Genomic DNA, 53991 nt, shown 5'->3' on the forward strand with positions numbered 1-53991 from the left:
CACTTGCGGCCCTTCGCCGGCCTCGGCAGCACCAGCCAGTGCCCGAGCCTCACGCACACGCGCTTGGGCCAGCGCCAGGCTCGGGCTGCCGGCCAACGCCTGAGCGACCCAACGGTTCAGCTGTTCGTCACCATAGCCATGCCACCATTGCTGGGCCGGCCAGCGCGCTTCCTGTTCGGCGTCATGCACAGCCATGCCGACGGCCAGGGTGCTTGGTTGGGGAACGCTGCTAAAGGGGGCGATACCACCAGTGCCGATGCATCCGCTCAGGGCAAGCGAATACGCGCAGAAGGCCAGAGCCTTGAGCTTCCGAAATGTACGCAGGGGCACAACGACGCCTCGAGAAAGAGGTGGGGGCAGGAGTTGGAGCCGATTCAGAGCGGCACCCGATGGCCGATAAGCGGGTTTTTTCGTGATTCTTTGTTACAGATCAAGAAACAATCCTGTGGTAGCCTTTACTTGCCAAATTGTTACTACATGCGACAATCGCGCCGTCTTCCTTGAGCACGAACCATGGACACCCTGCAAAACATGCGTGCCTTCTGCAGCGTGGCAGAGGCCGGCAGCTTTACCGCCGCCGCAGCGCAACTGGACACCACCACCGCGAACATTTCGCGAGCGGTCTCCAATCTTGAAGCCCATTTGCAAACCCGCCTGCTCAACCGCACCACCCGCCGCATTGCCCTGACCGAAGCCGGCAAACGCTACCTGCTGCGTTGCCAGCAGATCCTGGCGTTCGTCGAAGAGGCCGAGGCGGAGGCCAGCGACGCTCACGCGCGGCCTGCCGGGCAGCTCAAAGTGCACACCATGACCGGCATCGGCCAGCACTTCGTGATCGACGCCATCGCCCGCTACCGCCAGACCCACCCGGACGTGACCTTCGACCTGACCCTGGCCAACCGCGTGCCCGACCTGCTCGATGAGGGCTATGACGTCTCCATCGTGCTGGCCAGTGAATTGCCCGATTCTGGATTCGTGTCGCAGCGCCTGGGCATCACCTACAGCATCGTTTGCGCCTCCCCCGAGTACGTGAAAGCCCACGGCATGGCCAGCACGCCTGGGGATTCGAAGCGCCACGCCTGCCTGCGCCTGGTGAGCCCGGTGGTGCAGCTGGAGAAATGGCTGTTCGACGGCCCTGACGGCCAGGAGATGGTCAACATCAGCAACGCGCCGTTCCAGGTCAATTCCGCCGACGCCATGACCACCGCGATCAAGAGCGGCATGGGCGTGGGCGTGCTGCCGATCTACGCAGCCATCGACGGCCTGCGCGACGGCAGCCTGGTGCGCATGCTGCCGGAGTACCGCTTGCAGGAGCTGAACCTGTACGCCATCTACCCGTCGCGGCAGTACCTGGATGCCAAGATCAAGACCTGGGTGGAATACCTGCGCGGCTCGCTGCCGGAGATTCTGGCCGCCCACGACGCCGACCTGCGCATCCACGAGCTGAACTTCGCCACCTGAGGCAACTGGCGCCAAGGCCGGCGGAATGTCAGCGCGCTACATTCCCGCCCCGAACGAGCCGCGCCGATGAAAAAAACAGTATTGGCTTTCAGCCGCATCACGCCTGAGATGGTTACCCGCCTGGAACAGGACTTCGAGGTGATCGTCCCCAACCCCAAGGCCGGCGATATTGCCGCTCAGTTCAATGAAGCGCTGCCTCGTGCACACGGGCTGATCGGCGCAGGCCGCGCGCTCGGCGAACAACAGCTGGCTGCGGCAACCCGGCTGGAGGTGGTGTCCAGCGTGTCGGTGGGCTACGACAACTACGATGTGCCCTACCTCACTTCACGCGGCATCCAGCTGACCAACACCCCCGACGTGCTCACAGAAAGCACGGCAGACCTTGGCTTTTCGCTGATCATGAGCAGCGCCCGGCGCGTTGCCGAGCTCGATGCCTGGACCAAGGCCGGCAACTGGAAGGCCACCGTGGGCCCTGAACTGTTCGGCAGCGACGTGCACGGCAAGACACTGGGCCTGGTCGGCCTGGGCAACATCGGCGCGGCCATCGCCCGCCGTGGCCGGCTGGGCTTCAACATGCGCGTGCTCTACAGCGGCAACAGCCGCAAAACGGCGCTGGAACAAGAGCTGGGCGCGCAAATGCGCAGCCTGGATGAGCTGCTGGCCGAATCGGACTTCGTTTGCCTGGTGGTGCCGCTGTCGGAAAAAACCCATCACCTGATCGGCCAGCGTGAGCTGGCGCTGATGAAATCCAGCGCATTCCTGATAAACATCTCCCGCGGGCCGGTGGTCGATGAGCCGGCGCTGATCGAGGCGCTGCGCAACAAGACCATTCGTGGTGCCGGCCTGGACGTGTACGAGAAAGAGCCGCTGGCCGTCTCGCCGCTCTGGCAGCTGCCCAATGCCGTGACCCTGCCGCACATCGGCTCGGCCACCGCCGAAACCCGGCAGGCCATGGCCGAGCGGGCGATGGCCAACCTCACCGCCGCACTCAAGGGCCAGCGGCCTCAGGACCTGGTCAACCCCGAGGCCTTCAAGGGCTGAGCCTCGGCCGGCCGCTGGCGGGGTTTGCGAAACACCAGCCAGTTGCCCAGCATCACCAGCGCCAGGCCCGCCAGGGCCGGGCCGCTCCAGTGATAGCCCTCGAACCAGATCGAGACGTTCAGCGCCACCAGCGGAAACAGCACGGTGCAATAGGCCGCGCGCTCCGGGCCAAGCCGCCCGACCAGGGTGAGGTAGGCAGTGAAGGCAATGACCGAACCTGGTATCGCCAGGTACAGCAACGCGCCCAGGTAAAGCGGGCTCGTGTCCCAGGTGAACGGCACGCCGCGCACCAGGCAGTAACCGGCCAGCCACAGCGCGCCGTAAAGCATGCCCCAGGCATTGGTCGTCAGAGGCCGCAGGCCGCGGCGCTGGTGCAGGCTCGACAGCATGTTGCCCGCCGAGAAGCACATCGTGCCCGCCAACGCCCAGCACAGGCCCAACAAGGTGCCGCCGCCGGCCGGGTGGTTCGCCCATTGCGGCCAGAACAACAAGCCCAGGCCCAGCAGGCCCAGCCCGCCGCCGCCGATCACCGCCGGCGCGATCCGTTGGCCGAAGCACAGCCGCGCGCCCAGGGCGTTCCAGAGCGTTGCCGTGGAGAACACCACCGCCGACAAGCCGCTGGGCAGCCATTGCATCGCTTGCAGGAAGCACATGAAATTCACGCTGAACAGGCACAAACCCTGCGCCAGGGCGATGCCGTGGCTGGTGCGGTTCATCGGCTGCAGGCGGCGCGTGAGCAACAGCAGGGCGAACAGCACCACGGCGGCCAGGCTGAAGCGGTAGGCGATGGAGGCGGCAATAGGCACCGGGCCCAGTTGCCATTTCAGGGCGATCCAGGTGGTGCCCCAGATCAGTACGGTTGCGAGGTACAACACAGCGTTCATGGCATGGCCTCCTTTCGAGGCCGCCAGCATCGGGCCTGGCGCAGGTGCTGGCTTTCATATTCTTGCGGTTTTTCATCCGGGCACACGCCGCGCAGGCGTGCCGGGCGCTACGATAGCGCCATCAAGGAGCCCGCCATGTTGCAACTCGATGTTTTCCACTGCCTCGAACGCTCGCCCCATGCCCGCCTGGAGCGGCGCGCCGAGCTGGGCGACGGCCTGGTCGCGGCGCAGTGGCGCAACCGCGACAACGCGCAGCAATACGTGGGCCCTTCGCACCACACGCTGTCGTGTTACCTGGAAGGCGGCAGCGACATCCTCTGCCGCGAGCAACCACACCTGCGCGGCGGCCCGGGCAAGGTGTTCGTGTTCCCGGCGGGGGTGGATTCGTCCTGGGTAGTGAACCGCGAGCTGCGCCTGCTGCACCTGTACTTCAGCACCGAGCAATTCGCCCTCGCCTGCCTGCGCTGGCTGGACCGCGAGCCGCGCGCGCTGCAGCTCAACGAGGGGTTGTTCCTGGATGACGCGCCGCAAGCTGCACGTTTCGCGGCCCTTGCGCGGCTCGACTGGCAGGAGCCTGCGGAGCGCCTGCTCACCAGCAGCCTGGCTCACGACATGCTCGGCCACGCGCTGCTGGCCCAGGCCGGCCCGCGCGCGGCGCCCAAGGTGGCTGGCGGGCTATCGGCGCGCGCCCGGCGTCGAGTGATCGAGTACATCGAAGCGCACCTGCCGCAAGCCCTGACCCTGGGCGAGCTGGCGGCGGTGTGCGGGTTGTCTGAATATCACTTCGCGCGGATGTTCAAGCAGAGCCTGGAGGTGGCGCCGCACCGCTACGTGCTGGCACGGCGCCTGGCCCGGGCGCAGAACTTGCTGCGGCACAGCGAACTGGCCCTGGGCGAGATCGCCATGGCCTGTGGTTTCGCCAGCTCAAGCCACTTCAGCAGCCGCTTCCGCCAGCACGTCGGCGCCACCCCCGGTGCCTACCGGCTGGCGCTAGCCTAGACGGGCAAGCATAGCCGCTACAGGGCCTGCGACCACGCACGCTGCAGCCAATCCAATCGCCAGCCGGGGCCGATACGGCATCAGCCAGACCATCAGCCCGGCGCTCGCCATCAGCACCGCGCACCATTGCACCAACCCCAGTGCCCAACCCTGGCTGGCGATGGCGGGCCAGGGTGAGACGATCAGCAGCCCCGTGCCCAGAACGCGCAGGCAGCGGCGCTGCGCCAAGGTACTTTTGCACTTGAGCAGGTCGTTGAAGTGCTTTTCCATCGCCAGGCACAGGGCCATGAACCCCGCGTAGCAAAGCAATGCCGAGGCCAGCATCAGTGCGCCTCCTGTTCAGCACGCAGCGGCCGCGTGCGCTCACGCGGCTGCGCTGCTGCAAGCGCTTTGCGCCGCACGCGCCGGGCGATCCAGGCCAGCAGCACGCCAAAGGCGGCAGCGGTGAGGTCGACTCCGGCAAGGGCCCAGTCCCCCTGGGGCAACGACACACTCAGGCCGGCACCGGTGGTGAACTGGCTCAGCAGCGGCAGTGATATCAGCATCACGGCAGCGACCGTGAGTTGCTGCACCCAGCCGCGCGCATCGGGGCGCCAGGCCGCGTGCAGCAGGCTGGCGAGCCAGGCGAGGAAGAAGCAGCGCACCTCCCAGCCCTCGCGGCCGGCCAACTCCACCGGCAGCAGGCGGTTGGCACACAGGAAGGCGGCCACTGCGCAGACCAGCCCCGCCATGCCCGCCAGGTTCAGCGCGCCCACCAGGCGCAGCTCGAAGGGCTTGATCGCCGCCTTGGCGTGTTTCTGCTGGCGCTTGCTCAGCCACATCACCAGCCCGGTGCCGATCATCGCCGTGCTTGCCAGGCCGCAGACGAAATACAGCCAACGCAGCAAAGGATGCGCGAAGCGGCCCATGTGCAGGCCGTAGAAGGAGCCGGCGATCACCTGGGGCAATGGGCGCGCGTTGTCGTCTGCATGCAGCAGGCTGCCACCGGCGACACTGAACACGGTGCCGGCCCCCGGCATGTAAGGCACTCGCGCCGAAGTCGGCGGCTGGAAGGTAACCGTTGCCTCAGGGGTGCCTGGTTTATCGACCCGCACGTTGCCGACCTGCCCTCCCGGTACCTGCTGCTGATAGCGATCGAACAGCTGAGCAAGGCTCAACGGTGGCGCAGCGGTGGCCGAGGCGGCCGGCTCGATGTCCGGATAAAGCTCGCTGAAGTACTCTCGGTCGCCGCCTTCGTAATTGGCCAGCAGCGTGGCCGGCATCAACAGGTACATGAAGATCACCAGGCTGCTGTAGGTGATCATCAGGTGAAACGGCAAAGCCAGCACGCCCACGGCGTTGTGGCCATCGAGCCAGGAACGCTGGCCTTTGCCGGGGCGGAAGGTGAAGAACTCCTTGAAGATCTTCTTGTGAGTGATGATCCCGGTGATGAGCGCGACGAACATCGCGAAAGCCGCCAGCCCGGCGGCCCAACGCCCCCACGGGTAGGGCAGCTCCAGCTCGAAGTGGAAGCGGTAGAAGAACTCCCCGCCCAGGGTGCCCCGAGCGTTCAGCGCCTGGCCGGTGCTCGGGTCGATGGCCTGCTCGACGTAACTGCCACGGCCTTGCTTGCCGGGCTCCTGGTAGAGCACGGACGTTCTGGGGAGGCGCTCGTCGCCCGGGTCGATGTACCAGTTGCCAGCATTCGCCGCGTGAGCCTGCAGGTAATGCTCGGCGCCCGCCAGGCGGTCACGCATGCCCAGGCCCTGCATGGGCAGCTCGGGTTGCGCCCAGCGGCTCACCTCCTCCTTGAAGTACGTCAGGGTACCGGTGAGGAAAATCGCGAACAGTAGCCAGCCCAATACCAGCCCCACCCAGGTGTGCAGCCAGGCCATCGCCTGGCGAAAACCCTCTTTCATGGATGCGCCACTCCATGCAGGGCAGCTGCCAGGCCGCCCGAGAGCAGCGCACACAGGCCAACGCCCAGCCACGCGCGCAACGCGCTGGAACAGGCAAAACACCAGATCACTACAAGCAGCCACACCACGAATGAAACCATCATCCCTGTGATCACCGCCTGCAGCCGTACCATCGGCAGGCCCCAGCTGACGCACAGGCTCACCAGCGAGGCCACCAGGTAGCCGCCGAACAGCGAGGCAAGAATGCGGGAGGTCACAGCCAGGCGGTAGCTCATCGGCACCCCTGTGGCTTTGGTTTTCATGGCGTGTATGGCTGGAATGGGAAAGGGACGCCAAGTTTATTGATAAACATTCTCAGGGGCAAAGGCTTTGCATCGCCCCATGCTTCAAGCACACCCCAATGCGAGGCCCCTGGCCCGATCAAGCGTCGGGTCAAGCAACAAACAGAAAAATATTTATTGACCTCACCGGCTTGAAATCACCTGCCCAATCCCCGAATGTGTGACTCAAGGGCCGCTGAAAACCGCCAGCACCCGGCGGTAGTGGCGCCTTGCTTTCGTCACCTGAAGAAGGGGCAACACCATGCAAATTCAAGTCAACAGCGATAACCACATCCAGGGCGGCGCCCGCCTGGAAGAATGGGTGCGCAACACGCTCGAAACCGCACTGGAACGCTTTGAAGACGACCTCACCCGCATCGAGGTGCACTTGCGGGATGAAAACGGCGAAAAAGCCGGCCCACACGACAAACGCTGCCTGCTGGAGGCGCGCTTGAAGGGTATGCAACCGCTCTCGGTGAGCCATCGTACCCCGTCGCTTGAAAGCGCCATCGATGGCGCGGCCACCAAGCTCGAACACGCACTCGAGCATGCGTTGGGCAAGCAACGTGACAGGCGCGCAAGCGCGGCCTGAGTTGCAGCGCAATGAGAAAAGGCGAGCACTGCTCGCCTTTTTCATGCCTGCCGTTTCAGCAAAGGGGCCCATCGCAGCCATCGGTACAGTGACCGTGCCGGCGGTCTGCCCTCACGAACTAACCTGAACACGCCCAGTCAATACGTCCAGTCTTGCTATTTCAGGTGACGCTATGGACAACCCCTTCAAGATCATCAGTGATGCGTTCCAGCCCGATTACCGGGTAAACCTGAGCATTCAAGGCCTGGACGGCACCATCATGCTGACCCTCTCCAATGCCGCAGGTGTAGTGGCCAAGCGCATGATCAGCGCGCAGCAACGCAACGACCCCAAGCGCCTGGCGCGGCTGATCGACAGCGTTCGCTTCGGCATCGCCATCGAACAAGGCAGCAGCGCCGTCGAGCTATTGACTGCCATGACCGAACGCGAGCGCAGCGTACGCCCGCGCCAGAACTGGATCAGCGACCAGCCCAGCCTGGCAGTCGGTATCTGATCGGCTCAAGTCTCCCCTTGCTCCACCTCTATCTTGCCTGCCTGCCCGCCCTTGCGTGACGGCCCCTCGATTTTGACCGAGGGGAAACGCGAGGAGGCGAAGCGCACCACCAGGATCGCGAAAGCCAGCAGCAGAATCGCGCCCGAGAGATAGACCACGCCCAGGTCGGCAGGGCCGTGGTGGGAGACGTCAGAGATCAACAGGCGAGTGAGCGCGGTGATCGCGACGTAGATCAGAAAGCGCACGGGCATGTGGTTGGTCTTGAAGTAGATCCCGACCATCGCACCCAACTCCAGGTAGATGAACAGCAACAGCACGTCATCCACCGAAATATGGCCTTTCTCCAGCATGCCGACAAAAGCCACCACCGAGGCATAGGCCGTCACCCCGCCGATAGCGAACAGCGCCAGGTAGTGAAAGGTTTCGACAAACAGATTGCCCAGCGACTCGGCGCAGCGGTGCACGTGTTCACGCAGGGCATCGGCCCAATTCTTCTTCATGGGTATGTCCTTTTAGTGGCACCAACTGGCGATCATAACCAAACGCGGCGAACAGGCATGAGGGCAGTTTGTCGCAGGCCGCGCTACAGTGGCTGCTGGCCCGGACAAAAGAAGGACGATGTGCATGAAGATTTCAGAACCCAGATGCCTGGCCGCAGTGGGTGATCGGTGTGGTGAGGCGGTTGTGTGGTCGGCAGCGGAGAACGCGGTGTGGTGGGTGGATATCAACCGTTTTCTTGTACACCGGCTGGCTTACCCCGATGGCGCACTGCTCACCTGGGCCTTCGATGAGCCGGTCACTGCACTGGCACTGACCGACGAGCCTGGCCGTTGGCTCGTCGCCCTGGCTTCGCGGTTGATCTGGTGGTGGCCGGCCGATAACCGGCGCCAGCCCCACGGCTTCGAGCTGCCTGCGTCTCCGATCGCCCGCCTCAACGACGGCAGAGCCGATCCGCAGGGCAATTTCTGGGTGGGCTCGATGTTCAACAACGTTGCACCCGACGGTGGCCCGCAGCAGGCCAGCGGCACGCCAGGCCGGCTATTTCGAGTTGCACCAGGCGGCAACGTCCAGGCGCGCCTGCAGGGGATCGGCATTTCCAATACCCTGTGCTGGAGCCCCTGCGCAACGCGCTTCTACTTCGCCGACTCGGCTCGCAATCGTATCGATGTCTACCGCTACGACGCCGAAACCGGCGACATCGCGACCGATGGCGAGGCATTTTTCGAAGGCTTCGAACGTGGCGCTCCGGATGGTTCGGCCATCGACCGTGAAGGTTATCTGTGGAACTGCCGCTACGGCGGCCATGGAATCGCCCGCATTGCACCGGACGGGCGCCTGGACCGATTCATCGAGCTGCCCACCGCCAACCCGACCACCTGCACCTTCGGCGGCCCTGAGCTGAGCACACTGTTCATTACCTCGGCCAGCTACGACACGGTCCCCGGCGATCGGCTGGCGGGCTCGCTCTGGGCGCTGGACACCGGCACGGCCGGCCTTGGAGAGAATGTTGCCAGAGTGGGTTGAAACCACGCGTGGCTATACTGTATAAATGCACAGGTTATTTTCAGCACCTGCCTGCGGCCAGCCGCTGCGGGCACACCTTTACGAGGCCACCCATGGCTGTAGAAATCCTGTACCGCAGTACCCGCGACCTGGAGACGCTCTTCGTGGACCGCAAACTTGCCGATGCCCATGACCAGATGCTCGAACTGGCAGAGTCCCTGACCGGCCTTCTGATGAACAACGTCCAGGGCCTGTCCGAGAGCCTCGCTGAAGAGGTGAGTATCTACCTGGCCAAAAACCGAGGCGTGCTCGCTTCGGCCTTCAAGAACAATGTCGGTGCATTGGCTGAGCTGAGCCAGCCTGCCGCTGAATCCGAGCCTGAGGCCGGGGCCGATCAGCCGTAAACCATTCGCTCGGCGAGGGTTTGCGCGATCCGGGCCGGCGAGCAGTGTTGGGCCTGGGCCTGGCCGAATATCTCGGTCAGGCGGGTGCCGATGCCGCCAAGGTGCGCCGACACCGCAGCCTCTTCCTCGCCCCGATGGCGCAGGCTGGCGTGGATGAGCCCTCCGGCATTGATCACGTAGTCAGGCGCATAAAGGATGCCGCGCTGCTCCAGTTGATCAGCCACTTCCAGCGCACTCAACTGCCCGTTCGCACAACCCGCTACCGCAGAACAGCGCAACTGGCCCACGCTCTGGCTGGTCAACACCGTGCCGAAACTGCAGGGGGCGAAGATGTCACAAGGGGTGCTGGCCATCATGTCAGCTGCCACCGGCCGAGCCTGTAACTGCTCCATCGCCACCTGTACTTTGGCCGGGTCTACATCGCTCACCAACAGTTCGGCGCCGGCCTGATGCAGGCGGCAGGCAAGGGCGAAACCAATGTGGCCCAGGCCCTGAATGCCGACGCGCAGGCCATGCAGGTCATAGGCGCCCAATCGAGCCTTGGCAGTGGCACGGATGCCTACGAATACGCCTTCGGCTACATGGTGCAACGGATCGCCAGTGCGCCGGGTGCAGGTAACATGCGCCGTTTCCCGCGCGATGCAGTCCATGTCGGCGCTGGTAGTGCCGCTGTCGATCGCCGTCACGTACCGGCCACCCAGGCTTTCAACCAGCCGGCCGAACGCTTCGAACAGGGTTTCGCGGTTTTCGATCTGAGGGTTGCGCATGATCACCGCCTGCGCACCGCCCACCGGCAACCCGGCCAGCGCTGCCTTGAAGCTCATCGCTTCGGCCAGGCGTACCGCCTGGTAAAGCGCAGCGTCATCATCGGGGTAGGCGAGGTAGCGGCAACCGCCCAGCGCCGGGCCGTGGCGGGTGTCGTGAATGGCAATGGCCGCGCGCAGGCCGGTGGCAGGGTCGATTGCCAACTGCAGGGTTTCCACGCGGGTGCCTTGCATGAGCGCAAACATCAGGGCAAGCCCTCCCGAGCGCAGCCGTCAGTCGTGGCTCTGAGTATAGATGGCCTTTGGCGATGCGTTAGCCGCTGTCACACTGGACGAAGCGGGCGCCGGGCGCTAAAAAGATAACGTAGCCTGCACTCTGGAATACCCATGACACCACGCCAAGCCTGCCTTGCCTGCCTGGCCAGCGAACCAGCCGCTACGTTCGAAGCAGCGTTGTGGGTGGCTGCCGAGCACGACGTGCAGATTCAGCCGGCCCATTGGCTTGAACAGGCCCGCGAGCTGCAGCGCCAGATAGGCGCGCGCCTGCCCTCTCTGCCCGAACGTGAACTGGCGCAACCGCTGTTGCGCGAACTCACCGTCATGGGTTTCGTACAGGACGACTTCCACCCCCTGCGGCCAGAGGCGGCATTGCTGGATCAGGTGCTGCAACGCAAGCGCGGCCAGCCATTGGCTTTAGGGTTATTGGCACTGGAGCTGGCGCGGTTGCTGCACATTCCCCTGGCGGGTATCAACTTTCCTGGGCACTTTCTTCTGCAGGTGCCAGGGGCCGATCACCTGCTCGACCCCAGCGGTGGCCGCCGGCTGTACCCGATCGACTGCCGTAGCCTGCTGACCCGCCAGTTTGGCCCGCACATGCCGTTGCGTGCCGAGCACATGACGGTGGCTACGCCTGTGCAGATGCTGCAGCGCTTGTCGCGCAATCTACGCCAGTTGCACACTCGCCACGATGAGCCCATCGCTGCGCTACGCGATGCCGAACGGGTTTTCGAGCTGGGCCCTGGCAACAGCAGCGATTACCTGGCACGCGCGGGCCTTTACCAGGCACTCGACTGCCCCCAGGCGGAACGCCACGATGTCGAGCACGCCCTGCTGCTGACCGACGATCCGGTCCAGAGGTTGCGCCTGGCTGAGCGCCTGCAGCATCTACCGCCTGCCAGTGGCGCTCTGCACTGATACGAACGATTGTTACCCCAAGCGTAACGGTCAATGTCCGGGCCGCTGGTTTATCCGGCGCCTGCCGTTCTCTATCCTGCGCACACTCACCTGGCAGCCGCTGCGGGCTTCATCCCCTTTAAGCCAGCAGCGGCACAGTGCCTGGGCGAGTGCTCCATGGGCGTTGTGTGTTGCTCCTGCTTCCAACGTCTTCCTTGCAACCGCTGTGTGCGCAGCGGTTTTTTTTCGCCTGCGATTCAGGCCCGCGCCTTGAGCTGCTCGGCGAACGCATCTACCCATGGCTCTGCGTCGGTCTCCGGTGTGACAGTTTCACACGCATCCAGGCGCAACATGGGCTGCACCTGCTCGACACCCAACTCCTCGAACAGCTCGCGCAGCAGCTCGCCGCCGCCACAGAAACTGTCGTCATAGCTGGTGTCGCCCAGGCCGATCACGGCGCCGGGAAGGCCACGCAAAGCGGCAGGCAGGCTGGCGCGCAGCTCGCTGTACAGCGGAATCAGGTCGTCAGGCAACTCGCCAAGGCCGGTGGTGGAAGTAATGCCCAGCAGCGCGTCGGGTTGGGCGTCCAGCAGCGGCGCCAAGGCTGTGCGGCGAAAGTAGACACACTGGTGGCCTGCTGCCTCCAGCCGTGCCACTGCATGCCGGGCGACATCTTCTGCCGCGCCATAGACCGTGCCGGAAAACACTACGACTTTCATATATTCACCTTCTACCGGGTCAAGCGAGGCAGTCTAACAGCTCTGGCCGTGCCAGCTGCGCGGGCTTGCATTAGAATGGGCCGGCCTACGCCGCCGGAGCCACCGATGATCAACGCCAACCTGCTGCAACACGTCGTCAACGCTTCCAACGATGGCATCGTGGTCGCCGAGCAGGAAGGGGATGACACCATCCTTATTTACGTCAATCCAGCGTTCGAGCGGCTCACCGGTTACAGCGCTGCCGACATCCTCTACAAGGATTGCCGGTTCCTGCAGGAGGGTGACACGCAGCAGCCTGCGCGTGCGCGCATCCGCGAAGCGATTCGCAACCGCCAGCCCTGCCGTGAAGTGCTGCGTAATTACCGCAAGGACGGCTCGCCGTTCTGGAATGAACTGTCTATTACGCCTGTGTACAATGACGCCCACCAACGGCTCTACTTCATCGGCATCGAGAAAGACGTCAGCCAGGCGGTCGACGCGCAGGCCCGAATCCTGCAACTGGAAGCCGAACTGGCTCAGGCGCGCCAGGAAATCGACCAGCTCCGTGCTGGCGTTTGATCACCGCGCCTTACCTCTCATCAACCAGGCACTGCCATGCACTCCGACGCTATCCTCACTCAGGATGAGCTGGACTTCATCCAGACCATGAACCGCAGCCAGGCGGCGAATACGCCTGAGGGGCTGTCGACGCTGCTGCTCAATGGCGGCGACCAGATCAAAGACCTGCTCGCACGGCTGCTGGCCAATGAACAAGTGACCATCCAGGCACAGTTCGAGAACCAGCAACTGCGTTTTCCCCTGCAACTGGTCGAGGACGAGTTCCATGCCCAGCATGTCCAGCTGGGCGCGCCCACCATTTACGAAGATGGGCCGATGCTGCGCCCATGGCGCCTGGCACTGGCCAAGCCGGTGCAACTGGTGGATGACCACGGGGAGCTGAGCGACCTGTGGCTGGTGGAGCTGTCGTTCAACGGCGTGCTGGTGCAACTGCGCAGCGACGCCAAGGCGCCAAGGCATTTCGCGTTGTGGTTCAAGCCTGAGGGCTATGCGCCGGTATCACTGCGTGGGGCATTGGAGCGCAAGACCGCAGAGGGGCTGTTCGCCTATCGCCTGGCGCTGTGCAACTCGCAGGAGATGGAACGTTTGCGTGACTACATTCTGCAGCAGCACCGGCTCAGCCATCCGCAGCTGCATACCAGCTGATCAGGTGTCGAGCTGGCCCTGCAGGTACTGCTGCAGGCGTGGCTCATAGGCGCTCAAATCTTTCCCCATGCAACCTATTGCAGTACCGAACAGTTCTTCCTGGGCCAGGTCGCTGCAATCGCCCGCAATCAGTAGCGGGCACTCTAGCCCCAGTGTCAGTTTCATCATGCGCCGCCCGAATTCCGGTGCCGGCGGATGATTGGAAAACAGCACCAACGCCTGGGGTCGCAGGCGTTCGCACACCAGGCTCAATTCCTCCAGTGGCTGCCGTGCAGCCAGCACCTGGACTCGCACCGTCGCCGACCCCATCGCCATCCCGGCCAGCAGCAATTCAAGCTCATGGCACTCGCCAGGCACTGCGGCCAGCACTACGCGTGACGCCTGCCCCTGCCCACGCTGCAATTGAAGGTGCTGCACCAGACGGCCACGAAGGTACTGATCGAACATCAACCATTCGCTGTGCTGACCAAAGCCTTGTTGTTCGACACGCAGTTGACGCCAGACAGGCATGAACACGTCTTCGAACGCCTCCAGGGGTGGATACGCTGCGAAAACCTGGTTGAACACCTCATCGAGCCTGTGTTCATCGAAACTGCTGAGTGCGCGGCACAGCCGGTCACACCACACCCGCAGCTCACCCACCGCTGCCTGTTGCCCACAAGCCTCGGCCTGGCGCAGCGCCTGGGTGCGCGCCAGGATGCCACCGACCTTGCTGACCGAAACCCCGCGCTCGATCCAGCCCAGGATCAAACGCACTTCATCGATGTTGCCTGGAGAATACAGCCGGTGCCCGCTCTCGGTGCGCACGGGCTGGATCAGCCCATAACGGCGCTCCCAGGCGCGCAAAGTCACCGGGTTCACGCCCGTGAGGCGGGCGACTTCGCGGATCGGGAACAGTGGTACCGGAAGGCTCTGCGCCAACTGCGATGAGCCGTCGTCGAGGTCGTTCATGTGCGGTAAAACCGGGAGCTTCTAGAGGTGTGGAGCATTCTAGCGTGATCTGAAAGGCCACGAGTGACGGCGCGGTTGCGCGCCGCCAAACGGTGGTCGCAACGCAACACTGGACGCGACAGCGAAAATCGGAATAATCCTTGCAATGCTTACCAGTACTCGGCCACCACCCCGGCCGGGCACTTCGCGACCCTCTACCCGAGGGCTATCGCCACTATCCGGAGATATACCATGTCTGCGCCTCCCGTGACCTTGCTGGTCGCCCGCCACGCTGCGCGTGGCCGCTATCCCGAATTGCTGGCCTGGCTGCACGAAGGCGAACGCCTGGCCACCGACTTCCCCGGCTACCTGGGCTCAGGTGTGCTCGCTCCGCCCCATGGCGATGACGAATTCCAGATGATCTTTCGCTTCACCGATGCCACCACGCTGCATGCCTGGGAGCACTCCGCCTCGCGCCGTGCCTGGCTGGAACGCGGCGACGGGCTGTTCGCCGAGCCGCGCGAGCAGCGGGTTCAGGGCCTGGCCGGCTGGTTCGGCAACCCCGGCGCACCACGGCCGCCACGCTGGAAGCAGTCGGTGGCGGTATGGCTGGCGTTCTTCCCGGTGTCGCTGGCGTTCAACGCCGCCTTTGGCCCTTGGTTGGCCGGCTGGGGCATGGTGCCGAGGGTGCTGGTCAGCACATTGTTGCTGACGCCGATCATGGTGTGCCTGTTCATCCCCTTGGCCACGCACCTGCTGGGGCGCTGGCTGAACGCGCCAGCGGCGCCACCGCGCAAAGCCTTGGCGGCGCAGGTTCGCTGAAGCGGCCGGGCAGTGGTATAACGGCCCTCTGCCCTGGCCTGCCGTGAGTTTCTCGATGCCTGACCGCTACCCCATCCTGATCACTGGCGCCGCCCAGCGCGTGGGCCTGCACTGCGCGCTGAGCCTGCTTGCCGAGGGCCAGCCGGTGATCGCCAGCTACCGTAGCGAACGCCCGGGCCTGGCGGAACTGCACGACGCGGGCGCGACCCTGATCCAGAGCGATCTTTCCAGCGAAGCAGGTATCGAAGCCTTCATCGAGGCGCTCAAGGCCTGCACGCCTGGCTTGCGCGCAATCGTCCACAACGCTTCGGCCTGGCTGCCAGAGCATGCCGGGCAGGAGGCCGAGGTGATGGCTCAGCTGTTCAACGTTCACGTGATGGCTCCTTACCTCATCAACCTCAAGGCCGAAACGCTGCTGCGCCATGGCGGTTCAGCCGATATCATCCACATCAGCGATGACGTGACACGCAAAGGCAGCGCAAAGCACATCGCCTACTGCGCCAGCAAGGCAGCGCTTGAGAGTTTGACGCTGAGCTTCGCCGCACGGCTGGCGCCGCATATCCGGGTCAACGGTATCGCGCCGGCAATGGTGATGTTCAACGAGCAGGATGATGCCGCCTATCGCGAACGCACGCTGGCAAAAGCGGCGCTGCCCATCGAACCGGGCCCGCAAGTGATTTACCAGAGCCTGCGCTACCTGCTCGACACGCCTTACGTCACAGGCACCACATTGGCCGTCAACGGCGGCCGGCATCTGAAATAAACGCGACAGGAGTTTGCTCATGTCAACGCTCGCGCCGGGCACCGCCCGCATCCGGGTCAAGGACCTGCGGCTACGCACTTACATCGGTATCAACCAGGACGAAATCGTCAACAAGCAGGATGTGCTGATCAATCTGACCGTCTGCTACCCCGCGCACGATGCCGTGCGCGACAACGACATCGACCACGCCCTGAACTACCGCACCATCACCAAAGCGGTGATCGCGCTGGTAGAGGACAACCGCTTCGCCCTGCTCGAACGCCTGACCCAGGACATCCTCGACCTGGTGATGCGCCACGAGTCAGTGACCCACGCTGAGGTCGAAGTCGACAAACCCCATGCGCTGCGCTTTGCCGAGTCGGTGTCCATCACCCTGGCGGCCAGCCGCTGACACGCGAGTACCCCATGAACGACACCCAACGTACCGAACTGGAAGCCGCCGCCTTTCGCCGGCTGGTGGCACACCTGCAAGCCCGCACCGATGTGCAGAACATCGACCTGATGAACCTGTCGGGTTTCTGCCGCAACTGCTTGTCGAAGTGGTACAAGGCTGCCGCTGATGATCAGGGCGTCGACCTCTCCCTCGACCAGGCCCGCGAAACCGTCTACGGCATGCCCTACGACCAATGGAAAGCGCAATACCAGACCGAGGCGAGCCCGGCCCAACAGGCTGCGTTCGCTCAAGGCTCCACTTCAAAGGAAAAACCATGACCGACCTGCAAAGCCTGCGCCAGAGCCTGGCCAGCGGTGAGCACCTGTTTGCCGATACCCTGGCGTTCATTGCCCAAGGCTACGACTACACCCCCACCGCGTTCGACAATGGCCCGGTGCACAATGCCGCCGGGCAGAACGAGGGCTCGTGCAAGACGCTGGGCCTGGCTCGGCTCGAGGGGTTCAGCGATGAGCAGGTGCTGCTGGCGTTCGGCGAGCACTATCGCTCGGTGCTGGCAACGCCTGAGGGCAGCGACCACGGCAATATCCGTGCGCTGATTGCCGGTGGGCAGGCAGGCGTTCGGTTCGACGGCGAACCGTTGAAGCGCAAGGGCTGAAAATCGGCCTGACGCATTGCCTGTTGCTCGTCGCACGTCGCCCGGCAAGCCGGCCTCCCACGATGTCGAACACCTGTTGGTTCTTTGACAGTGGGAGGCCGGCTCGCCGGGCGACGTGCGACAGGCAAAACGCAGCCTTGGGGCTTACTCGAACGTTGCGTTCTTCAGCCCATCCAGGTAACGCTCCACGTCCAGCGCGGCCATGCAACCAGCACCAGCGGAAGTGATCGCCTGGCGATACACGTGATCGGCCACGTCGCCGGCGGCGAACACACCGTCGACGCTGGTAGCCGTTGCATTGCCTTCACGGCCGCCCTTGACCACCAGGTAGCCATCCTTGAGCTCCAGCTGGCCTTCGAACAGTGACGTGTTCGGCGTATGGCCGATGGCGATGAACACGCCGTCTACCTTCAGCTCATCATTGCTGCCATCGTTGTTGCGCAGGCGCGCGCCGGTGACACCCATGTTGTCGCCCAGCACTTCGTCGAGCACCGCATTGAGCTTGAGCTCGATCTTGCCCTCAGCCACACGGGCGTGCAGTTTGTCGATCAGGATCTTCTCGGCGCGGAAGGTCTCGCGGCGGTGCACCAGGCTCACCTTGCGGGTGATGTTGGCCAGGTACAGGGCTTCTTCGACAGCGGTGTTGCCGCCGCCGACCACGGCCACGTCCTTGTTGCGGTAGAAGAACCCGTCGCAGGTCGCGCAGGCCGATACGCCCTTGCCCATGAACGCCTCTTCCGACGGCAAGCCCAGGTAGCGGGCGCTGGCACCGGTGGCGACGATCAGGGCATCGCAGGTATAGGTGCCACTGTCACCGGTGAGGGTGAACGGCTTGTTGGCCAGGTCCACGGCATTGATATGGTCGAAAACGATTTCGGTCTCGAAACGCTCGGCGTGGCGCTGCATGCGCTCCATCAGTGCCGGGCCGGTCAGGCCTTCGACGTCACCGGGCCAGTTGTCGACCTCGGTGGTGGTGGTGAGCTGCCCGCCTGCCTGCAGGCCGGTGATCAGCAACGGCTTGAGGTTGGCCCGCGCCGCGTACACAGCGGCGCTGTAACCGGCAGGGCCGGAGCCGAGAATGATCACCCGCGAATGACGAACATCAGACATGACACACTCCTATGGGCTGCCGGCCCCCATGGCCCGCAGCCCTGAAACGAGGCGCGGCCACCTGGCCGCGCGGGGATTACAGCGACTTGGCGTTGCCAGCCAGGTAATCGGCCACGCCCTGAGCGTCGGCCTTCATGCCTTTCTGGCCTGGGCGCCAGCCGGCCGGGCAGACTTCGCCGTGCTCTTCGGTGAACTGCAGCGCTTCGACCAGGCGGACCATCTCGTCCACGTCACGGCCCAGCGGCAGGTTGTTGACCACCTGGTGCTGAACCACACCCTGGCGGTCGATCAGGAACGAGGCGCGCAGCGCAACGCCTGCGTCGTGCTCGATGCCGTAGGCCTGGACGATCTGGTGCTTGACGTCGGCAACCATGGTGAATTCGACCTCACCGATACCGCCTTTCTCTACCGGGGTGTTACGCCAGGCGTGGTGGGTGAACTGCGAATCGATCGAAACGCCGACCACTTCCACACCCAGCTCACGGAAGCGAGCGATGCGGTTGTTGTGGGCGATGATTTCCGATGGGCAGACGAAGGTGAAATCCAGCGGCCAGAAGAACAGCACCACGTACTTGCCTGCCAGCGACGACAGTTTGAAGCTGTCGACCAGGGTGCCGTCGCCCAGTACGGCCGGGGCGTCGAAGTCGGGGGCTTGCTTGTTGACCAGAATGCTCATGGGTATCTCCTGATAAATGAGGCTTCATTGAGGTTCGAATCGAAAAGTGCGCAAAGCTTAACGGGCCAGGCTCGATTAGGGAAATCCCGCCTGGCAATCAGCGCCATAGGCAAAGCTGATGGCGCCATGGTGTAACTGCGTGTAAACGGGCTTGGCCGCCCGCGCGCAGGCGCGGTATGTTCTTGGCCTTCGTTTCCTCGGAGCGGCCCATGCCCCCCTACCCCGTCCTTTCCGGCCCAGGCTACCTTCGCGAAGGCCTGCAATTGCTGATGCGCCCCGGCCTGCGCCTGTTCGTGCTGATCCCGCTTGGCATCAACCTGCTGTTGTTCTGCGCGCTGGTCGGCCTGGCCGGCCATGAATTCGGCCTCTGGCTCGACCATCTGAAAAGCAGCTTTCCGGGCTGGCTCAGCGCGCTGCAGTGGCTGCTGTGGCCCTTGTTCGTGCTGTTGATGGTGCTGGTGATCTTCTTCACCTTCACCATGATCGCCAACATCATTGCCGCCCCGTTCAACGGCTTCCTGGCGGAAAAGGTCGAAGTAGTGGTCACCGGCAAGGATGAATTCCCCGCCTTCAGCTGGAAGGAGCTGATCGAGATGGTCCCGCGCACCATGAGCCGGGAGATGCGCAAGCTGGGCTACTACCTGCCACGGGCGCTGGGCCTGGTGGTGCTGTCGTTCATCCCGGGAGTGAACATCATTGCGGCACCGCTGTGGGTCTTGTTCGGCGTGTGGATGATGGCCATCCAGTACATCGACTACCCCGCCGACAACCACAAGATGAGCTGGCAGGACATGCTCGCCTGGCTGCGCAGCAGGCGCTGGGCTTGCCTGAGCTTTGGCGGCATCACTTACCTGGTGCTGCTGATTCCGCTGGTGAACCTGGTGATGATGCCGGCGGCGGTGGCTGGCGCCACGCTGTTCTGGGTACGTGAGCGCCAGCGCTGAGGGCCGTCAGCCGGCGATGGCTTTCTCGACCGCCTGGGTCACCTCAGGCGCGTCGGGGGCGGTGCGTGGCGAGAAGTGCGCCAGCACACGGCCATCACGGCCGATCAGGAATTTCTCGAAGTTCCAGCTGATGTCGTCGCCCTCGCCCACCAGCCATTGGTAGAGCGGGTGGCGCGCCTCGCCGTTGACTTCCAGCTTCTCACCCATAGGGAAGCTTACGCCATAGTTGAGGCTGCAGAAGCGCTGGATGTCCTCGGCACCGCCCGGCTCCTGGCCGCCAAACTGGTTGCACGGCAGGCCAAGCACGCTGAACCCACGCTCGGCATGGCTTTTGTGCAGTGCTTCAAGGGCCGCATATTGCGGGGTAAGGCCACACTTGGAGGCCACGTTCACCACCAGCACCACCTTGCCCTTGAAGGTACTCAACGGCAGCGGTTTGCCTTCTAGAGTGCGCAGTTCGAACGAATGGAAATCGGACATCGGTATAGTTCCTTGAAACAGGCGGGAAACAAAAGGGCGCCGCTCTTTCGAAGCAGGCGCCCGGCTCGATACGCGGATCGCGAATCAGTGGTGATGGCCACCTTCACCGTGCACGTGGCCGTGAGCCAGCTCTTCCTGGGTCGCGTCACGCACGCTGATGATCTTGACCTTGAAGTTCAGGCGTTGGCCGGCCAGCGGGTGGTTGCCGTCGACGGTGACGTCGTCGCCGTCCAGGTCACGGATGGTGACGATCTGCATCTGCCCATCGGGGGCGGAAGCGTGGAACTGCATGCCCACTTCCAGCTCGTCGACACCTTCGAACATGCTGCGGCTCAGGGTGCTGACCAGCTCAGCGCTGTATTCGCCGTAAGCGTCTTCGGGTTCGATGGCAACGTTCAGCTCGTCACCGGCCTGCTTGCCGTCCAGGGCCTTTTCCAGGCCCGGGATGATGTTGCTGGCGCCATGCAGGTACGCAAGCGGCGCACCGCCGGCGGAGCTGTCGATGACCTCACCAGCGTCGTTGGTCAGGGTATAGTCGATAGAGACAGCCTTGTTAGCGGCGATCAGCATGAAATGACACCTTTGCATGTGTGTATGAACGAGAAACGTCCCAGCAGTGTAAACAAGCCTCGGCGCGATTGCGAATCCGCGCCCGCCGCGGGCGTGGCCGGTTGCGACTGTGGCGGGCCTGCCCCGCTGCATTCAGTCGAGCAACTGGCTGAGCACTCGGTGGCCATCCTCGGTCACTTCGACCATCGCTGAAAGCATCACGCTGTCCTGGCCATCCCGGGTCAGAACGGTCCAGAAATCCGGTGGCTGGAACCGCACCCCAAACGCACCGGCCTTGGCTATCACATGGACATTCAGCACCTGCCCGGCGGCCATCGTCTCCGAGCTTTCGACCGGGCTTTTGTAGCCGAGCACCTGAGGCTTCTGGATACGCTGCTGGCCCATGGCGTATCCGCAGAGCTCACGAATCGCCACGGCCTTGCCGGCATCCAGCGCCCGCTCGATGGCGTTGCCGATATTGCCCAGCCGCTCACCCGGCCGCACCTGGGCGATTCCGCTGGCAAGCGCTTCCTGAGCCGTCTTGAGCAATTGCCGCTGCTGATCGGTGGCGCCAGGGGTGGCGAATGTCCAGGCCTGCGCGACATAGGCCTTGGGCGATGCCGCCACCAATTCGACCTTCACCAGGCCGGCCTGCGGAAAAGGCTCGGCTGTAGGCGGTGCGTTGCCCACCTGGCGGTTCACCGACACCGGAACTGCTTCCGTATAGCCGTTGAACCCGACCAGCATCGGCCGCCAGCCGTAGTGTGAAAACTGTTTCAGCAAGGCGGCCTGGATCGCCAGGCCATTGCTGCCCTGGCGGATCATCGGTTCGACTTCGCGCAACAGGCCGCTTGCCATCGGCGCAAGCCGCCGCTGCTCCTCCCGAATCGTCTGGTCATCGAGTTGGGCGATCCTGGCCGCCCATGCCCTGTTGCCTTCGGCGTACTGCGCCTCCAGCGATGGCTTGCCGAACACACCTGTGCAGCAGAGCAACGAAAGCAATCCGATCTTTCTCAAAGCCTATCCTGATACTGAGTGACTGACCTGGCCGCAGGTCATTCCGATGCTGGCCATGTGGGTGCAGGCCGCAAGAATACTCAAATCCGCCGCCCAGCGCAGGGCTCGCCACCTCTCAGCTGTCACTCTTCAAAGGCTGCGGGTGCACGAAAGGCCCGGTTAGCGATACCCTTGGCCGGTGAGAACAACAGATGAGCCACGGCAGGCTCACACCATGCCCCGCAACACCCGAGAGATCCTTCATGCAGACCTTTTTCATCGCGCCGACCGACTTCGGCGTGGGCCTGACCTCCATCAGCCTGGGGCTGGTACGCACCCTGGAGCGCGCCGGCCTGCAGGTCGGCTTTCTCGAGCCGGTGGCGCAGCCGCACCCGGGCGACACCGGCCCTGAGCGCTCCACTGAACTGATCGCCCGCACCCACGGCCTCAAGCCGCCGACGCCGCTCAACCTGGGGCACGTGGAGCGCATGCTCGGCGATGGGCAGCTCGATGAGTTGCTCGAAGAGATCGTGCAGTTGCAGCAGCAGGCGGGTGTTGGCAAGGACGTGCTGATCGTAGAAGGCATGGTGCCCACCCGCCAGGCCAGCTATGCGGCGCGGGTGAACCAGCACCTGGCCAAGAGCCTGGATGCGGACGTGATCCTGGTGTCGGCCCCGGAAAGCGAGGCGCTGGCTGAGCTGTCGGGCCGTGTGGAGTTGCAGGCGCGGCTGTTCGGCGGTGCTCGCGACCCCAAGGTGCTGGGCGTGATCCTCGACAAGGTGCGCACCGACGAAAGCCTTCGAGAGCTTCGCCACGCGCCTGCGTGAACATTCACCCTGTTGCGCAGCGGCGATTTTCGCCTGCTGGGTTGCATCCCTTTCCAGCCCGAGCTCAATGCACCGCGCACACGCGATGTGGCCGAACTGCTCGGGGCGCGGGTGATCAATGCCGGCGACTACGACCAGCGGCGCATGGCCAATATCATCCTGTGCGCCCGTACCGTGGCCAACACCATCAACCTGCTCAAGCCGGGCACGCTGGTGGTGACGCCAGGCGATCGCGACGACATCCTGCTGGCGGTCAGCCTGGCTGCGATCAATGGCGTGCCGCTGGCCGGGCTGTTGCTCACCAGCGACTCGGTGCCCGACCCACGCGTGCTGGAGCTGTGCCGCGGCGCGTTGCAGGCCGGCCTGCCGATTCTTTCGGTGAGCACCGGCTCCTACGACACCGCCACGCGCCTGAACCAGCTGAACCGCGAGATTCCCATCGATGACCGCGAACGCGCCGAGACCATCACCGACTTCGTTGCCAGCCACCTGGATTCGCGCTGGCTCGAACAGCGCTGCGGCACGCCACGGGAACTTCGCCTGTCGCCGGCAGTGTTCCGCTATCAACTCGTGCAGCGGGCGCAGCAGGCCGACAAACGCATCGTTCTGCCCGAGGGCAACGAGCCGCTGATCATCCAGGCCGCCGCCACCTGCCAGGCCCGCGGCATCGCCCGCTGTGTACTGCTGGCGCGGCCTGACGAGGTGCGTGCCATCGCCAGCGCGCAAGGCATCGAGCTGCCACCAGGGCTTGAAATTCTCGACCCCGAGGCTATTCGGAGGCGCTACGTGGCGCCCATGGTGGAGCTGCGCCGCAACAAGAACCTCAACGAACCAATGGCCGAGCAGCAGTTGGAGGACCCCGTGGTGATCGCCACCATGATGCTTGCCCTCGATGAGGTCGACGGCCTGGTGTCGGGGCTGGTGCATTCCACCGCCAATACCATTCGCCCCGCTCTGCAACTGATCAAGACCGCGCCAGGCTGGAGCCTGGTGTCTTCGGTTTATTTCATGCTGTTTCCCGACCAGGTGCTGGTTTACGGCGACTGCGTGATGAACCCGCACCCCAGCGCCGAGGAGCTGGCGCAGATCGCGCTGCAGAGCGCTGACTCAGCCAACGCCTTCGGCATCGCGCCCAGGGTGGCGATGCTCAGCCATGCCAGCGGGCAGAGTGCAACAGGCGAGGAAGTGGAGAAGGTGCGTGAGGCGACCTTGCTGGCGCGAGAGGCGCAGCGCGATTTGCTGATCGACGGGCCGTTGCAGTACGACGCCGCCGTTAATGAGCTGGTGGGCCAGCAACTGGCGCCGGGCAGCGCAGTGGCCGGGCGCGCCACGGTGTGCGTGTTCCCGGAGCTCAATACCGGCAATACCACCCTGAAGGCAGTGCAACGCAGTGCCGACTGCACGAGCCTGGGGCCAATGCTGCAAGGGCTGCGCAAACCTGTGAACGACCTGCCGCGGGGTGCGCAGGTCGAAGATATCGTCTACACCATCGCGCTGACCGCTATTCAGGCCAGCCGAGCGCTATAGTCTCGCCACATCGCCCGGCAAGCCGGCCTCCCACAGGATGATCAGATCACACCGTGGGAGGCCGGCTTGCCGAGCGACATGCCAGATCACTGCTGATACTGCTGGCCCTGTTGCTGCTGTTGCGCCGGTGCCTGGTATTGCTGGCCAGGGATGGGCTTGAGGTTGACCTCGACCCGGCGGTTCTGCGCCCGGCCATTCACGTCGGCGTTGCTGGCCACCGGCTGGTCCGGGCCCATGCCACGCACCGACAGGCGCGAGCCATCCACACCCTGGCTGGTCAGGTAGGTCGCCACGGCCTGCGCACGCTGCTGAGACAGGTCCATGTTGTGCTGGCGGCTGCCGGTGCTGTCGGTGAAGCCGACGATCTCGATGGTGTTCTCGTTGAACTGCTTGAAGGAGCCGGCGAGGTTGTTCAGCGGCGAGTAGAAGCCAGGAGCGATGGACGAGGAGTCGGTGGCGAAGGTGATGTTGCCGGGCATGATCAGCTTGATCTGGTCACCCTGGCGCTGCACTTCTACACCGGTGTTGGCCATGCTCTGGCGAAGTTGAGCCTCCTGGCGGTCGGCATAGTGCGCCATAGCCCGCCGAGGCCGCGCCCGCGACGGCTGCGCCGATCGATGCGCCCTTGCCGCGATGGTTGTGATCGATGGCGGCACCCGCCACGGCACCAGCCAGTGCACCCAGGCCGCCGTACTTGGCGGTGCGGCTCATGCCTTCCCCGCCCTGGCCCTGCTGCGCCTGGCTTTGTTCCGAATAAGGATTGGGGGAAGCGCAGCCGGCGAGGGTCGCGGCGGCCAGCGTGGCGAGGATCAATTGGCGGGCGTTGAACGTCGTAAAACTCCTGAAGACAGATGGCAGGCGAGGCCTTTTTGAAGCGCCTCACACGGCTATTTGAACCGCAAACCGAAGGTTGTTTCCATGACAGGAAATTTAGCCGATGGCTTATTTGTGTCAGTTGATGACCGCAGACGTTCCGTTCAGCGTTCTGCCATCAGTTGGGCGTAACGCCTCGTGTCGACATTACTACCGGTGACGACCACGCCCATTCGCTTGCCACGGCAGGCACCTGGGTTTTCCCGGAGTGCGGCCAGGCCCAGGCAACCAGTGGGCTCACGATTATGTTCATGCGCTTGGCAAAGAGATCGCATCGTCCACCCCTTGAAAAATGACTGGCCCAATCACTAATTGGAAAAAACCTTCTAATCATAATGATCGAATCAAGCATAACGAATCGATATTGATCGATTCGATCATTAATGGCACTATCCTGACCATAACAATCACAAATCAGGACAGCGCCAATGAAATTCCACGGCATCGTTCCCGCCCTCGTCACCCCGCTCACCGCTGATCAGCAGCTCGATGAAGCCGCGCTGCGCAATCTGATCGAAAACCTCATTGGCCACAGTGTGCACGGCCTGTTCGTGCTCGGCACCAACGGCGAGTTCTTCGCCCTGAGCGAGGAAGAAAAACTGCGCGTAGCGCGCATCACCGTAGAGGCCGCTGCCGGCCGCGTGCCGGTGATCGCCGGCACCGGTGCCTTTGCCACCGCTGAGGTGGTACGCATGAATGCGCGCATGCATGAACTGGGCGTCGATGGCCTCTCGGTCATCACCCCGTACTTCAATGCCGTCAACGAGCGCGAGCTGATCAAGCACTACGAAACCATCGGCAACGCCTCGGCGCTGCCGATCATGCTTTACAACATCCCGGCCGAAACCGGCATGAGCATTGGCATCAAGGCGGTGGCTGCGCTGTGCCAGCACCCGATGATCAAGGGCATCAAGGACAGCGCCGGCAATTTCGACGCACTGGTGCAGATGATGCAGTACCGCAGCGACGACTTCGCCGTGTTCGCCGGCACCGACTCGCTCATCTACTGGAACCTGCTGGCCGGTGGCGACGGCGCGGTCGCGGCCACCGCCAACGCGGTGCCTGGCGTGGTGATGGACATCTGGAACCGCTTCAAGGCCGGCGACCACGCCGGGGCACGCAGCGCCCAGGAGCGCCTGCGCCCGCTGCGCGACACTTTCGGCATGGGCACCCTGCCGGTGGTGCTCAAGGAGGCCACCAACCTGCTCAACCTGCCCGTGGGCCCTTGCCGCTCACCGATCCTGCCGCTGGAGCCGGCCCAGGCCGAACGCCTGGCCCAGGCGCTGGCCGTGTACCGCAACTGACCGGAGGCCGCCATGAGCTATCACTTCCAGACCGTCAAACACCTGGTACACGGCGCCGGCTGCCTCGATGAGCTGGCGCAGCGCCTGGCCCTGCTCGACCTGCCGATCAAGCGCCTGGTGCTGGTCACCCAGAACTCGATGCACCGCCTGGGCGTGACCGAGCGGGTGCGCGCCATGCTCAGCGCCGAAGGCATCACCGTGCAGGTGATCGACCAGGTCGAGATCGAGCCGACGCTAGCCAACATCGAGCAGCTGTTTCGTGACCAGGTCGCCCCGCACGCCCCCGATGCGCTGCTGGCGATCGGCGGCGGCAGCGTGCTCGACGCCGCCGAACTGTTCTCGGTGCTGCTGACCAACGACACGCCGCTGCGCGAGCTGCTGGGCGTGGACAAGGTCGCTCGGCCCGGCATCCCGACCATCATGGTGCCGACCACCTCCGGCACCGGTTCCGAAGTCACCCCCAACGCCATCGTTACGCTGCCCGACGAAGCACTGAAAATCGGCGTGGTCAGCCGCCACCTGCTGCCCTCATTGGTGCTGCTCGACCCGCTGCTCACGCTGAGCCTGCCGCGGCCGATCACCGCCGCCACCGGCATGGACGCGTTCACCCATGCGCTGGAGTCGTTCATTTCGACCAAGGCCAACCCGGTCAGCGACGGCTTCGCCCTCGAGTCGATGCGGCTGATCGCCGGCAGCCTGGTGCAGGCCTTCGAGCAACCCGACTCGGTACAGGCCCGCGCCGACATGCTGCTGGGCTCGATGTACGGCGGCCTGGCTTTGACCGCCGCCGGCACGGCCGCAGTGCATGCGCTGGCGTACCCGCTGGGCGGGCAGTTTCACGTTACCCACGGCGTGGCCAACGCGATGCTGTTGCCCCACGTGATGCTGTTCAACCAGGACGCTTGCGCCGCCCGCCTGCAACGCGCGGCCAGGGTGTGCGGCATCGCTTCGGAGAAAGACAGCGAGCTGGTGGCCTCCGGCAAGCTGGTGGGCTGCATCGTCGACTGGGCCAAACGCCTGCACATCCCGCAGGACCTGCGCGCCTTTGGCGTAGAAGACGAGCACGTGCCAGGCCTGGCGGTAGCGGCCTCGAAAGTCACGCGGCTGATGGGCAACAACCCCAAGCCGATGTCGCTGGATGACATCGAAGCGGTCTACCGGTGCCTGCTGCCATGAAGCGCCTGCTGATCCTGGCCGACGACCTGACCGGTGCAGCCGACTGCGCAGTCGGCTTTTCAGCCCGCGCCCGCTGCGCAGTCGCGCTGCAGGCTGGCGAACCGCTGCCAGCTGGCGCCGATGTGGTGGCGCTGGACCTGGACAGCCGCCGCATGGCTCCCGAGGCTGCGGCGCTCGAACACCGCCGCGTGCTGGCCCTGCCCGGCCGCGAACGCTACGCGCTGTACAAGAAGATCGACTCCACCTTGCGCGGCAACTACGCCGCCGAAATCGCCGCGCTGAGCAGCCGTGGCCTGGCGCTGGTGGCCCCGGCTTATCCAGCGCTGGGCCGAACCACCCGCCAAGGCGTGCAGTGGCTCGACGGCGCGCCGGTGGACCTGAGCGAAACCTGGCGCAACGAGGGCCTTGCCGGCAGCGCGAACCTGGTCGCGGCGTTGAGCGCCCAGGGCTTGCGCTGCGCTCGCCTGGCGCGCAGTGAACTGGGCGAGGCGAGCGAACGGGTACGCCAGGCACTGGCCGATGGCGTGCAGGCGCTGATATGCGACGCCGATACTGACGAAGACCTCGCAGCCATTGCCCAAGCCAGTGCTGCACACTGGCAGCGACTGTTCTGGGTGGGCTCGGCGGGCCTGGCCAAAGCGCTGGAACCCTGGTTGGAGGGCCATACCGCGCAGGCCGCAATTCCCACCCATGGCCCGGTGCTGAGCGTGGTCGGCTCAATGGCCTCGCATTCTCACGGGCAGGCCCGGTACCTGGCCGAGGCCAGCGGAGCGCTGGAACTTGTACTCGATCCGCAGGCACTGCTGGCAGGCGAGCACACGCACACGGCGGCCGTCACCCAGGCACTGGCCGGCGGCCGCGATGTGGTGCTGACCCTCGACCAGCAACAGCGCGCACCGCAGCAGGCCGCAGCGCTCAGCCAGGCTTTGGCCGCCAGCCTGCATCAGTGCCTGAGCAACGCCGGCACGCTCATCGCCACCGGCGGCGAAACCGCCCGCGCACTGCTTGAAGCCGCCGGCATTCATCAACTCGAACTGCACGCCGAGCCGGCACCCGGCCTGGTCCGCGCGCACGCCCGGCACCTCGGCCGCCCTCTCACCGTGATCACCAAGGCCGGTGCCTTCGGTGCCCCGGATGCCCTTCTGCGCCGCCTGGCGGCAACTCGACCTGGGCCCGGCCATCGCCGGGCAGGAGCTCCCCTATGCTTGAACGCCCTGTGATCGGCATCACCCTGGGCGACGCCACTGGCGTTGGCCCCGAGATCATCGTCAAGGCTTTGGCCCACGAGCGCGTGCATGCGATGTGCAAGCCGCTGGTGATCGGCGATGCCAAGCGCCTTGAAAGCGCCAACCGCATCGTCGGCGGTTCGATGCGCGTACATGCGATCCAGCACCCGCGCGAAGCGCTGTACGAGCCGGGCACCATCGACTGCATCGACCTGGCCCTGATCCCCGAAGACCTGCCCTACGGCAAGCTCTCGCCACTGGCCGGGGACGCCGCCTACCAGTACATCGCCCACACCGTGAAGCTGGCCGAGGCCGGTGAGTTGCAGGCGATCTGCACCGCGCCGCTGAACAAGGAAGCGCTGCACGCCGGCGGGCACATTTTCCCGGCCACACCGAACTGCTGGCGCACCTCACCGGTGTCGAGGAAGATCTCGATGATGCTGATGACGCCAACCCTGCGGGTGATCCACGTGACCACTCACATCGGCATCATCGACGCCATCGCCCGCATCGAGCCGGGCCTGGTGCGCCGCACGCTGGAACGGGCTACATGAAACGCTGGTGCGTGCCGGCACTCCAGGACCCGCTGATCGCCGTGTGCGGCATCAACCCCCATGCCGGCGAAAACGGCCTGTTCGGTTACGGCGAGGAGCAGACCAAGATCCAGCCCGCCATCGACGAGCTGCGCGCCCGCGGCTGGCGCGTCGAAGGCCCGCTGCCGGCCGACACGCTGTTCTTCCGCGCCGGCCGCGGCGACTTCGAGCGCAGTCGTGGCCATGTATCGCGACCAGGGCCATGGCCCGGTCAAGGTCATGGGCCTGGAGGCCGGGGTCAACGTGACCATCGGCCTGCCGGTGATCCGCACCTCGGTCGACCACGGCACTGCGTTCGACATCGCAGGCACCGGCATCGCCGACGAACGCAGCCTGATCGAAGCGCTGCGCCAGGCCGTGGAGCTGGCCGCCCGCCTGTTTGAGCTGGTTCATCCGCCCCACACAACAACAATTCTGGAGCGATAACGATGGCAACCTTCGATTCGAAAGACACGATGATCATCATCGCCATGGTGGTGCTGTACATCCTCTTCACCACCTGGCTGAGCCTGCGCCTGCGCAGCCGCACCAGCGAGCAGTACATGGTCGCGGCGCGCAGCATGCCGGCCTATGTGGTGGGCATTCTGATGATGAGCGAGTACATCGGCGCCAAGTCCACGGTAGGCACCGCGCAAGCGGCGTTCGAGAGCGGCATGGCGGCGTCCTGGGCGGTGATTTCGGCAGCGATCGGCTTTCCGCTGTTCGGCCTCTTGATGGCGCGCAAACTCTACAGCTCAGGTGAATACACCATCTCCGGCTTCATCGAGAAAGTACGGGCGCTCCACCAAGCTCATGGTCTCGGTGATCATGATCTACGCCCTGCTGCTGGTGAACGTCGGCAACTACATCAGCGGCGCGGCGGCCATCAGCACGGTGCTGAAGATCAATCTGCCGGTGGCAGCGTTCATCACCGCGATCATCAGCACGCTGTACTACGTGTTCGGCGGCCTCAAGAGCGTGGCCTACGTGAGCATCCTGCACACCGCGGTCAAGTACGTGGGTGTGCTGATCGTGCTGGGCACCGCGCTGTCGCTGGCCGGCGGCTTCGAGAAGATCCATCAGGGCCTGCCTGCGCATTACTTCACCTGGGACGGCGCCATCGGCGGCTCCAAGGTGGCTGCATGGATCATCGGCACTGCGGGTGCGATCTTCTCCACCCAGTTCATCATCCAGGCCATTTCCTCCACCCGCAGCGCCAAGGCTGCGCGCGCCTCGACCTACTGGGCCGCCCTGCTGTGCCTGCCGATCTCGCTGGCGCTGGGCCTGATCGGGGTGGCAGCCAAATACCTGTACCCGGACATGAACAGCCTCTACGCCATGCCGGTGTTCTTGCAGGCGATGAGCCCCTGGATGGCAGGTTTGGTGACCGTTTCGCTGGTGGCGTCGATCTTCGTCGGCGTCAGTACCGTGGCGCTCGCCATCGCCTCGCTGGTGGTGCGCGACTTCTATGTGCCGATGTTCAAGCCCAACGCCGAAACCGAATTCCGCATGACCAAGCGCATCGGGCTGGTGATCGGCTTCGTGCCGCTGATCTTCGTGTTCTTCGTGCCGGAGATTCTCAACCTGTCGTTCTTCACCCGCGCGCTGCGCCTGTCGATTACCGTGGTCGCGCTGATCGCGATCTACCTGCCGTTCTTCGCCACCACCCGTGGCGCAACCCTGGGGCTGGCCGCCGCCACCGTGACCACCAGCGCCTGGTACCTGATGAACAACCCCTACGGCATCGACAACATGTACATCGCCCTGGCCACCCCGGCCGTGGTGATCCTGATCGAACGCTGCCTGCCCGGCGCTGGCCGCGCCAAGGCCGAGGCGGCCAAACCGGAGGTTTCCAATGCCAACTGAACAACGCCAGGACGCCTATCTGCCGACGCCCTACGCCCAGAACCACGCCGCCAACCTTCACGAGCTGGCCGACGGCACGCTGCTGTGCACCTGGTTCGCCGGCACTCAGGAAGGCATGGCCGACATCTTCGTGCTGCTCTCGCGCAAGGCGCCAGGCGAGCCCTGGAGCGAGCCGGTCAAGCTCAGCCAGGACGACACCCGCTCCGAGCAGAACCCGATCCTGTTCCAGGCCCCCGATGGCCCGCTGTGGCTGATCTGGACTGCGCAGGTCTCGGGCAACCAGGAAACCGCCATCATCCGCCGCCGCCTGAGCGAGGACGGCGGCCTGACCTGGGGCCCGGTCGAAACGCTGTTCGACGAACCGGGCATATTCGTGCGCCAGCCGCCGGCGATTCTGGACAACGGCGACTGGGTGCTGCCGGTGTGGTACTGCATCGCCTTGCCCGGCGAGAAGTGGGTGGGCAGCCATGACGTCAGCGCGGTGATGATCTCCAGCGACGCCGGCCGCAGCTGGGCGCGCCATGATGTGCCAGCCAGCACCGGCTGCGTGCACATGAACGTGCAGCAGCTGACCGATGGCAGCCTGCTGGGCCTGTTCCGCAGCCGCTGGGCCGACCATGTGCACGCCTCGCGCTCCAGCGATGGCGGCCGCACCTGGTCTGCCCGGAGCCTATCGAAGTGCCTAACAACAACTCCTCCATCCAGTTCGTGCGCCTGGCCAGCGGCGAGCTGGCGCTGGTGTGCAACCCGGTCAACGCCGAGGGCATCAGTACGCGGCGCGCGTCGCTGTACGACGAGATCGAAGACGAAGGCGATGACCGCGTGGTGCCCGGCGCCAACGCCGATGGCCGCGCAGCGGTGTGGGGCATCCCGCGTGCGCCGATGAGCCTGATGGTGTCGCGTGACGAAGGCCGCAGCTGGCCCACGCAGCTGAACCTCGAGGAAGGCGACGGCTTCTGCCTGACCAACAACTCCCAGGAAAAACTCAACCGCGAGTTCTCCTACCCCAGCGTGATTCAGGCCCGCGACGGCAGCCTGCACGTGGCCTTCACCTACTTCAGGCAGAAGATCAAGCACGTGCACCTGCCACTGGCGGCACTGCGTTGAGGAGATGGCCATGACTGAGCAACCTCGTACCGCTCTGGTGACGGGCGCCAGTTCCGGCATCGGCCTGGCGATCGTGGAGCGCTTGCTGGCCGACGGCTGGGCGGTGATGGGCCTGTCGCGCCAGCGGCCGGCGCTGGAGCATCCGTCGTTCAGCTGGCGTGCAGTGGACCTGAGCGACCGTGAGGCGACCGAAGCGGCGCTGGGTGAGATCGGCCCTTTGCACGCCGTGGTTCACGCCGCAGGCGTCATGCGCACCGCACCTCTGGGCGAGCTGGACCTGGACGCCGGCGCAGCCATGTGGCGCCTGCATGTGGAGGCAGCGACGCAATTGGTCGACCGCCTCAGCGGGCGCCTGGCCGAGAGTGGCCGGGTGATCCTGATCGGCAGCCGCACCTGGCAGGGCGCCGCCGGGCGCAGCCAGTACGCAGCCACCAAGGCCGCGCTGGTGGGGCTGGTGCGCAGTTGGGCGATGGAGCTGGCGCCGCGCGGTATCGCGGCCGAACGTTATCGCCCCGGTGCCACCGACACGCCGATGCTGCGCGACCCGGGCCGCCAGGGCACGCCACCGCGCGTGCCGCCGCTGGGGCGCTTCGTGAGCCCTGAGGAGGTGGCGGCCTACACAGCCTTTATCGCCGGGCCGCTGGCTGGGGCGATCGCCGGGCGAACCCTGGTCATGTGTGGCGGCGCCTCCTTGTGAGTCAGAGTACTGCCCAGATCGCCACCGCCGAACGGACGCTGCATGAAAGTCGCCAACCGCCGCCAGACCCTGCTCGAATTCGTCCATGCCAACCCCGGCAATGCCAATGTCGAAACGCTCTGCGCCTTGCTCGGGGTGAGCGAGAGCCACGGTGCGCCGCGACCTGACGGCGCTGGCCGAACAGGGCCTGGTGATGCGCACCTACGGCGGCGCTGCGCATATCGGCGCGCGCGAGCCGGAGCAATCGCTGCAGGAGCGCAGCGGCCAGCACTCCACCGAGAAGGCCCGCATGGCCCGCGCCGCGCTGGCGCACATTCACGACCACGACACCCTGCTGCTCGACGGCGGCACCAGCACCGCCGCGCTGGCGCGGTTGCTCGGCGAGCGCCGTGGGCTGCATGTGATCACCAACAACCTGTTGGCGCTGCCGGCGCTGCAAGACCTGCCCGACGGCCGCGTGACCCTGCTGGGCGGCGACCTGCGCAGCGAGAGCCTGTGTACCTTCGGCCCGGCGGCCCTGGCGATGCTGGAGCGGCTGAGCGCCGACAAGGTGTTCGTCAGCGCCGACGGCGTGGTGGCCGGGCGCGGGCTGTGCGAGGCGAGCGCGGAACAGTCGTATCTGAAGGACAAGATGCTGCAGCAGGCAGCGGAGGTGTTCGTGCTGGCCGATGCGGCAAGCTCGAGCGGGACAACCAGCGGCACTGGACGCCGGTGAGCGGGCATTGGCGGTTGATCACCAGTGCCGAGGATGAGGCGCTGGTGGCGCCGTTCATGAGTAGCGGGTTGGTCAGGGTCGAGAAGGTCTGAACGTCTCAGACCGTAGGAGCGCGGCTGTGCCGCGCGACGCGAAGATCCGCACGTCGCCCGTTACACGGCGTCCCTTACACGTCGCCCGGCGAGCCGGCCTCCCACCAGATCAAGATCAAGGATCACCAAGTGGGAGGGTGGCTTGCCGCGCGACGAGCCTGGCCGGAATCAGCCAAACCGCCCAGTAATGTAATCCTCGGTCTGGCTCTTGGTCAGCTTGGTGAAGATGGTGTCGGTGTCGCCATACTCGATCAGGTCGTCGCCCGGCGAGCCGGCCTACCACCAGATCAAGATCAAGGATCAGGATCACCAAGTGGGAGGGCGGCTTGCCGCGCGACGAGCCTGGCCGGAATCAGCCAAACCGCCCAGTAATGTAATCCTCGGTCTGGCTCTTGGTCAGCTTGGTGAAGATGGTGTCGGTGTCGCCATACTCGATCAGGTCGTCGCCCGGCGAGCCGGCCTCCCACCAGATCAAGATCAAGGATCAGGATCACCAAGTGGGAGGGCGGCTTGCCGCGCGACGAGCCTGGCCGGAATCAGCCAAACCGCCCAGTAATGTAATCCTCGGTCTGGCTCTTGGTCGGCTTGGTGAAGATGGTGTCGGTGTCGCCATACTCGATCAGGTCGTCGCCCGGCGAGCCGGCCTCCCGCCAGATCAAGATCAAGGATCAGGATCACCAAGTGGGAGGGCGGCTTGCCGCGCGACGAGCCTGGCCGGAATCAGCCGAACCGCCCAGTAATGTAATCCTCGGTCTGGCTCTTGGTCGGTTTGGTGAAGATGGTGTCGGTGTCGCCATGCTCGATCAGGTCGCCCATGAACATGAACGCGGTCGAGTCCGAGCAGCGTGCGGCCTGTTGCATGTTGTGGGTCGCGATCACCACGGTGAACTGCTCCTTGAGCTCGGTGATCAGCTGTTCGATGCGGCCGGTGGAGATCGGGTCCAGCGCCGAGGTCGGCTCGTCGAGCAGCAGCGCCTGCGGGCGCAGGGCGATGGTGCGAGCGATGCGCAGGCGTTGCTGCTGGCCCCCGGAGAGGCCCGAGCCGCTCTTGTTCAGCTTGTCCTTGACCTCATCCCACAGCGCAGCGCCGCGCAGAGCCTGCTCGACGCGTTCTTCCATCTCGCGCTTGCCGAGCTTTTCGTGGTGGCGCACCGCGTAGGCGATGTTGTCGTAGATCGACATCGGAAACGGCACCGGCTTCTGGAACACCATGCCCACGTGGCTGCGCAGGCGGTTCATCGAATAGTTCGAGGCCAGGATGTTCTCGCCGTTGAGCAGCACCTCACCCTTGGCTTCCTGCTTGGGGTACATCGAATAGATGCGGTTGAACACGCGCAGCAAGGTCGACTTGCCGCAGCCGGAAGGGCCGATGATCGCGGTGACCTGCTTCTCCGGAATGTCCATGTTGATGGACTTGAGCGAGCGGTTGCCGTTGTAGAAGAACTCGAGGTTGCGGACCTGAATCTTGGTACGCACGGGCGCGGCGGTAGTCATCAGTGGGACCTTTCACGAAGAATCGGACGGGAGAACAGGCTTCAGGGCCAACGCGAACAGGGTCAGCACCGATGCGCCGGCCCAGGCCAGGGCGTGCCAATCCTCGAAGGGGCTCATGGCGTACTGGAACACCACCACCGGCACGCTGGCGATCGGCTTGAGCAGGTCGCTGCTTCCAGAACTGGTTGCCGAACGCGGTGAACAGCAGCGGCGCGGTTTCGCCGGTGATGCGCGCCAACGCCAGCAGGATGCCGGTGATAACGCCGGCGCGGGCGGCGCGCAAGATGATCTGCAGGGTCATCTTCCACTGCGGAACGCCCAGCGCCAGCGCGGCTTCACGCATGGTGCCCGGTTGCAGCTGAAGCATCTCGTCGGTGGTACGCACCACCACCGGGATCACCAGCAAGGCCAGGGTCAGGCCGCCGGCGAGCGCCGAAAAACCGACCTGGTGGTTGGTCAGCGCACTGACCGGCAGGATGAACGCGGTATACACGAACAAGCCCAGCACGATCGACGGTGCCGACAGCAGGATGTCGTTGATGAAGCGCACGATGGTGCCCATGCGGGTGTAGCGGGCGAACTCGGCCAGCCACACCCCAGCCATCAGCCCGATCGGCGTACCGATGATCAGCGCCACGGCCGACATCAAGAGGCTGCCGTAGAAGGCGTTGGCCAGCCCCCCGAAGCGCCCGGCGGCGGCGTCATCTGCGTGAACGACGCAGGCCCCAGTGCCGACATGCCGTTGGTGATGGTAGTGATCAGAATCCACACCAGCCAAAGCAGGCCGAACGCGGTTGCAGCGCAGGCGAAGGCCATGGCCAGGCCGTTCTTGAACGCGCGCATCCGGTACAGGTTTTCATTGGGAGAACTCATTTAACCCCCTCGTTGCGCGACAGGCGCATCAGCATCAGGCGGGCGATGGCCAGCACGATGAAGGTCACGACGAACAGCAGGAAGCCCAAGGCGATCAGCGAGCTGCGGTGCATGTCCGAATAGGCTTCGGTGAACTCGTTGGCGATCACCGAGGCGATCGAGCTGCCCGGCATCAGCAGCGAGGCCGACAGCTGGTGGGCGTTACCGAGCACGAAGGTCACCGCCATGGTTTCACCCAACGCGCGGCCAAGGCCGAGGAACACACCGCCGACCACCGCCGAGCGGGTGTAAGGCAGCACGATGTCCCAGACCACCTCCCAGGTGGTGCCGCCCAGTGCGTAGGCCGATTCCTTGAGCTGGGTGGGAACGGTGCGGAATACCTCGTTCATCACCGAGGTGATGAATGGAATGATCATGATCGCCAGCACGATGCTTGCGGTCAGCACGCCGATGCCGAGCGGAGGCCCTTGGAACAGCACACCGATGCCAGGGATTGCACCCAGGTAGTCGTTGATCCAGGGGCTGATGTAATTGGCCATGAACGGGGCGAAAACGAACAGCCCCACATGCCGTAGATGATCGACGGGATGCCCGCCAGCAGTTCGATCGCAGAGGCGATCGGCATGCGCAGCCATGGCGGCGCAACTTCAGTGAGGAAAATCGCGATGCCGAAGCTAACCGGCACGGCAATCACCAGCGCCAGGAACGCGGTGACCAGCGTGCCGTACACCGGCACCACCGAACCAAAGCGCTCACCGACTGCGTCCCAATCGGTGCTGGTGAAGAAATCGAGGCCAAAGGTATGGAAGGCCTGGGCGCCGCCCCACAAGGTGGAGCCGGCAATGCATATGAGCAGGCCCAGCACGATCATCGCAGCGCTACGAACCGTGCGGCGGAACCACACATCGTGGCGGTGATCGCGCGCGGCGCGTACTTCGCTTTCGTTCTGTTTATCTGCAATCACAGTGGACAGCACTTGGGAGTTGTCGGTCATTTTGGTCCACTCGCAAAAGATCCCCCAAGCGCCAACTGGCACTTGAGGGGCGAGGGTTGCACTCGATTCGGTTACTTGAACTCAGCGGCCCAGTAAGCTTCGATCTGCTTGACCAGCGAGTCCGGCAGCGCGACGTAGTCCAGCTCGCTGGCTTGCGCCTGGCCGTGCTCCAGCGACCATTTGAAGAAGTCGAAAGCAGCTTTGCTTTCTTCGGCTTTCTTCGGTTGCTTGTACATGATGATCCAAGTGGTAGCGGCGATCGGCCATGCATCGGCGCCCGGTGCATTCACCAGCAGCAGGTTGAAGTCCTTGGCGCTTTTCCAGTCGGCAGTGGCACCGGCAGCGGCGAAGGCAGCAGCGCTAGGCTCCAGGAACTTGCCACCGGCGCTCTTGAGCTGGGTGTGCGACAGTTTGTTGGACTTGGCGTAGGCGTATTCGACGTAGCCGATCGAGCCTTTGATCTGCTTCACGTAAGCAGCCACACCTTCGTTACCCTTGCCACCTACACCCACTGGCCATTGAACGGTGGAGCCGGCGCCGGCTTTCCAGTCGGCCGAAGCGGCTTTGTCCAGGTAGCTGGTGAAGTTGAACGAGGTGCCCGAGCCGTCGGAGCGGTGAACGACGGTGATTTTCTCGCCAGGCAGTTTCACGTCAGGGTTCAGCGCCTTGATCTTGGCGTCGTCCCAGGTGGTGATGGTGCCTTGGAAGATAGCGCCCAGGGTGGCAGCGTCCAGCTTCAACTTGCCAGGCTCGACGCCTTCGACGTTGACGATCGGCACGATACCGCCGATGACGCTGGGGAACTGGCCCAGGCCGGCAGCTTGCAGGTCTTCACCCTTGAGCGGGGCATCGGAAGCGCCGAAGTCGACGGTTGCGGCTTTGATCTGAGCGATACCGCCGCCGAACCGATCGATTGGTAGTTGATGCGGTTACCCGAAGACTCCTGGTACTTTTGCGCCCACTTCGACAGCACGGGGTAAACGAAGCTGGAACCGGCACCATTCACGTCGGTGGCATGGGCAACGCCCGACAGGCACAGCGAAGCCAGCAGAATCGAAAGGCGGGTCTTGGTCAACAGTCTCACGGCGCACCTCAGTCAAGGATTTGTGTGGATTCATTCCACAGGAGTAAGCCGTGCCGATTTAAAGCTTGGAATGTGACTCTTTCATGACAGGGTAACGGGAAAATTGTTACACCTGAGCGCCAGCCCTTGCGCCGCGCGGGTTCTGAGCGGGCAGAGAAAATTCCCCGCTCCCCAAAAAGGCATGGCATTGCGCCACACCCACCTCCGAAATCAGAACCTGACGCTGGTGCTGAGCGACACGAAATCGCGATCCGCCAGGGTGCTGTAGCGGCCGCCGAAAAACGCCGTATAACTCAAGTCGGCAGACCACGTCCGTTGATAGTCGGTGCCGACCCCGACGCTGACCGCCTTGCGGCCTTCTTCGAAGGTGCCTTCAGGCTGCGGCGAATAGCCACTGACATCATGCGACCAGCCCAGGCTGGGCTTGAGCGCCAGGCGTGGCAGCACATCGTTGAACGTCCAGACTGCGCGGGCGCGATAGCCCCAGGCGTTGGCGGTGGTAAACCCGCCGCTGCCCCCCGTGCCGTACACCGGGTCGCGGCCATAATCCAGCCCATCGCCCAACCCTGCGACGTGCACCGCCCGACCTCGCCGGCCAGCTCGAAGCTGTCGGCCCCAAGCCCGCCGTCGAAGGTGTGCGAAAGGCTGGTCTGCACCTGCGTCACGGCCTTGCGCCGATAGCCTGCGGCGTCACTGCCACTGGCCGCCTCATCGAGCACCTCAAGCCAGTTCTGCTGCACCGGCGCGTTGGGCCGGTAGCTCACCTCGCCTTTCCAGCGAGTGCCGGCGGGCAAGGTCGAGGAAAAGCTCAGGCCGTAGAGGTGAATGTTCTGCGGGTAACGCAGGTAATAACCCGAACGCCCCGCCGCGACACTGGGCTGCAATGCATCCACCACTGCGGCGCTGGCCGGTACCCCTGCTGCTGCCAATGCACTGGCCAGGTTCGAAGCGCTGGCGCCGCTGCCGGCGAAGATCGGGGCGCGGCTGTGGTAATTCATCGCGTAGGCACCGAGGTCGGTGTTCCACAGGTCGAGCTGATAATGCGCCGCAAGGCCGAACTGGCCGCTGTTGCGGGCATCGCGGTCTTTTCCACGGCTGACGATCACCCCCTCATCAGGGCTGGCGAAGCGGGCGCCCTGCGCGCCGGCCACCTGCAGCGCTGCCTGGCGCTGGGCCAGGCTCAGGCTGCTCAGTTGCGCGGCCAGGCCTGCCTGGGTGGCGCCCAGTGCCAGGTTGCGGTCGCAGCCCTGGGCCAGCACATCGCTGGTGGCCATGAAGGTGCCGCAGTTGGCCTGGCTGTCGGCATCCCACGCCAACTGATAGAAACCGTCGACCGCCAGGCGGTCGGTGAGGTTCTGGTTCAGGTACACAAGGCTGGTGGGCCGCAGGTTGCTGCGCCAGGTGCTACCGGGGCGCGACCAGCTGGCCGCTTCACGCGGGTTGATCGCGCTGATGCCGCCGCCGATGAATTCGGCCTGGCCCCAGTCCAGCACCTGCCGGCCAAGCCTCAGGGTGCCGGGCTGCTCGCCCCACTGGTAGTGGTGCCACACATAGGCATCGAGCCATTCACCGCCGCTGGCCTTGCTGCTCTCGGCGCGGCCGCCGTCGTCGATGGCCTTGAAGCGGCGGCTGTCGTCCTTGAGCTCGAAGTCGTACCAGTAACGGCCTTTGAGGTAAGCGCCACTGTCGCCATAGCGCAATTCCACCGCATGTACGCCACTGAAGAGCCGGGTGAACGCCTCACCCTTTCGAAAGTTCTTGCGCCCGTCGTCGCCGATGGCGCTAACGCCGGTGCCGCCGTTGGCCACGCCGATCAGCCGCTGCGACGGGCTGGCCGTGCCCCAGGCTGAGGACAGCGACAGCTGCGAATCGAACTGGCCTTCGACGGCGCCGATATTGAAGGGCACGCCCCAGGCCGGCACAGTGGCCAATGCAAGGGCGCCACCCAGATCACACGAAAAGCACTCAACGGCAGCATCCAGACAGAAAAACCAATATGCAGCGGCGCATGGCTCACGCCAGGCGCCGCTCTCCAACTCTTTTAGCGGCTGGTAAGGGCAATCTTGATGCCCAATGCCACCAGTACCGCGCCCATGGTGCGGTCGAACCAATGGCCCATGCGTGCAAAGCCCGCACGCACACGCGCCTGGCTGAACAACTGAGCCACCAGGCAGAACCACAGCGCGGTGGCCACGGCCAGGTAAACGCCGTAACCGGCCTGCACGGCCACAGGTGTGTGCGGGTTGATCACGACCGTGAACAGCGACAGGAAGAACAACGTGGCCTTGGGGTTGAGGCCGTTGGTCATGAAGCCTGCGACGAAAGCCTGGCGCGCCGAACGCGGCTCGGCAGGGCCTGCCGTTACCGCCGCATCCGTGGCGGGCTTGGCGCGCAGGGCCTTGATGCCGATGTACATCAGGTAGGCTGCCGCCAACCGCTTGAGCACGTTGAACAGCACGATCGACTGCGACACGATCAGGCCGATACCCAGCATCGAATAGCCCACATGCAGGAAGATCGCCGAGCCTACACCCAACGCGGTCCAACGCCCGGCGGTGCGGCCGTGGGCCACGCTTTCACGCACCACCACGGCGAAATCCGGGCCGGGGCTGGCCACAGCCAGCAGGTGGATCAACGCTACGGTGAGAGATTCGGACCAATACATGAATTGCCTGCCTCTAAATTTTGTAACAGCTGGATTCTTCAAGCGGGTAAGTTAACCCAGAACGCGCCAGGCGCGGATGAGTTTTCAACCTTTGCCATGAGGGCCCTTGCATGCACGCGGTATTTCTCGATCACAGCTCCCTGGACCTCGGCGACCTGGACATGGCCCCGCTGCGCGAGGCCTTCAGCGAGCTGACGCTGCACCCCGGCAGCGAACCGGCGCAGGCAGCCGAGCGGCTGGCCGGGGCGCAGGTGGCGATCACCAACAAAGTGCCGATCACCGCCGAAGTACTGGCCGCCAACCCGCAATTGAAGCTGATCCTGGTCAGTGCCACAGGTACCAATAACGTCGACCTGGCCGCGGCCCGCGCCCAGGGCATCAGTGTGTGCAACTGCCAGGGCTACGGCACCCCGGCCGTCGCCCAGCACACGCTGATGCTGCTATTGGCACTGGCCACCAGCCTGCCGCAGTACCAACAGGCAGTCGCTCAAGGCAAATGGCAGCAGGCCAGGCAGTTCTGCCTGCTCGACTTCCCCATCGTCGAGCTTGAAGGCAAGACCCTGGGCCTGCTTGGCCACGGCGAGCTGGGCAGCGCGGTGGCGCGCCTGGCTGAAGCCTTCGGCATGACCGTGCTGATCGGCCAGTTGCCCAACCGGCCGGCGCGCGAAGGCCGCTTGCCACTGAACGAGCTGCTGCCTCGCGTCGATGCCCTGACGCTGCACTGCCCGCTGAACGAGCACACTCGCGACCTGATCGGTGCGCACGAGCTGGCACTGCTCAAACCGGGCAGCTTCGTGATCAACGCCGGGCGCGGCGGCCTGGTCAACGAACAAGCGCTGGCCGACGCCTTGCGCAGTGGCCACCTGGGCGGGGCCGCCACCGACGTGCTGACCACTGAGCCGCCCACCCACGGCAACCCGTTGCTGGCACCCGACCTGCCGCGCCTGATCGTGACCCCACACAGCGCCTGGGGCAGCCGCGAGGCGCGCCAGCGCATCGTAGGCCAACTCGCCGAGAACGCGCGCAGTTTCGCGGCCGGCACGGCCCTGCGAGTGGTGAACTGAGCTCTGCTACACTGCGCCGCTTTTGCCCTGGAGACTTGCCCATGGACCCGCGCAGTGAAGTGCTGCTCCGCCAGGCCGACCTGTTCACCGGCCGCGTGCTGCTCGCCGGCCTGCCTGCCGACGGGCTGCTCAGCCAACTGCCGCAGGCCCAGGCCTGGTGCTGGAACGCGGCCGACCAGGCAAGCCTGGCTGCACGCTTTGGCGAACGTATCGGCTTCGGCACCCAAGTGCCGACGGTAGAGTTCGACGCTGCCGTGCTGTTCGTGCCCAAGGCCAAAGAGTTCTCTACCTGGCTGCTGGCGTGCCTGGCGGCGCGCCTGAATGGCAAGCCGCTGTATCTGGTGGGCGAAAAGCGTGGCGGCATCGAAAGCGCTGCCAGGCAACTCGAAGCGTTCGGCAAACCGCGCAAACTCGACAGCGCCAGGCATTGCCAACTATGGCGAGTAGACGTGGAAAACGCCCCGCCCGCCCCATCGCTGGAAAGCCAGGCCAATACCTTCAGCGTTGACGCCCCCGGTGGCGCGCTGAACGTGGTGAGCCTTCCGGGCGTGTTCAGCCATGGCCGCCTGGACCGTGGCACGGCGCTGCTGCTCCAGCACCTCGAAGGGCTCCCGGCTGGCGCTCTGCTGGACTTCGGCTGCGGAGCCGGCATCGTCGGCGCGGCGCTGAAGCGCCGTTACCCGGAGGCCACCGTCACACTGCTGGACGTGGACGCCTTCGCCATCGCCGCCAGTGCCCTCACCCTGCAGGCCAATGGCCTGGAAGCGCAATTGGTGTGCGCCGATGGCATCGACGGAGCCCCCTGTGAGCTGGCGGCGATCATCAGCAATCCGCCGTTTCATACCGGGGTGCATACCCACTACGAGGCCTCGGAAAACCTGCTGACAAAGTGCAGCCTTCATCTGCGAAAAGGGGGCAGATTCGCTTGGTCGCCAATAGCTTCCTGCGTTATCCGCCGCTGCTGGAGGCCGCGCTGGGGCACTGCGAGACGCTCGATGAAGGTAACGGCTTCAAGATCTACCAGGCGGAAAAAGCCTGAAGCGAAGCGCTTGCGTTTGCCCGCACGGCTAGGCAGAATCCGCACCGTCCTAGGGGAGTAGTCTCCCGCAAGCTCCGTGCTTGCATTGGCGCGCGTCAACATACTTGGCCCACAGGCCATGGCGCGAGCGACCAGAGAGGCCCACACAGAGGGGCCCGGCGGTTTGACAAGACCTATGACACGCACACCTTACCCGGGGCGGGGAGGCTGTACGTGTCATAGCCGTGTTCGACCCGCCCCCGTAGGAAGCCTGATGCTTGAATCCCTCCTTGTGCCCACCGGTATCGTGGCGCTGGCCGAAATCGGCGACAAGACCCAACTCCTTGCCTTGATCCTGGCGGCTCGCTTTCGCAAGCCGGTGCCGATCATCTTCGGCATTCTCGCCGCAACCCTCGCCAACCACGCCGCCGCCGGCGCTGTGGGCGCGTGGATCAGCAGCTACCTGACCGACAGCGTCCTGCACTGGATCCTGGCCGCGAGCTTTACCGCCACGGCACTCTGGACACTGGTGCCCGACAAGATGGACGACGACGAAGCCAACCGCGCCAGCCAGTTCGGCCCGTTCATGGCCACGCTGATCGCGTTCTTCCTCGCCGAGATCGGCGACAAGACCCAGGTCGCCACGGTAATGCTCGCTGCACAGTACCCGAACCTGTTGCTGGTGATCATCGGCACCAGCCTGGGCATGCTGATCGCCAACGTACCCGTGGTGCTCGCCGGCAACTTCGCCGCCGATAAGCTGCCACTGGCACTGATCCGCCGCCTGGCCGCCATCGCTTTCTTCGTGCTCGCGGTGTACGCGGTCTACAAGGCCATGGTGAGTTCGGGCTGGGTTCGAGCTGCAAGCTGCAAGCTACAAGCTACAAGCTACAAGCTACAAGCTACAAGCGAGAGCTCTGTGACTTGAAGCTTGAAGCTTGAAGCTTGAAGCTTGAAGCTTGAAGCTTGAAGCTTGGAGCTGCTCCTCAACCTTTGGCAGCGGCCTGGTAGAGCGGCATGACCTTCGGGATTGCCGCCTGCAAGGACGAGATGCGGTTGGCGTCGGAGGGGTGAGTGCTGAGGAATTCCGGCTGCCCTGCCCCGCCTGCGGCGTTCATCTTTTTCCACAGGGTGATGGCGGCGTTGGGGTTGTAGCCTGCGCGGGCGGAGAGTTCCAGGCCCAGCAGGTCGGCCTCGTTTTCGTTGGCACGGCTGTTGGGCAGGGTCATGCCGTATTCGGTGACCGCATCGGCCAGCGCCAGGGAATCCTGGCCCAGGCCGAATACTGCAGCAGCGCCTTGCTTGGCCATCTGCATGCCGTAGGCCTTGGACATGGCTTCGCGGCCGTGCTCGCGCAGGGCGTGGGCGATCTCGTGGCCCATGACCGCAGCCAGCTCGTCGTCGGCGAGGTTGAGTTTGTCGATCAGGCCGGTGTAAACGATGATCTTGCCGCCGGGGCCGCAGTTGGCGTTGAGCTCATCGCTCTTGATCAGGTTCACTTCCCATTGCCACTGCGCCGAGTCAGGGCGCAGCTTCGGTGCCTGGGCGATCAGCCGGTCGGCGATGGCCTGGACGCGCTTGGCCTCGGTGCTGGTCTTGTCCAGCACGTGCGCGGCATTGGCCTTGCTCAGCGTCTCCTTGTAGGAGGTGGCGTACATCTGGTTCACCTCATCGGTGGACAGCATGCTGAACATGTATTGCTTGCGGTTGACACCCACCGTGTCGCCCTGGGTGGTATTCACCGCCTGGCAGCCCACCAGCAGCGTGACGCTGGCCAGCGACACTGCGATAGCGGCTTTCTTGAAAATCGTTGGCATAGCTCACTCCCTTGCATGATGCCGCGTATCCTACCTGATACATGCAGCCTGAAAAGCCTCAGGCCGGTGTCAGGCATTCCGGCGCGTTCAGCTCTGGATCATTGACCAACCGCGCCAGCGGGCGTTCGCGCAGCTGCGGGCAGGGCCGCGCCAGCAAGCCGTTGAGCACGGGCAGCGGCGTGTCGGCCGCCAGCCACAGAGCCTGTTCGGCTTCATCGAGGATCAATGGGCGGCGCTGGTTCATCGCCGCCTGGGTCACGACCGCCACACTCAGCCAGGTTTCGTCGCCCGCCGGGAAAGCCTCCCACAGGGCGGCGAAATGCAGGTTCGAGCCTTCGCCCGGCGTGAGCCAGTACGGCTGTTTGCGCACGCTCCCGCGCCATTCGTAAAAACCGTTGGCCGGCAGCAGGCAGCGGCGCTGGCGAAAGGGCTCGCGAAACATCGGCTGGTCGGCCAGGGTTTCGGCGCGCGCCTGTGCCGGGGTGCGTGAAAGGTCAGTGAGCCAGGGCGGGGTCAGCCCCCAGCGTGCCAGGGCCAGTTCGATGCCCTGCTCCCCCTGGCGCTGCATCAGCACGCGCTGGCCCGGGAAATGTTCCATTGCGCCTGCTGGCCAGAGGGGAAGCCGGGCAGCGCGGCAAAGGCCGGGGTCCAGCGAAACAGGGCGTATCGACCACACATCCGAAAACAAGGCTCCGTTCAACACTCGAGCACACCGAAATAGCTGTCCGGCTCCTCGCCCGGCAAGGGCTGTGCGCCATTGTACGCAGCAATCAGCTGCCGTGCGTCGGCCGCCCGCGCGTCATCGACCACAAGCCCCAGCAGGCCGATGGCCGGCAGATCGCCAATGCCACCCACCAGGTCGCGCCCGGCCAGATGCGCAGCGATGCCCTCGCTTTGCAGCATCGCCAGCAGCAACTCGGCTTCAAGCAGGCTCTCGGGTTCGTAGACGCGCTTCATCTATTCATTCTCGCTGTAGGTCTCCAGCGACCACTGCTCGCCGTCGGTGCTGAGCACGAAGGTGATCGGCCGGCAGCAGACCGGGCAGTCCTCGATGTACTGCTGATCGCCGCCGGAAAGGTCCAGTACGGCCTCGGCAGGTTCGCCGCAATAGGGGCAATCATAGGCTTGGGTTTCGAGCATCGGGCCTCCGGCCTTGGTTTATGGGTATAATCGCCGGTCTGTTCCAATACACCAGCCGTTTCCAACAAGAGAGCAAGATGGGCGAATTCGATGCCATCCGACCTTACGATGACTCCGAGGTCAAAGCCGTACTGAAGAGGCTCCTCAAGGACCAGGCGTTTCTCGATACCATCATTCACTTCCGCTTCCCGCGTTTCGCCGGCCCCATGGGTTGGCTGCTCAAGCCGATGGTCGCGCGCAAGCTTGGCCGCGAGTTCGCCGGCATCGAAAGCGTTGCGGCGCTGCAAGACAAGGTCGAGATGTACGTCGACCACACCATCGAGCGCGCTACAGACGGCGTTACCTACACCGGCGTCGAGCAGTTCAAGTCCGGCAACGCCTATCTGTTCCTGGCCAACCACCGCGATATCGTGATGGACCCGGCCTTCGTCAACTACGCCGTCTACCACGCGGGCCTGCCGACGCCGCGCATCGCCATCGGCGACAACCTGTTGCAGCGCCCGTTCGTCAGCGACCTGATGCGCCTGAACAAAAGCTTCATCGTGCATCGCTCCATCAGCGGGCGGCGCGAAAAGCTGGCCGCCTGGCAATTGCTCTCGGCGTATATCAGCCATTCGATCCGCAACGACTGCCAGTCGATCTGGATCGCCCAGGCCGAGGGCCGCGCAAAGGACGGTGATGACCGTACCGACCCGGCCATTCTGAAAATGTTCCACATGAGCCGCCGCGAAGAGCCCTTCGCCGAGGTGATCCATTCGCTCAACCTCACGCCGGTGTCGATCAGCTACGAGTACGACCCCTGCGACGCGGCCAAGGCCCGCGAGCTGTACATTCGCGCCACCACCGGCACCTACAAGAAGGCACCGGGCGAGGATGACCTGAGCATCGCGCTGGGCATCACGGGCTACAAGGGCCGTGTGCATATCAATTTCAGCCCGCCCGTCACGGCTTATCACGAAGACACCAGGGAACTGGCCGCCGAGATCGACCGCAAGATTCTGTCCGGCTATCGCCTGTTCCCCGTGCATTACCTGGCTTGGGAGCAATGGGCCGAGGCCGATGCCACGCTGCAGGTACCGAAAGCGTCCGCACTGTTCGACGCTCAGGAGCTGGAGCAGGCCCGCGAAGAATGGCAACGCAGGCTCCAAGACTGCCCGACCGAACATCGGCCGTACCTGATCCAGCAATATGCGACGCCGGTTCGCAATCAGTATCGAGTCAAGGCCGGGCTGCCGCTGTAACCGCCCGGCGGCTTGTATTTCCTGTTCACGGTTTCGTCATCAAAAAAGGGCAGCCTTGGCGCCCCATGTTTGACCGACTCTGGACAGGATGTTTTTACGATGCTGCACGCGAACAATCAGGACCGCCTCTACCTCATCACGCCCAGCGACGAACAAGAGGCGCTGATCGACGGCCAGGCAATCAACGTGCACGACCGCCGCTGGCTGGTCTATTGCGCCCTGGGCGGCCATCACCACCAGGACCTGCCTGAAGCCGACCTGCACACCGGCTTCTGCCTACCCGACTTCCACATCGAAGCGGCTTGACCCCCTTCAAAGCAAACCCCAGCCAACAAAAAAGCTGCAAGCCAACGCAAATCGGCTTGCAGCTCCTGGCTTGAAGCCAATAGCTCATTGGCTCACTGGCGCAGCGTCTGGCCGACGGTCTGGTCCTTGAACACCCGCGTCAGGGCGTCGCTGAGCACATCGCTCACCAGGCGGGTATTGGTTTCCTGGTTTGGCGACATGCCGAAACGCTGGTTCAAGGAGGCGTTATAGCGGCCGGTGTAGTTGTGGCCATTGCCGCGTACGTCAGCGCGGAACGTGGCCGAGATGGTCGCCTCGGTCACGTAGGTGGAATCCTTGGGCGACTGGTATTTGAGGTCAGCCAAGGTAATGGTGAGCGTGGGCGCGCCCATGGCACCGGCATTGGGCGTGAAGCCCATCAGGCGCACAGCGGCTTCGGCCTGAGCCTGCAGCTTGGGCACGATGTCGTTGCCCTGCACCGTCACGGCGCTGGTTTCAGGGTACAGGCCACCGCGGGTGCCGAGCACCGGCGAGGGGCGGCCATCTACCACTCGCACCACGACAGGCTGCCCCTGGGCAACGGGAGCCAGTTGCTCCAGCAGTTTGGGCTGAGGGCTCAGCATTTGCGGGCTGCTGGCGCAGCCGGCCAAGGCCAGGGTGCCGGCGACGATCGAAGCGAACAACAGGCGTGGCAACATGCACGGATCTCCATGAGGGGCAATGGCCGCCAGTATACCGAGGCGGCAGCAACGGCGGTATGCGTGTGAAGTTCAGACTGGCTGCGGGTATCGGGGGTTCCTGTCACCACCCTGTCACGCGCTCTGGCTAGGCTCTGCATCAACCCCAACGCACAGACCGCTGCCATGTTCAAATTTCTCGCACTGCTCGGCCTTGTCACCCTCCCTCGCCATTACGCACTGATCGATGCACATGGCCTGTGCGCGGCCTTTCGTACCTGCGGCCATGCCCCAGCGGGCAGTGGCTGGGTCGAGGTCACCGAGACTCGCCTGCACTCGCTCGGCCGGCCATTGCCGGCGAGTGCCAGAGTGAGCCGCCCGGCCGTTGCCTCCGAGCTGATGGCTGCACTGCAGAACTGATTCAGCCCCTGCCTGCTACCCGCTGTGATCTGCCTTTAGGGCTGATTGCGGCGGTGTTTCCGTTGTGCGGGATGTGTGTGGCGGCTGCGTTGCACCCGCGTTGCATCTGCGCTGCGCCCGCTCTGCACCCGCGCTGCGCCCGCGTTGCACCCGCGTCAAATCGTCGCTTTGCCTGGCCGACCTCGTTATACTCACGCCCCGATTACAAGGTCGTCTCCTGCCTCGGGCCCCGCTTCAAAGCCCGCAGAGAGCCGCCCACGCGGTTCGGGTGCGCGTCGCCCGCCAGCGCGCCTTTCTTGACCGTTGGTCGAATTGCCCGCCGCCGCGTTAGATGAGTTGATGGCAGCCTTCGGCAACCTCGAGCACCAGCGCTTTTGTCGTTCATCGGCCAGGCCCGGGGAAAGCTGGCCGCTTTGCGCGGTCACACCTGAACAGGCTTCTGGTTGTCAAAACAGTTGTGAAAGATTTTGGAGATGCGTGAATGGCGCAGAATGAAGCAGTGGATGTAGTGCTGGTCGGGGCCGGGATCATGAGCGCGACCCTGGCGGTGCTGCTCAAGGAGCTCGATCCGTCCCTCAAGATCGAAGTGGTCGAGGCGATGGACTCCGGCGCGGCAGAGAGTTCCAACCCCTGGAACAACGCCGGCACCGGGCATGCGGGCCTCTGCGAACTGAACTACACGCCACAGGCCGCCGATGGCTCGATCGACATCAAGAAAGCGGTGCATATCAACACCCAGTTCGAGGTGTCGAAGCAATTCTGGGCCTACCTGATTCGCAAGGGCGCTTTCGGCGCGCCCAAGGCCTTCATCAATCCTGTGCCGCACCTTAGCTACGTGTCCGGTGACAAGGTATCGCTTTCCTGAAAAAGCGCTACGAGTCGCTCAAGCCGCATCACGCCTTCGCCGAAATGGCCTACACCGAAGACAAGGCGATCATGGGGCAATGGATGCCGCTGATGATGCCCGGCCGCGACCCCAATGAGCGCCTGGCCGCCACGCGTGTCGCCAACGGAACTGACGTGAATTTCGGCGCACTGACCAACAAGCTGCTGGGCTACCTGGGCGGCACTGAAAACGCCACGGTCAAGTACTCCAGGAAAGTCACCGGCCTGCGCCGCGAGGGCACCGGTTGGGTGGTCGACATCAAGGACGTGAACAGTGGCCACACCCGCCAGCTTGGTGCACGTTTCGTGTTCCTCGGCGCCGGCGGCGCGGCCCTGCCGCTGTTGCAGGCTTCAGGTATCGAAGAGGGCAAAGGCTTCGGCGGGTTCCCCGTCAGTGGCCAATGGCTGCGCTGCGACAACCCCGAAGTGGTCAAGCAACATCAGGCGAAGGTGTACAGCCAGGCAGCGGTAGGCTCCCCGCCGATGTCGGTGCCACACCTCGACACCCGCGTAGTGGACGGCAAGACCTCGCTGCTGTTCGGCCCTTACGCCGGCTTCACCACGCGATTCCTCAAACACGGCTCGCTCATGGACCTGCCGCTGTCGGTGCGCCTGGGCAATATCGGCCCGATGCTGGCAGTGGCGCGCGACAACATGGACCTGACCCGTTACCTGGTCAAGGAAGTGCGCCAGTCGATGGAGCAACGCCTGGAGTCGCTGCGCAAGTTCTATCCGCAGGCCAAGGCCGAAGACTGGCGCCTCGAAGTGGCAGGCCAGCGCGTTCAGATCATCAAGAAAGACGCGAAGAAAGGCGGCGTGCTGCAGTTCGGCACCGAGCTGGTGGCCTCTGCAGACGGCAGCCTTGCTGCGCTGCTGGGGGCATCGCCTGGTGCTTCGGTGACCGTGTCGATCATGCTCGAGCTGATCCAGCGCTGCTTCCCCGAGCAATACGCCTCGGCCTGGGCTGGCAAGCTTGCGCAGATCTTCCCCGCGCGTGAAAAGCCCTGGCGGCCGATGCAGAGCTGTACCGCAAGGTCAATCGGCAGAGCAATGAGGCATTGGAGCTGGTTGCGCCGGCTCCTGTCGCAGGCGAGCAGTACGCCTGATATCGGGCAGCGGCCCTGTCGCGCGGCGAGCCGCCCTCCCACCAGCCAGTGGAAGGGCGGCTCGCCGCGCGACGCTTCGGATCAGCCCTTGCGGGCTGCTTCGATGATCGCGATATATTCAGGCGCGTTACGCTGGTCTTGAATATGCGCCACGAAATCCTTCCCCTGAGCATCCTGAGCGCCTACGTCCAGGCCCTGTTCCTTGAAGAACCCCACGAACCGCTCGAAGTCGTCCACACGCAGGCCGCGATAAGCCTTGATCAGCTTGTGCAGCGGCGCGGGAGTACCGTCCGCGGGTTCGAACTGCAGGAACGTCTTGATGTAGTCGTCGCTGATCTCGTCGCCGATGATCTGCTTTTTGTCTTTGCGCATTGCTACTCCAGGCCCGAACGGTTTCACGAGGCCGGCAGTGTACCGCCCTGCCCGGCTTGCGCTCAACGCGCGCGGCCGCCCGCCGTGTGCAGGTCGGCCCAGATGTGGCCGTTCTCATAGGTCAGGAATTGCACGTAAACGGTGTCATTGCGCAACATGTCCATCAGGATGCGGTACTGGTTCAAGGGGTAGTTCAGAGTGAGGGTCTTGCTGGCCTCGTCGAAGCTGGGCTTTTTCAGGCTCTTGCTTTCACTGTCGAACGTCACCAGCACCTGGTAAAGCGCCCCGCCTTTGTTCAGGGGCTTGCCCTTCAGGCGCAACGACAGCGGCGCCGTCACCGGAATGGGCTGCTCGTTGGACAGGCGCTCGTTACCGGCCACCACGCTGAACTCGGTGACCTGCAGCAGTTGCTGCTGGGTTGGCTCGCCTTTGCGCAGGTTGTTGTCGTCAGGCGGGAGGTACTGGGCATGCAGCGGAGCGGCGGCCAACGGGGTGGCGCACAGCAAGGAGAGAGTGACGACGAGCGGCAGGCGCATAGCGGGCTCCGGCGGGGTGGCGCTGAACTGTAGCACACCCCGCACGCCGCTCACCGAGCGGGTTACAAGCCTTTTACCGCGTAGATGCCCGGGGCGTTGCGCCAGTAGCCTTTGTAGTCCATGCCATAGCCGAAGATGAAGCGGTCGATGCACGACATGCCAACGAAATCGGCCTTCAGGTCAGGGCTGGCCTTGCGGTCGTGGGCCTTGTCGATCAGCACGGCGGTACGCACCGAGCGGGCACCGGCGTGGCGGCAGAAGTCCATGATGGCGCTGAGGGTGTGACCTTCGTCGAGGATGTCATCGATGATCAGCACGTCGCGGTCGATGAACGAGATTTCCGGCTTGGCCTTCCAGAACAGGTCGCCGCCACGGGTTTCGTTGCGATAGCGAGTGGCGTGCAGGTAGGAGGCCTCCAGCGGGAAGCGCAGGTGCGTCAGCAGCTTGCCCGCGAAGATCAGCCCACCGTTGAGCACGCAGAACACCACCGGATTGCTCTCTGCCATTTCGGCCGTGATGCGCTCGCCCACCTGGGCGATGGCGGCTTCTACTTCGGCCTCTGAATAAAGGCAATCTGCTTCTTCCATGACCTGGCGGATATGGCTGAGATCGGCAGGCATAGGTGCTCTCCTGAAGGTGGCGAAATAAAAGCCGGCAAAGGTACGCATCCGGCGTGAACGAAGCAAGCGATTGTGGACTAACGTGCTTGAACAACCCCACGCCTTGCGCTGAATAGATTAATCTAGCGCGTTTTTTCCGCGCCCTTTGGAGAGTTGCACATGCCCGTTCGCGAAATCCGTCACCCGCTGATCCGCCACAAGATCGGCCTGATGCGCCGTGCCGATATCAGTACCAAGAACTTTCGCGAACTCGCCCAGGAAGTCGGCGCACTGCTGACCTACGAAGCCACCCAGGACCTGCCGCTGGAAACCTACGAGATCGATGGCTGGTGCGGCGCGGTGCAGGTAGAGAAGATCGCCGGCAAGAAGATCACCGTGGTGCCGATCCTGCGCGCCGGCATCGGCATGCTCGATGGCGTGCTCAGCCTGATCCCGGGCGCAAAGGTCAGCGCCGTGGGCGTGGCGCGTAACGAGGAAACCCTCGAAGCGCACACGTATCTTGAAAAACTGGTGACGGGCATCGGCGAGCGCCTGGCGCTGATCATTGACCCGATGCTGGCCACCGGCGGTTCGATGGTCGCCACCATCGACCTGCTGAAAAAGGCTGGCTGCCGCGACATTCGCGCCATGGTGCTGGTCGCGGCCCCCGAAGGCATCGCTGCCGTGGAAAGCGCCCACCCGGACGTGCGCATCTACACCGCCTCCATCGATCAGGGCCTGAATGAGCACGGCTACATCATGCCGGGGCTGGGCGATGCCGGTGACAAGATCTTCGGCACCAAGCAAAAGGACGCCTGATGATGCAGAGCGAGTTCAACGACCCGCTGTGGCGCACGGTACTCTCCGGCGCGCAAATGCTGTTCGTGGCCTTCGGTGCGTTGGTGCTGATGCCACTGATCACAGGGCTGGACCCTAACGTGGCGCTGTTCACTGCGGGCTTGGGCACGCTGCTGTTTCAACTGGTCACCGGCCGCCAGGTGCCGGTGTTCCTGGCGTCGAGCTTTGCCTTCATTACCCCGATCATCCTCGCCAAAGGCCAGTTCGGCCTGGCCGAGACCATGGGCGGGGTGATGGCCGCAGGCTTCGTCTACACCTTTCTCGGGCTGGCGGTGAAGATCAAGGGCACGGGCTTCATCGACCGCTTGCTGCCGCCAGTGGTCATCGGCCCGGTGGTGATATCCATCGGCCTGGCCATGGCGCCGATCGCGGCCAACATGGCCATGGGCAAGGCCGGCGACGGTGCGGAGCTGATTCCGTATCGCACCGCCATCCTGATTTCGATGTCAGCGCTGCTCACCACCTTGGTGGTGGCCGTGTTCGGCCGTGGCATGCTGCGCCTGGTGCCGATCATCGCTGGCGTGCTGGTGGGTTTCGGCATGGCTCAACTGCTTGGGGTCACCGACTTCAGCAAGGTCGCCAGCGCGCCATGGCTGGCACTGCCACACTTTACGGCACCGGCCTTCAACCTGCAGGCGATCCTGTTCATCGTGCCGGTGGCACTGGCGCCTGCCATCGAGCACATCGGCGGGGTAATTGCGGTCGGCAGCGTCACTGGCCGAGATTACCTGCGCACACCCGGCCTGCACCGGACGCTGCTCGGTGACGGCCTTGCGACCACCGCCGCCGGCCTGTTCGGCGGGCCGCCCAACACCACCTATGCCGAGGTCACCGGCGCGGTGATGCTCACTCGCAACTACAACCCCAAAATCATGACCTGGGCAGCAGTGTTCGCGGTTTCACTGGCGTTCATCGGTAAATTCGGCGCATTGCTGCAAAGCATTCCAGTGCCAGTGATGGGCGGCATTCTGTGCCTGCTGTTCGGCTCCATCGCCGCAGTAGGCCTGAATACGCTGATTCGCCATCAGGTCGACCTTGGCCAACCGCGCAACCTGGTAATCGTGTCGGTGACGCTGGTGTTCGGCATCGGCGGCGTGCTGATCGGCAC

Annotated in this window: 51 protein-coding genes, 17 pseudogenes and 1 riboswitch (2 of these 69 cut by a window edge); of the genes and pseudogenes, 37 read left to right on the forward strand and 31 right to left on the reverse strand. The window is 64.3% G+C overall.

Translation table 11 applies throughout. From position 1 onward, the window contains the following. Window positions 1-330 carry the 5' end (the start) of an efflux transporter outer membrane subunit gene (locus tag LN139_RS16320; RefSeq protein ID WP_236355219.1) on the reverse strand. Its footprint begins 1206 nt before the window's first position, so 330 of the gene's 1536 nt are visible here — the first part of the coding sequence; its start codon is at window positions 328-330; the stop codon falls past the left edge of the window. Between the two features lie 183 nt (window positions 331-513). On the opposite strand from LN139_RS16320, the gene LN139_RS16325 reads away from it, so the two are divergent. Together LN139_RS16325 and LN139_RS16330 are read left to right on the forward strand one after the other, a co-directional pair. Next, window positions 514-1461 carry a LysR family transcriptional regulator gene (locus LN139_RS16325; protein ID WP_236355220.1) on the forward strand — a complete coding sequence of 316 codons (948 nt, stop codon included), beginning with the start codon at window positions 514-516 and terminating at the stop codon, window positions 1459-1461. Window positions 1462-1527: 66 nt separating this feature from the next. Then, window positions 1528-2502: a 2-hydroxyacid dehydrogenase gene (locus LN139_RS16330; RefSeq protein ID WP_236355221.1), complete on the forward strand. Its 975-nt coding sequence runs from the start codon at window positions 1528-1530 to the stop codon at window positions 2500-2502. Here LN139_RS16330 and LN139_RS16335 read toward each other — a convergent pair. Next, window positions 2466-3386: a DMT family transporter gene (locus LN139_RS16335; protein ID WP_236355222.1), complete on the reverse strand. Its 921-nt coding sequence runs from the start codon at window positions 3384-3386 to the stop codon at window positions 2466-2468. The genes LN139_RS16330 and LN139_RS16335 overlap by 37 nt on opposite strands. Window positions 3387-3521: 135 nt before the next feature. Here LN139_RS16335 and LN139_RS16340 point away from each other — a divergent pair, with 135 nt between their 5' ends. Next, window positions 3522-4385, forward strand: a complete 864-nt coding sequence (locus LN139_RS16340; RefSeq protein WP_329610966.1) for an AraC family transcriptional regulator — start codon at window positions 3522-3524, stop codon at window positions 4383-4385. Here the strand turns inward: LN139_RS16340 and LN139_RS16345 are convergent. The 3 genes from LN139_RS16345 to LN139_RS16355 are packed head-to-tail and all read right to left on the reverse strand — an operon-like array spanning window position 4377 to window position 6585. Beyond that, window positions 4377-4709: a DUF3325 domain-containing protein gene (locus LN139_RS16345; protein WP_236355223.1), complete on the reverse strand. Its 333-nt coding sequence runs from the start codon at window positions 4707-4709 to the stop codon at window positions 4377-4379. The genes LN139_RS16340 and LN139_RS16345 overlap by 9 nt on opposite strands. After that, window positions 4709-6283 carry a PepSY-associated TM helix domain-containing protein gene (locus LN139_RS16350; RefSeq protein WP_236355224.1) on the reverse strand — a complete coding sequence of 525 codons (1575 nt, stop codon included), beginning with the start codon at window positions 6281-6283 and terminating at the stop codon, window positions 4709-4711. Before LN139_RS16350 ends, LN139_RS16345 begins: the two co-directional genes overlap by 1 nt. Next, window positions 6280-6585 (reverse strand): DUF3649 domain-containing protein, encoded by a 306-nt coding sequence (locus LN139_RS16355; protein ID WP_236355225.1) that lies wholly within the window; start codon window positions 6583-6585, stop codon window positions 6280-6282. Before LN139_RS16355 ends, LN139_RS16350 begins: the two co-directional genes overlap by 4 nt. A gap of 280 nt (window positions 6586-6865) precedes the next feature. On the opposite strand from LN139_RS16355, the pseudogene LN139_RS16360 reads away from it, so the two are divergent. Both LN139_RS16360 and LN139_RS16365 read left to right on the forward strand, forming a co-directional pair. Beyond that, a pseudogene (locus tag LN139_RS16360) lies at window positions 6866-7189 on the forward strand (HPF/RaiA family ribosome-associated protein); the annotation flags it as partial. Between the two features lie 178 nt (window positions 7190-7367). Continuing rightward, window positions 7368-7688: a DUF3509 domain-containing protein gene (locus LN139_RS16365; protein ID WP_236355226.1), complete on the forward strand. Its 321-nt coding sequence runs from the start codon at window positions 7368-7370 to the stop codon at window positions 7686-7688. Window positions 7689-7693: 5 nt separating this feature from the next. On the opposite strand, the gene LN139_RS16370 is transcribed toward LN139_RS16365, so the two are convergent. Beyond that, entirely contained in the window at window positions 7694-8188 is a 495-nt protein-coding gene (locus LN139_RS16370) for a phosphate-starvation-inducible protein PsiE (RefSeq protein ID WP_236355227.1), read from the reverse strand. Window positions 8189-8312: 124 nt separating this feature from the next. Between LN139_RS16370 and LN139_RS16375 the strand changes: the two genes are divergently transcribed. Together LN139_RS16375 and LN139_RS16380 are read left to right on the forward strand one after the other, a co-directional pair. Continuing rightward, complete coding sequence (locus LN139_RS16375) at window positions 8313-9212, forward strand: SMP-30/gluconolactonase/LRE family protein (RefSeq protein ID WP_236355228.1); 900 nt, start codon at window positions 8313-8315, stop codon at window positions 9210-9212. A 92-nt stretch (window positions 9213-9304) separates the two neighbouring features. Further along, window positions 9305-9595: a YebG family protein gene (locus LN139_RS16380; RefSeq protein ID WP_236355229.1), complete on the forward strand. Its 291-nt coding sequence runs from the start codon at window positions 9305-9307 to the stop codon at window positions 9593-9595. Here LN139_RS16380 and LN139_RS16385 read toward each other — a convergent pair. Then, a complete protein-coding gene (locus LN139_RS16385) occupies window positions 9586-10605 on the reverse strand; it encodes a Glu/Leu/Phe/Val dehydrogenase family protein (RefSeq protein ID WP_236355230.1) in 1020 nt (339 codons plus the stop codon). The two genes, LN139_RS16380 and LN139_RS16385, sit on opposite strands and share 10 nt — an antisense overlap. 141 nt (window positions 10606-10746) lie before the next feature. On the opposite strand from LN139_RS16385, the gene LN139_RS16390 reads away from it, so the two are divergent. Further along, window positions 10747-11553, forward strand: a complete 807-nt coding sequence (locus tag LN139_RS16390; protein ID WP_236355231.1) for a transglutaminase family protein — start codon at window positions 10747-10749, stop codon at window positions 11551-11553. Between the two features lie 236 nt (window positions 11554-11789). Here LN139_RS16390 and LN139_RS16395 read toward each other — a convergent pair whose 3' ends face one another. Next, window positions 11790-12251: a flavodoxin gene (locus tag LN139_RS16395; RefSeq protein WP_236355232.1), complete on the reverse strand. Its 462-nt coding sequence runs from the start codon at window positions 12249-12251 to the stop codon at window positions 11790-11792. 105 nt (window positions 12252-12356) lie between these two features. On the opposite strand from LN139_RS16395, the gene LN139_RS16400 reads away from it, so the two are divergent. Both LN139_RS16400 and LN139_RS16405 read left to right on the forward strand, forming a co-directional pair. Continuing rightward, window positions 12357-12809 (forward strand): PAS domain-containing protein, encoded by a 453-nt coding sequence (locus LN139_RS16400; protein ID WP_236355233.1) that lies wholly within the window; start codon window positions 12357-12359, stop codon window positions 12807-12809. Window positions 12810-12845: 36 nt separating this feature from the next. After that, window positions 12846-13454, forward strand: a complete 609-nt coding sequence (locus LN139_RS16405) for a hypothetical protein (protein ID WP_236355234.1) — start codon at window positions 12846-12848, stop codon at window positions 13452-13454. On the opposite strand, the gene LN139_RS16410 is transcribed toward LN139_RS16405, so the two are convergent. Next, complete coding sequence (locus LN139_RS16410; protein WP_236355235.1) at window positions 13455-14405, reverse strand: MerR family transcriptional regulator; 951 nt, start codon at window positions 14403-14405, stop codon at window positions 13455-13457. A 231-nt stretch (window positions 14406-14636) separates the two neighbouring features. Between LN139_RS16410 and LN139_RS16415 the strand changes: the two genes are divergently transcribed. Genes LN139_RS16415 through LN139_RS16435 form a run of 5 tightly spaced genes read left to right on the forward strand, consistent with a single transcriptional unit; the run spans window position 14637 to window position 17018 of the window. Continuing rightward, window positions 14637-15206: an antibiotic biosynthesis monooxygenase gene (locus tag LN139_RS16415; protein ID WP_236355236.1), complete on the forward strand. Its 570-nt coding sequence runs from the start codon at window positions 14637-14639 to the stop codon at window positions 15204-15206. A 55-nt stretch (window positions 15207-15261) separates the two neighbouring features. Further along, on the forward strand, window positions 15262-15969 hold the full coding sequence (gene folM, locus LN139_RS16420; protein WP_236355237.1) for a dihydromonapterin reductase: 708 nt from the start codon (window positions 15262-15264) through the stop codon (window positions 15967-15969). Between the two features lie 19 nt (window positions 15970-15988). Then, complete coding sequence (gene folX, locus LN139_RS16425) at window positions 15989-16360, forward strand: dihydroneopterin triphosphate 2'-epimerase (protein ID WP_236355238.1); 372 nt, start codon at window positions 15989-15991, stop codon at window positions 16358-16360. Window positions 16361-16374: 14 nt separating this feature from the next. Beyond that, complete coding sequence (locus LN139_RS16430; RefSeq protein WP_236355239.1) at window positions 16375-16680, forward strand: DUF1244 domain-containing protein; 306 nt, start codon at window positions 16375-16377, stop codon at window positions 16678-16680. Next, complete coding sequence (locus LN139_RS16435; RefSeq protein ID WP_236355240.1) at window positions 16677-17018, forward strand: HopJ type III effector protein; 342 nt, start codon at window positions 16677-16679, stop codon at window positions 17016-17018. Before LN139_RS16430 ends, LN139_RS16435 begins: the two co-directional genes overlap by 4 nt. Window positions 17019-17162: 144 nt before the next feature. On the opposite strand, the gene trxB is transcribed toward LN139_RS16435, so the two are convergent. Both trxB and LN139_RS16445 read right to left on the reverse strand, forming a co-directional pair. Continuing rightward, window positions 17163-18128, reverse strand: coding sequence for a thioredoxin-disulfide reductase (gene trxB, locus LN139_RS16440; protein WP_236355241.1), 966 nt, complete (start codon window positions 18126-18128; stop codon window positions 17163-17165). 76 nt (window positions 18129-18204) lie between these two features. Beyond that, the gene (locus LN139_RS16445) at window positions 18205-18804 is read right to left on the reverse strand and encodes a peroxiredoxin (protein WP_097088654.1); all 600 of its coding nucleotides are present in this window, start codon (window positions 18802-18804) and stop codon (window positions 18205-18207) included. A 209-nt stretch (window positions 18805-19013) separates the two neighbouring features. Between LN139_RS16445 and cysZ the strand changes: the two genes are divergently transcribed. Continuing rightward, on the forward strand, window positions 19014-19748 hold the full coding sequence (cysZ, locus tag LN139_RS16450) for a sulfate transporter CysZ (RefSeq protein WP_236355242.1): 735 nt from the start codon (window positions 19014-19016) through the stop codon (window positions 19746-19748). A gap of 6 nt (window positions 19749-19754) precedes the next feature. Here cysZ and LN139_RS16455 read toward each other — a convergent pair whose 3' ends face one another. The 3 genes from LN139_RS16455 to LN139_RS16465 form a co-directional block, all read right to left on the reverse strand. Then, window positions 19755-20228, reverse strand: a complete 474-nt coding sequence (locus LN139_RS16455) for a glutathione peroxidase (RefSeq protein WP_236355243.1) — start codon at window positions 20226-20228, stop codon at window positions 19755-19757. Between the two features lie 84 nt (window positions 20229-20312). Then, a complete protein-coding gene (locus LN139_RS16460) occupies window positions 20313-20798 on the reverse strand; it encodes an FKBP-type peptidyl-prolyl cis-trans isomerase (protein ID WP_236355244.1) in 486 nt (161 codons plus the stop codon). A gap of 132 nt (window positions 20799-20930) precedes the next feature. After that, window positions 20931-21794 (reverse strand): M24 family metallopeptidase, encoded by an 864-nt coding sequence (locus LN139_RS16465; protein ID WP_236355245.1) that lies wholly within the window; start codon window positions 21792-21794, stop codon window positions 20931-20933. A gap of 242 nt (window positions 21795-22036) precedes the next feature. Here LN139_RS16465 and pta point away from each other — a divergent pair. Continuing rightward, a pseudogene (pta, locus tag LN139_RS16470) lies at window positions 22037-24127 on the forward strand (phosphate acetyltransferase). 86 nt (window positions 24128-24213) lie between these two features. Here pta and LN139_RS16475 read toward each other — a convergent pair. Next, window positions 24214-24985: pseudogene (locus tag LN139_RS16475) on the reverse strand (OmpA family protein). 443 nt (window positions 24986-25428) lie between these two features. Between LN139_RS16475 and dapA the strand changes: the two are divergent. The 11 genes and pseudogenes from dapA to LN139_RS16515 all read left to right on the forward strand — a co-directional run bounded on the left by dapA (window position 25429) and on the right by LN139_RS16515 (window position 33755). Beyond that, on the forward strand, window positions 25429-26304 hold the full coding sequence (dapA, locus tag LN139_RS16480; protein WP_236355246.1) for a 4-hydroxy-tetrahydrodipicolinate synthase: 876 nt from the start codon (window positions 25429-25431) through the stop codon (window positions 26302-26304). Window positions 26305-26316: 12 nt separating this feature from the next. Next, window positions 26317-27480 carry an iron-containing alcohol dehydrogenase gene (locus LN139_RS16485; protein WP_236355247.1) on the forward strand — a complete coding sequence of 388 codons (1164 nt, stop codon included), beginning with the start codon at window positions 26317-26319 and terminating at the stop codon, window positions 27478-27480. Next, window positions 27477-28700 carry a four-carbon acid sugar kinase family protein gene (locus LN139_RS16490; RefSeq protein ID WP_236355248.1) on the forward strand — a complete coding sequence of 408 codons (1224 nt, stop codon included), beginning with the start codon at window positions 27477-27479 and terminating at the stop codon, window positions 28698-28700. The genes LN139_RS16485 and LN139_RS16490 overlap by 4 nt, the downstream gene beginning before the upstream one ends. Continuing rightward, window positions 28682-29260 carry a 4-hydroxythreonine-4-phosphate dehydrogenase PdxA gene (locus LN139_RS24905; protein ID WP_268944761.1) on the forward strand — a complete coding sequence of 193 codons (579 nt, stop codon included), beginning with the start codon at window positions 28682-28684 and terminating at the stop codon, window positions 29258-29260. The genes LN139_RS16490 and LN139_RS24905 overlap by 19 nt, the downstream gene beginning before the upstream one ends. Continuing rightward, window positions 29257-29397: pseudogene (locus tag LN139_RS24910) on the forward strand (4-hydroxythreonine-4-phosphate dehydrogenase PdxA); the annotation flags it as partial. The gene LN139_RS24905 and the pseudogene LN139_RS24910, both read left to right, overlap by 4 nt. Before the next feature lie 85 nt (window positions 29398-29482). Next, window positions 29483-29725 carry a 4-hydroxythreonine-4-phosphate dehydrogenase PdxA gene (locus LN139_RS24915; RefSeq protein ID WP_268944762.1) on the forward strand — a complete coding sequence of 81 codons (243 nt, stop codon included), beginning with the start codon at window positions 29483-29485 and terminating at the stop codon, window positions 29723-29725. A 164-nt stretch (window positions 29726-29889) separates the two neighbouring features. Further along, a pseudogene (locus tag LN139_RS24920) lies at window positions 29890-30006 on the forward strand (hypothetical protein); the annotation flags it as partial. Window positions 30007-30106: 100 nt separating this feature from the next. Further along, entirely contained in the window at window positions 30107-31144 is a 1038-nt protein-coding gene (locus tag LN139_RS16500; protein ID WP_268944763.1) for a sodium:solute symporter family protein, read from the forward strand. Window positions 31145-31259: 115 nt separating this feature from the next. Continuing rightward, window positions 31260-32251, forward strand: a pseudogene (locus LN139_RS16505) (sialidase family protein). 10 nt (window positions 32252-32261) lie between these two features. Next, window positions 32262-32948, forward strand: coding sequence for an SDR family NAD(P)-dependent oxidoreductase (locus LN139_RS16510; protein ID WP_236355249.1), 687 nt, complete (start codon window positions 32262-32264; stop codon window positions 32946-32948). A gap of 42 nt (window positions 32949-32990) precedes the next feature. Then, window positions 32991-33755, forward strand: a pseudogene (locus tag LN139_RS16515) (DeoR/GlpR family DNA-binding transcription regulator). A 352-nt stretch (window positions 33756-34107) separates the two neighbouring features. Here the strand turns inward: LN139_RS16515 and LN139_RS16525 are convergent. The 8 genes and pseudogenes from LN139_RS16525 to LN139_RS16560 form a co-directional block, all read right to left on the reverse strand. Next, a pseudogene (locus LN139_RS16525) lies at window positions 34108-34194 on the reverse strand (phosphate ABC transporter ATP-binding protein); the annotation flags it as partial. 97 nt (window positions 34195-34291) lie between these two features. After that, a pseudogene (locus tag LN139_RS16530) lies at window positions 34292-34381 on the reverse strand (phosphate ABC transporter ATP-binding protein); the annotation flags it as partial. Window positions 34382-34475: 94 nt separating this feature from the next. Further along, window positions 34476-35249: a phosphate ABC transporter ATP-binding protein PstB gene (gene pstB / locus LN139_RS16535; protein ID WP_236355250.1), complete on the reverse strand. Its 774-nt coding sequence runs from the start codon at window positions 35247-35249 to the stop codon at window positions 34476-34478. Continuing rightward, window positions 35249-36122 (reverse strand): annotated as a pseudogene (gene pstA, locus LN139_RS16540) (phosphate ABC transporter permease PstA). Before pstA ends, pstB begins: the two are co-directional and overlap by 1 nt. After that, window positions 36119-37116 (reverse strand): annotated as a pseudogene (gene pstC, locus LN139_RS16545) (phosphate ABC transporter permease subunit PstC). The pseudogenes pstA and pstC overlap by 4 nt, the downstream one beginning before the upstream one ends. Window positions 37117-37187: 71 nt before the next feature. Beyond that, a pseudogene (gene pstS, locus LN139_RS16550) lies at window positions 37188-38200 on the reverse strand (phosphate ABC transporter substrate-binding protein PstS). A gap of 210 nt (window positions 38201-38410) precedes the next feature. Then, window positions 38411-40182: pseudogene (locus tag LN139_RS16555) on the reverse strand (DUF1302 domain-containing protein). Between the two features lie 59 nt (window positions 40183-40241). Beyond that, window positions 40242-40865: a LysE family translocator gene (locus LN139_RS16560; protein WP_236355251.1), complete on the reverse strand. Its 624-nt coding sequence runs from the start codon at window positions 40863-40865 to the stop codon at window positions 40242-40244. 110 nt (window positions 40866-40975) lie between these two features. Between LN139_RS16560 and LN139_RS16565 the strand changes: the two genes are divergently transcribed. The 3 genes and pseudogenes from LN139_RS16565 to LN139_RS16575 all read left to right on the forward strand — a co-directional run. Further along, window positions 40976-41929: a 2-hydroxyacid dehydrogenase gene (locus tag LN139_RS16565; RefSeq protein ID WP_236355252.1), complete on the forward strand. Its 954-nt coding sequence runs from the start codon at window positions 40976-40978 to the stop codon at window positions 41927-41929. A 41-nt stretch (window positions 41930-41970) separates the two neighbouring features. Next, a pseudogene (locus LN139_RS16570) lies at window positions 41971-42968 on the forward strand (methyltransferase). Window positions 42969-43008: 40 nt separating this feature from the next. Continuing rightward, a riboswitch (yybP-ykoY riboswitch) is annotated at window positions 43009-43133 on the forward strand. Between the two features lie 88 nt (window positions 43134-43221). After that, a pseudogene (locus LN139_RS16575) lies at window positions 43222-43803 on the forward strand (TMEM165/GDT1 family protein); the annotation flags it as partial. A gap of 130 nt (window positions 43804-43933) precedes the next feature. Here LN139_RS16575 and LN139_RS16580 read toward each other — a convergent pair. From LN139_RS16580 to LN139_RS16595, 4 genes and pseudogenes are all read right to left on the reverse strand, one after another. Further along, window positions 43934-44764: a M48 family metallopeptidase gene (locus LN139_RS16580; RefSeq protein WP_236355253.1), complete on the reverse strand. Its 831-nt coding sequence runs from the start codon at window positions 44762-44764 to the stop codon at window positions 43934-43936. Between the two features lie 58 nt (window positions 44765-44822). Then, window positions 44823-45442: pseudogene (locus tag LN139_RS16585) on the reverse strand (SOS response-associated peptidase). Between the two features lie 18 nt (window positions 45443-45460). Then, window positions 45461-45721, reverse strand: a complete 261-nt coding sequence (locus LN139_RS16590) for a putative signal transducing protein (RefSeq protein WP_236355254.1) — start codon at window positions 45719-45721, stop codon at window positions 45461-45463. Then, entirely contained in the window at window positions 45722-45904 is a 183-nt protein-coding gene (locus tag LN139_RS16595) for a CPXCG motif-containing cysteine-rich protein (RefSeq protein WP_236355255.1), read from the reverse strand. Between the two features lie 77 nt (window positions 45905-45981). On the opposite strand from LN139_RS16595, the gene LN139_RS16600 reads away from it, so the two are divergent. Together LN139_RS16600 and LN139_RS16605 are read left to right on the forward strand one after the other, a co-directional pair. Continuing rightward, window positions 45982-47145 carry a 1-acyl-sn-glycerol-3-phosphate acyltransferase gene (locus LN139_RS16600; protein WP_236355256.1) on the forward strand — a complete coding sequence of 388 codons (1164 nt, stop codon included), beginning with the start codon at window positions 45982-45984 and terminating at the stop codon, window positions 47143-47145. 99 nt (window positions 47146-47244) lie between these two features. Beyond that, on the forward strand, window positions 47245-47451 hold the full coding sequence (locus LN139_RS16605) for a hypothetical protein (RefSeq protein WP_236355257.1): 207 nt from the start codon (window positions 47245-47247) through the stop codon (window positions 47449-47451). Between the two features lie 92 nt (window positions 47452-47543). Here the strand turns inward: LN139_RS16605 and LN139_RS16610 are convergent, their stop codons facing one another. Continuing rightward, on the reverse strand, window positions 47544-48128 hold the full coding sequence (locus LN139_RS16610; RefSeq protein WP_236355258.1) for a YajG family lipoprotein: 585 nt from the start codon (window positions 48126-48128) through the stop codon (window positions 47544-47546). Window positions 48129-48293: 165 nt separating this feature from the next. On the opposite strand from LN139_RS16610, the gene LN139_RS16615 reads away from it, so the two are divergent. Further along, window positions 48294-48527 carry a hypothetical protein gene (locus LN139_RS16615; protein WP_236355259.1) on the forward strand — a complete coding sequence of 78 codons (234 nt, stop codon included), beginning with the start codon at window positions 48294-48296 and terminating at the stop codon, window positions 48525-48527. Between the two features lie 481 nt (window positions 48528-49008). Continuing rightward, window positions 49009-50518 (forward strand): annotated as a pseudogene (mqo, locus tag LN139_RS16620) (malate dehydrogenase (quinone)). An 81-nt stretch (window positions 50519-50599) separates the two neighbouring features. On the opposite strand, the gene LN139_RS16625 reads toward mqo, so the two are convergent. The 3 genes from LN139_RS16625 to LN139_RS16635 all read right to left on the reverse strand — a co-directional run bounded on the left by LN139_RS16625 (window position 50600) and on the right by LN139_RS16635 (window position 52046). After that, the gene (locus LN139_RS16625) at window positions 50600-50890 is read right to left on the reverse strand and encodes a PA4642 family protein (protein WP_236355260.1); all 291 of its coding nucleotides are present in this window, start codon (window positions 50888-50890) and stop codon (window positions 50600-50602) included. Window positions 50891-50952: 62 nt separating this feature from the next. After that, window positions 50953-51426 (reverse strand): hypothetical protein, encoded by a 474-nt coding sequence (locus LN139_RS16630; RefSeq protein ID WP_236355261.1) that lies wholly within the window; start codon window positions 51424-51426, stop codon window positions 50953-50955. Between the two features lie 62 nt (window positions 51427-51488). Further along, a complete protein-coding gene (locus tag LN139_RS16635; protein ID WP_236355262.1) occupies window positions 51489-52046 on the reverse strand; it encodes a hypoxanthine-guanine phosphoribosyltransferase in 558 nt (185 codons plus the stop codon). Between the two features lie 159 nt (window positions 52047-52205). Between LN139_RS16635 and upp the strand changes: the two genes are divergently transcribed. Together upp and LN139_RS16645 are read left to right on the forward strand one after the other, a co-directional pair. Then, complete coding sequence (gene upp, locus LN139_RS16640) at window positions 52206-52844, forward strand: uracil phosphoribosyltransferase (RefSeq protein ID WP_236355263.1); 639 nt, start codon at window positions 52206-52208, stop codon at window positions 52842-52844. 2 nt (window positions 52845-52846) lie between these two features. Beyond that, window positions 52847-53991, forward strand: the 5' portion of a protein-coding gene (locus LN139_RS16645; protein WP_236360469.1) for a uracil-xanthine permease family protein. It continues 97 nt past the right edge of the window; 1145 of the gene's 1242 nt are visible here — the first part of the coding sequence; it begins with the start codon at window positions 52847-52849; its stop codon lies beyond the right edge, outside the window.

This window comes from Pseudomonas sp. KNUC1026, assembly GCF_021650705.1.
Lineage (GTDB): Bacteria > Pseudomonadota > Gammaproteobacteria > Pseudomonadales > Pseudomonadaceae > Aquipseudomonas.

Bases quoted from the DNA above. Each gene is read 5' to 3' on its own strand.
- LN139_RS16325 (WP_236355220.1), top strand. From the start codon at position 514: ATGGACACCCTGCAAAACATGCGTGCCTTCTGCAGCGTGGCAGAGGCC.
- LN139_RS16330 (WP_236355221.1), top strand. From the start codon at position 1,528: ATGAAAAAAACAGTATTGGCTTTCAGCCGCATCACGCCTGAGATGGTT.
- LN139_RS16335 (WP_236355222.1), bottom strand. From the start codon at position 3,386: ATGAACGCTGTGTTGTACCTCGCAACCGTACTGATCTGGGGCACCACC.
- LN139_RS16340 (WP_329610966.1), top strand. From the start codon at position 3,522: ATGTTGCAACTCGATGTTTTCCACTGCCTCGAACGCTCGCCCCATGCC.
- LN139_RS16345 (WP_236355223.1), bottom strand. From the start codon at position 4,709: ATGCTGGCCTCGGCATTGCTTTGCTACGCGGGGTTCATGGCCCTGTGC.
- LN139_RS16350 (WP_236355224.1), bottom strand. From the start codon at position 6,283: ATGAAAGAGGGTTTTCGCCAGGCGATGGCCTGGCTGCACACCTGGGTG.
- LN139_RS16355 (WP_236355225.1), bottom strand. From the start codon at position 6,585: ATGAAAACCAAAGCCACAGGGGTGCCGATGAGCTACCGCCTGGCTGTG.
- LN139_RS16365 (WP_236355226.1), top strand. From the start codon at position 7,368: ATGGACAACCCCTTCAAGATCATCAGTGATGCGTTCCAGCCCGATTAC.
- LN139_RS16370 (WP_236355227.1), bottom strand. From the start codon at position 8,188: ATGAAGAAGAATTGGGCCGATGCCCTGCGTGAACACGTGCACCGCTGC.
- LN139_RS16375 (WP_236355228.1), top strand. From the start codon at position 8,313: ATGAAGATTTCAGAACCCAGATGCCTGGCCGCAGTGGGTGATCGGTGT.
- LN139_RS16380 (WP_236355229.1), top strand. From the start codon at position 9,305: ATGGCTGTAGAAATCCTGTACCGCAGTACCCGCGACCTGGAGACGCTC.
- LN139_RS16385 (WP_236355230.1), bottom strand. From the start codon at position 10,605: ATGTTTGCGCTCATGCAAGGCACCCGCGTGGAAACCCTGCAGTTGGCA.
- LN139_RS16390 (WP_236355231.1), top strand. From the start codon at position 10,747: ATGACACCACGCCAAGCCTGCCTTGCCTGCCTGGCCAGCGAACCAGCC.
- LN139_RS16395 (WP_236355232.1), bottom strand. From the start codon at position 12,251: ATGAAAGTCGTAGTGTTTTCCGGCACGGTCTATGGCGCGGCAGAAGAT.
- LN139_RS16400 (WP_236355233.1), top strand. From the start codon at position 12,357: ATGATCAACGCCAACCTGCTGCAACACGTCGTCAACGCTTCCAACGAT.
- LN139_RS16405 (WP_236355234.1), top strand. From the start codon at position 12,846: ATGCACTCCGACGCTATCCTCACTCAGGATGAGCTGGACTTCATCCAG.
- LN139_RS16410 (WP_236355235.1), bottom strand. From the start codon at position 14,405: ATGAACGACCTCGACGACGGCTCATCGCAGTTGGCGCAGAGCCTTCCG.
- LN139_RS16415 (WP_236355236.1), top strand. From the start codon at position 14,637: ATGTCTGCGCCTCCCGTGACCTTGCTGGTCGCCCGCCACGCTGCGCGT.
- folM (WP_236355237.1), top strand. From the start codon at position 15,262: ATGCCTGACCGCTACCCCATCCTGATCACTGGCGCCGCCCAGCGCGTG.
- folX (WP_236355238.1), top strand. From the start codon at position 15,989: ATGTCAACGCTCGCGCCGGGCACCGCCCGCATCCGGGTCAAGGACCTG.
- LN139_RS16430 (WP_236355239.1), top strand. From the start codon at position 16,375: ATGAACGACACCCAACGTACCGAACTGGAAGCCGCCGCCTTTCGCCGG.
- LN139_RS16435 (WP_236355240.1), top strand. From the start codon at position 16,677: ATGACCGACCTGCAAAGCCTGCGCCAGAGCCTGGCCAGCGGTGAGCAC.
- trxB (WP_236355241.1), bottom strand. From the start codon at position 18,128: ATGTCTGATGTTCGTCATTCGCGGGTGATCATTCTCGGCTCCGGCCCT.
- LN139_RS16445 (WP_097088654.1), bottom strand. From the start codon at position 18,804: ATGAGCATTCTGGTCAACAAGCAAGCCCCCGACTTCGACGCCCCGGCC.
- cysZ (WP_236355242.1), top strand. From the start codon at position 19,014: ATGCCCCCCTACCCCGTCCTTTCCGGCCCAGGCTACCTTCGCGAAGGC.
- LN139_RS16455 (WP_236355243.1), bottom strand. From the start codon at position 20,228: ATGTCCGATTTCCATTCGTTCGAACTGCGCACTCTAGAAGGCAAACCG.
- LN139_RS16460 (WP_236355244.1), bottom strand. From the start codon at position 20,798: ATGCTGATCGCCGCTAACAAGGCTGTCTCTATCGACTATACCCTGACC.
- dapA (WP_236355246.1), top strand. From the start codon at position 25,429: ATGAAATTCCACGGCATCGTTCCCGCCCTCGTCACCCCGCTCACCGCT.
- LN139_RS16485 (WP_236355247.1), top strand. From the start codon at position 26,317: ATGAGCTATCACTTCCAGACCGTCAAACACCTGGTACACGGCGCCGGC.
- LN139_RS16490 (WP_236355248.1), top strand. From the start codon at position 27,477: ATGAAGCGCCTGCTGATCCTGGCCGACGACCTGACCGGTGCAGCCGAC.
- LN139_RS24905 (WP_268944761.1), top strand. From the start codon at position 28,682: ATGCTTGAACGCCCTGTGATCGGCATCACCCTGGGCGACGCCACTGGC.
- LN139_RS24915 (WP_268944762.1), top strand. From the start codon at position 29,483: ATGTATCGCGACCAGGGCCATGGCCCGGTCAAGGTCATGGGCCTGGAG.
- LN139_RS16500 (WP_268944763.1), top strand. From the start codon at position 30,107: ATGATCTACGCCCTGCTGCTGGTGAACGTCGGCAACTACATCAGCGGC.
- LN139_RS16510 (WP_236355249.1), top strand. From the start codon at position 32,262: ATGACTGAGCAACCTCGTACCGCTCTGGTGACGGGCGCCAGTTCCGGC.
- pstB (WP_236355250.1), bottom strand. From the start codon at position 35,249: ATGACTACCGCCGCGCCCGTGCGTACCAAGATTCAGGTCCGCAACCTC.
- LN139_RS16560 (WP_236355251.1), bottom strand. From the start codon at position 40,865: ATGTATTGGTCCGAATCTCTCACCGTAGCGTTGATCCACCTGCTGGCT.
- LN139_RS16565 (WP_236355252.1), top strand. From the start codon at position 40,976: ATGCACGCGGTATTTCTCGATCACAGCTCCCTGGACCTCGGCGACCTG.
- LN139_RS16580 (WP_236355253.1), bottom strand. From the start codon at position 44,764: ATGCCAACGATTTTCAAGAAAGCCGCTATCGCAGTGTCGCTGGCCAGC.
- LN139_RS16590 (WP_236355254.1), bottom strand. From the start codon at position 45,721: ATGAAGCGCGTCTACGAACCCGAGAGCCTGCTTGAAGCCGAGTTGCTG.
- LN139_RS16595 (WP_236355255.1), bottom strand. From the start codon at position 45,904: ATGCTCGAAACCCAAGCCTATGATTGCCCCTATTGCGGCGAACCTGCC.
- LN139_RS16600 (WP_236355256.1), top strand. From the start codon at position 45,982: ATGGGCGAATTCGATGCCATCCGACCTTACGATGACTCCGAGGTCAAA.
- LN139_RS16605 (WP_236355257.1), top strand. From the start codon at position 47,245: ATGCTGCACGCGAACAATCAGGACCGCCTCTACCTCATCACGCCCAGC.
- LN139_RS16610 (WP_236355258.1), bottom strand. From the start codon at position 48,128: ATGTTGCCACGCCTGTTGTTCGCTTCGATCGTCGCCGGCACCCTGGCC.
- LN139_RS16615 (WP_236355259.1), top strand. From the start codon at position 48,294: ATGTTCAAATTTCTCGCACTGCTCGGCCTTGTCACCCTCCCTCGCCAT.
- LN139_RS16625 (WP_236355260.1), bottom strand. From the start codon at position 50,890: ATGCGCAAAGACAAAAAGCAGATCATCGGCGACGAGATCAGCGACGAC.
- LN139_RS16630 (WP_236355261.1), bottom strand. From the start codon at position 51,426: ATGCGCCTGCCGCTCGTCGTCACTCTCTCCTTGCTGTGCGCCACCCCG.
- LN139_RS16635 (WP_236355262.1), bottom strand. From the start codon at position 52,046: ATGCCTGCCGATCTCAGCCATATCCGCCAGGTCATGGAAGAAGCAGAT.
- upp (WP_236355263.1), top strand. From the start codon at position 52,206: ATGCCCGTTCGCGAAATCCGTCACCCGCTGATCCGCCACAAGATCGGC.